The 57,671-nt window shown below is 54.4% G+C and carries 54 protein-coding genes, 1 rRNA gene and 1 pseudogene (1 of these 56 cut by a window edge); 13 read left to right on the plus strand and 43 right to left on the minus strand.

Going from position 1 to position 57,671, the window contains the following annotated elements:
• Nucleotides 1-12: 12 nt before the first annotated feature.
• From INT84_RS22880 to pepQ, 5 genes are all read right to left on the minus strand, one after another.
• Nucleotides 13-1,554: ribosomal RNA gene (locus INT84_RS22880) — 16S ribosomal RNA — on the minus strand.
• A gap of 374 nt (nt 1,555-1,928) precedes the next feature.
• Nucleotides 1,929-2,474, minus strand: a complete 546-nt coding sequence (gene hemG, locus INT84_RS22885; RefSeq protein ID WP_194208607.1) for a menaquinone-dependent protoporphyrinogen IX dehydrogenase — start codon at nt 2,472-2,474, stop codon at nt 1,929-1,931.
• Nucleotides 2,475-2,486: 12 nt separating this feature from the next.
• The gene (gene trkH, locus INT84_RS22890; protein WP_176917628.1) at nt 2,487-3,938 is read right to left on the minus strand and encodes a Trk system potassium transporter TrkH; all 1,452 of its coding nucleotides are present in this window, start codon (nt 3,936-3,938) and stop codon (nt 2,487-2,489) included.
• A 38-nt stretch (nt 3,939-3,976) separates the two neighbouring features.
• On the minus strand, nt 3,977-4,591 hold the full coding sequence (locus tag INT84_RS22895; RefSeq protein WP_194208608.1) for an IMPACT family protein: 615 nt from the start codon (nt 4,589-4,591) through the stop codon (nt 3,977-3,979).
• Nucleotides 4,591-5,922, minus strand: coding sequence for a Xaa-Pro dipeptidase (pepQ, locus tag INT84_RS22900; protein WP_194208609.1), 1,332 nt, complete (start codon nt 5,920-5,922; stop codon nt 4,591-4,593). The genes INT84_RS22895 and pepQ overlap by 1 nt, the downstream gene beginning before the upstream one ends.
• Nucleotides 5,923-6,110: 188 nt before the next feature.
• Between pepQ and fadB the strand changes: the two genes are divergently transcribed.
• Both fadB and fadA read left to right on the plus strand, forming a co-directional pair.
• Nucleotides 6,111-8,300: a fatty acid oxidation complex subunit alpha FadB gene (gene fadB / locus INT84_RS22905; protein ID WP_194208610.1), complete on the plus strand. Its 2,190-nt coding sequence runs from the start codon at nt 6,111-6,113 to the stop codon at nt 8,298-8,300.
• Nucleotides 8,301-8,309: 9 nt separating this feature from the next.
• Nucleotides 8,310-9,473 carry an acetyl-CoA C-acyltransferase FadA gene (gene fadA / locus INT84_RS22910; protein WP_194208611.1) on the plus strand — a complete coding sequence of 388 codons (1,164 nt, stop codon included), beginning with the start codon at nt 8,310-8,312 and terminating at the stop codon, nt 9,471-9,473.
• A 132-nt stretch (nt 9,474-9,605) separates the two neighbouring features.
• Here the strand turns inward: fadA and INT84_RS22915 are convergent, their stop codons facing one another.
• From INT84_RS22915 to ubiD, 5 genes are all read right to left on the minus strand, one after another.
• On the minus strand, nt 9,606-10,226 hold the full coding sequence (locus INT84_RS22915; RefSeq protein WP_194208612.1) for a DUF1287 domain-containing protein: 621 nt from the start codon (nt 10,224-10,226) through the stop codon (nt 9,606-9,608).
• Between the two features lie 45 nt (nt 10,227-10,271).
• A complete protein-coding gene (locus INT84_RS22920; protein ID WP_194208613.1) occupies nt 10,272-11,261 on the minus strand; it encodes a LacI family DNA-binding transcriptional regulator in 990 nt (329 codons plus the stop codon).
• Complete coding sequence (locus INT84_RS22925) at nt 11,258-12,187, minus strand: ROK family protein (RefSeq protein WP_194208614.1); 930 nt, start codon at nt 12,185-12,187, stop codon at nt 11,258-11,260. The genes INT84_RS22920 and INT84_RS22925 overlap by 4 nt, the downstream gene beginning before the upstream one ends.
• 212 nt (nt 12,188-12,399) lie before the next feature.
• Nucleotides 12,400-13,101 (minus strand): NAD(P)H-flavin reductase, encoded by a 702-nt coding sequence (gene fre, locus INT84_RS22930; protein ID WP_194208615.1) that lies wholly within the window; start codon nt 13,099-13,101, stop codon nt 12,400-12,402.
• Between the two features lie 83 nt (nt 13,102-13,184).
• The gene (ubiD, locus tag INT84_RS22935; RefSeq protein WP_194208616.1) at nt 13,185-14,666 is read right to left on the minus strand and encodes a 4-hydroxy-3-polyprenylbenzoate decarboxylase; all 1,482 of its coding nucleotides are present in this window, start codon (nt 14,664-14,666) and stop codon (nt 13,185-13,187) included.
• 176 nt (nt 14,667-14,842) lie between these two features.
• Here ubiD and rfaH point away from each other — a divergent pair, with 176 nt between their 5' ends.
• The gene (gene rfaH / locus INT84_RS22940) at nt 14,843-15,331 is read left to right on the plus strand and encodes a transcription/translation regulatory transformer protein RfaH (protein WP_176917618.1); all 489 of its coding nucleotides are present in this window, start codon (nt 14,843-14,845) and stop codon (nt 15,329-15,331) included.
• 3 nt (nt 15,332-15,334) lie between these two features.
• Here the strand turns inward: rfaH and tatD are convergent, their stop codons facing one another.
• The 9 genes from tatD to udp all read right to left on the minus strand — a co-directional run bounded on the left by tatD (nt 15,335) and on the right by udp (nt 23,487).
• Nucleotides 15,335-16,117, minus strand: a complete 783-nt coding sequence (tatD, locus tag INT84_RS22945) for a 3'-5' ssDNA/RNA exonuclease TatD (RefSeq protein WP_194208617.1) — start codon at nt 16,115-16,117, stop codon at nt 15,335-15,337.
• 158 nt (nt 16,118-16,275) lie between these two features.
• Nucleotides 16,276-17,043, minus strand: coding sequence for a Sec-independent protein translocase subunit TatC (gene tatC / locus INT84_RS22950; protein WP_176917616.1), 768 nt, complete (start codon nt 17,041-17,043; stop codon nt 16,276-16,278).
• Between the two features lie 2 nt (nt 17,044-17,045).
• A complete protein-coding gene (tatB, locus tag INT84_RS22955) occupies nt 17,046-17,576 on the minus strand; it encodes a Sec-independent protein translocase protein TatB (protein ID WP_194208618.1) in 531 nt (176 codons plus the stop codon).
• Between the two features lie 3 nt (nt 17,577-17,579).
• Complete coding sequence (gene tatA, locus INT84_RS22960; RefSeq protein ID WP_194208619.1) at nt 17,580-17,834, minus strand: Sec-independent protein translocase subunit TatA; 255 nt, start codon at nt 17,832-17,834, stop codon at nt 17,580-17,582.
• A 96-nt stretch (nt 17,835-17,930) separates the two neighbouring features.
• Nucleotides 17,931-19,571 (minus strand): ubiquinone biosynthesis regulatory protein kinase UbiB, encoded by a 1,641-nt coding sequence (ubiB, locus tag INT84_RS22965; protein WP_176917613.1) that lies wholly within the window; start codon nt 19,569-19,571, stop codon nt 17,931-17,933.
• Nucleotides 19,568-20,173 (minus strand): SCP2 domain-containing protein, encoded by a 606-nt coding sequence (locus INT84_RS22970; RefSeq protein WP_194208620.1) that lies wholly within the window; start codon nt 20,171-20,173, stop codon nt 19,568-19,570. Before INT84_RS22970 ends, ubiB begins: the two co-directional genes overlap by 4 nt.
• Before the next feature lie 12 nt (nt 20,174-20,185).
• Nucleotides 20,186-20,941 (minus strand): bifunctional demethylmenaquinone methyltransferase/2-methoxy-6-polyprenyl-1,4-benzoquinol methylase UbiE, encoded by a 756-nt coding sequence (gene ubiE, locus INT84_RS22975; protein ID WP_194208621.1) that lies wholly within the window; start codon nt 20,939-20,941, stop codon nt 20,186-20,188.
• A 66-nt stretch (nt 20,942-21,007) separates the two neighbouring features.
• A complete protein-coding gene (rmuC, locus tag INT84_RS22980) occupies nt 21,008-22,441 on the minus strand; it encodes a DNA recombination protein RmuC (RefSeq protein WP_194208622.1) in 1,434 nt (477 codons plus the stop codon).
• A gap of 284 nt (nt 22,442-22,725) precedes the next feature.
• Nucleotides 22,726-23,487 carry a uridine phosphorylase gene (gene udp, locus INT84_RS22985; protein ID WP_176917609.1) on the minus strand — a complete coding sequence of 254 codons (762 nt, stop codon included), beginning with the start codon at nt 23,485-23,487 and terminating at the stop codon, nt 22,726-22,728.
• A gap of 254 nt (nt 23,488-23,741) precedes the next feature.
• Here udp and INT84_RS22990 point away from each other — a divergent pair, with 254 nt between their 5' ends.
• The gene (locus INT84_RS22990) at nt 23,742-24,557 is read left to right on the plus strand and encodes a dienelactone hydrolase family protein (protein WP_194208623.1); all 816 of its coding nucleotides are present in this window, start codon (nt 23,742-23,744) and stop codon (nt 24,555-24,557) included.
• Nucleotides 24,558-24,666: 109 nt separating this feature from the next.
• Here the strand turns inward: INT84_RS22990 and INT84_RS22995 are convergent, their stop codons facing one another.
• The gene (locus tag INT84_RS22995; protein ID WP_194208624.1) at nt 24,667-25,965 is read right to left on the minus strand and encodes an anaerobic sulfatase maturase; all 1,299 of its coding nucleotides are present in this window, start codon (nt 25,963-25,965) and stop codon (nt 24,667-24,669) included.
• 137 nt (nt 25,966-26,102) lie between these two features.
• Nucleotides 26,103-28,364: a 5-methyltetrahydropteroyltriglutamate--homocysteine S-methyltransferase gene (metE, locus tag INT84_RS23000; RefSeq protein ID WP_194208625.1), complete on the minus strand. Its 2,262-nt coding sequence runs from the start codon at nt 28,362-28,364 to the stop codon at nt 26,103-26,105.
• 115 nt (nt 28,365-28,479) lie between these two features.
• Between metE and metR the strand changes: the two genes are divergently transcribed.
• Entirely contained in the window at nt 28,480-29,433 is a 954-nt protein-coding gene (metR, locus tag INT84_RS23005; protein ID WP_194208626.1) for an HTH-type transcriptional regulator MetR, read from the plus strand.
• Here the strand turns inward: metR and INT84_RS23010 are convergent.
• The 3 genes from INT84_RS23010 to pldB all read right to left on the minus strand — a co-directional run bounded on the left by INT84_RS23010 (nt 29,321) and on the right by pldB (nt 32,119).
• The gene (locus tag INT84_RS23010) at nt 29,321-30,220 is read right to left on the minus strand and encodes a carboxylate/amino acid/amine transporter (RefSeq protein ID WP_194208627.1); all 900 of its coding nucleotides are present in this window, start codon (nt 30,218-30,220) and stop codon (nt 29,321-29,323) included. The genes metR and INT84_RS23010 overlap by 113 nt on opposite strands.
• A gap of 71 nt (nt 30,221-30,291) precedes the next feature.
• Nucleotides 30,292-31,092: a sugar/pyridoxal phosphate phosphatase YigL gene (gene yigL / locus INT84_RS23015; RefSeq protein WP_194208628.1), complete on the minus strand. Its 801-nt coding sequence runs from the start codon at nt 31,090-31,092 to the stop codon at nt 30,292-30,294.
• A 34-nt stretch (nt 31,093-31,126) separates the two neighbouring features.
• Nucleotides 31,127-32,119 carry a lysophospholipase L2 gene (gene pldB / locus INT84_RS23020; protein ID WP_194208629.1) on the minus strand — a complete coding sequence of 331 codons (993 nt, stop codon included), beginning with the start codon at nt 32,117-32,119 and terminating at the stop codon, nt 31,127-31,129.
• Nucleotides 32,120-32,228: 109 nt separating this feature from the next.
• On the opposite strand from pldB, the gene rhtB reads away from it, so the two are divergent.
• Nucleotides 32,229-32,849 (plus strand): homoserine/homoserine lactone efflux protein, encoded by a 621-nt coding sequence (rhtB, locus tag INT84_RS23025; protein WP_194208630.1) that lies wholly within the window; start codon nt 32,229-32,231, stop codon nt 32,847-32,849.
• 93 nt (nt 32,850-32,942) lie between these two features.
• A pseudogene (locus INT84_RS23030) lies at nt 32,943-33,539 on the plus strand (Rpn family recombination-promoting nuclease/putative transposase); the annotation flags it as partial.
• A 37-nt stretch (nt 33,540-33,576) separates the two neighbouring features.
• Here the strand turns inward: INT84_RS23030 and rhtC are convergent.
• The 11 genes from rhtC to pldA form a co-directional block, all read right to left on the minus strand.
• On the minus strand, nt 33,577-34,197 hold the full coding sequence (gene rhtC, locus INT84_RS23035; RefSeq protein WP_194208631.1) for a threonine export protein RhtC: 621 nt from the start codon (nt 34,195-34,197) through the stop codon (nt 33,577-33,579).
• A gap of 61 nt (nt 34,198-34,258) precedes the next feature.
• Entirely contained in the window at nt 34,259-36,085 is a 1,827-nt protein-coding gene (gene recQ / locus INT84_RS23040) for an ATP-dependent DNA helicase RecQ (protein WP_194208632.1), read from the minus strand.
• Nucleotides 36,086-36,207: 122 nt separating this feature from the next.
• Nucleotides 36,208-36,693 carry a TlpA disulfide reductase family protein gene (locus tag INT84_RS23045; protein ID WP_194208633.1) on the minus strand — a complete coding sequence of 162 codons (486 nt, stop codon included), beginning with the start codon at nt 36,691-36,693 and terminating at the stop codon, nt 36,208-36,210.
• A complete protein-coding gene (locus INT84_RS23050) occupies nt 36,680-37,375 on the minus strand; it encodes an ABC transporter ATP-binding protein (protein WP_194208634.1) in 696 nt (231 codons plus the stop codon). The genes INT84_RS23045 and INT84_RS23050 overlap by 14 nt, the downstream gene beginning before the upstream one ends.
• 4 nt (nt 37,376-37,379) lie before the next feature.
• On the minus strand, nt 37,380-38,510 hold the full coding sequence (locus INT84_RS23055; protein ID WP_194208635.1) for an FtsX-like permease family protein: 1,131 nt from the start codon (nt 38,508-38,510) through the stop codon (nt 37,380-37,382).
• Nucleotides 38,500-39,783: an ABC transporter permease gene (locus INT84_RS23060; protein ID WP_194208636.1), complete on the minus strand. Its 1,284-nt coding sequence runs from the start codon at nt 39,781-39,783 to the stop codon at nt 38,500-38,502. The genes INT84_RS23055 and INT84_RS23060 overlap by 11 nt, the downstream gene beginning before the upstream one ends.
• Before the next feature lie 2 nt (nt 39,784-39,785).
• Nucleotides 39,786-41,165 (minus strand): Fe-S-containing protein, encoded by a 1,380-nt coding sequence (locus INT84_RS23065; protein WP_194208637.1) that lies wholly within the window; start codon nt 41,163-41,165, stop codon nt 39,786-39,788.
• A gap of 76 nt (nt 41,166-41,241) precedes the next feature.
• Nucleotides 41,242-41,769 carry an iron transporter gene (locus tag INT84_RS23070; RefSeq protein WP_194208638.1) on the minus strand — a complete coding sequence of 176 codons (528 nt, stop codon included), beginning with the start codon at nt 41,767-41,769 and terminating at the stop codon, nt 41,242-41,244.
• Between the two features lie 27 nt (nt 41,770-41,796).
• Nucleotides 41,797-43,734, minus strand: a complete 1,938-nt coding sequence (locus INT84_RS23075) for an FTR1 family protein (protein WP_228066431.1) — start codon at nt 43,732-43,734, stop codon at nt 41,797-41,799.
• A 286-nt stretch (nt 43,735-44,020) separates the two neighbouring features.
• Entirely contained in the window at nt 44,021-44,752 is a 732-nt protein-coding gene (gene nqrC, locus INT84_RS23080) for an NADH:ubiquinone reductase (Na(+)-transporting) subunit C (protein ID WP_194208640.1), read from the minus strand.
• A gap of 151 nt (nt 44,753-44,903) precedes the next feature.
• Nucleotides 44,904-45,764, minus strand: a complete 861-nt coding sequence (gene pldA, locus INT84_RS23085) for a phospholipase A (RefSeq protein WP_176917633.1) — start codon at nt 45,762-45,764, stop codon at nt 44,904-44,906.
• Between the two features lie 179 nt (nt 45,765-45,943).
• Between pldA and yigI the strand changes: the two genes are divergently transcribed.
• From yigI to INT84_RS23105, 4 genes are all read left to right on the plus strand, one after another.
• Nucleotides 45,944-46,411, plus strand: a complete 468-nt coding sequence (gene yigI / locus INT84_RS23090) for an acyl-CoA thioesterase YigI (RefSeq protein WP_194208641.1) — start codon at nt 45,944-45,946, stop codon at nt 46,409-46,411.
• A 51-nt stretch (nt 46,412-46,462) separates the two neighbouring features.
• The gene (rarD, locus tag INT84_RS23095; protein WP_194208642.1) at nt 46,463-47,356 is read left to right on the plus strand and encodes an EamA family transporter RarD; all 894 of its coding nucleotides are present in this window, start codon (nt 46,463-46,465) and stop codon (nt 47,354-47,356) included.
• A 152-nt stretch (nt 47,357-47,508) separates the two neighbouring features.
• Nucleotides 47,509-48,801 carry a hypothetical protein gene (locus INT84_RS23100; protein ID WP_194208643.1) on the plus strand — a complete coding sequence of 431 codons (1,293 nt, stop codon included), beginning with the start codon at nt 47,509-47,511 and terminating at the stop codon, nt 48,799-48,801.
• Between the two features lie 189 nt (nt 48,802-48,990).
• Nucleotides 48,991-49,389, plus strand: a complete 399-nt coding sequence (locus INT84_RS23105) for a DUF6396 domain-containing protein (RefSeq protein ID WP_194208644.1) — start codon at nt 48,991-48,993, stop codon at nt 49,387-49,389.
• A 37-nt stretch (nt 49,390-49,426) separates the two neighbouring features.
• On the opposite strand, the gene corA is transcribed toward INT84_RS23105, so the two are convergent.
• From corA to INT84_RS23140, 8 genes are all read right to left on the minus strand, one after another.
• A complete protein-coding gene (gene corA, locus INT84_RS23110; protein ID WP_103677567.1) occupies nt 49,427-50,377 on the minus strand; it encodes a magnesium/cobalt transporter CorA in 951 nt (316 codons plus the stop codon).
• Between the two features lie 151 nt (nt 50,378-50,528).
• Complete coding sequence (gene ysgD / locus INT84_RS24300) at nt 50,529-50,585, minus strand: YsgD/CorL family protein (protein WP_212723238.1); 57 nt, start codon at nt 50,583-50,585, stop codon at nt 50,529-50,531.
• Nucleotides 50,586-50,733: 148 nt separating this feature from the next.
• The gene (gene uvrD, locus INT84_RS23115) at nt 50,734-52,896 is read right to left on the minus strand and encodes a DNA helicase II (RefSeq protein ID WP_194208645.1); all 2,163 of its coding nucleotides are present in this window, start codon (nt 52,894-52,896) and stop codon (nt 50,734-50,736) included.
• Between the two features lie 101 nt (nt 52,897-52,997).
• Nucleotides 52,998-53,714, minus strand: coding sequence for a 5-amino-6-(5-phospho-D-ribitylamino)uracil phosphatase YigB (gene yigB / locus INT84_RS23120; protein ID WP_194208646.1), 717 nt, complete (start codon nt 53,712-53,714; stop codon nt 52,998-53,000).
• The gene (xerC, locus tag INT84_RS23125) at nt 53,714-54,616 is read right to left on the minus strand and encodes a tyrosine recombinase XerC (RefSeq protein WP_194208647.1); all 903 of its coding nucleotides are present in this window, start codon (nt 54,614-54,616) and stop codon (nt 53,714-53,716) included. Before xerC ends, yigB begins: the two co-directional genes overlap by 1 nt.
• Nucleotides 54,613-55,320, minus strand: a complete 708-nt coding sequence (locus INT84_RS23130) for a DUF484 domain-containing protein (protein WP_194208648.1) — start codon at nt 55,318-55,320, stop codon at nt 54,613-54,615. The genes xerC and INT84_RS23130 overlap by 4 nt, the downstream gene beginning before the upstream one ends.
• Entirely contained in the window at nt 55,317-56,141 is an 825-nt protein-coding gene (dapF, locus tag INT84_RS23135) for a diaminopimelate epimerase (protein ID WP_194208649.1), read from the minus strand. Before dapF ends, INT84_RS23130 begins: the two co-directional genes overlap by 4 nt.
• A 36-nt stretch (nt 56,142-56,177) precedes the next feature.
• On the minus strand, nt 56,178-56,381 hold the full coding sequence (locus tag INT84_RS23140) for a lipoprotein (RefSeq protein WP_194208650.1): 204 nt from the start codon (nt 56,379-56,381) through the stop codon (nt 56,178-56,180).
• A 369-nt stretch (nt 56,382-56,750) separates the two neighbouring features.
• On the opposite strand from INT84_RS23140, the gene INT84_RS23145 reads away from it, so the two are divergent.
• Together INT84_RS23145 and cyaY are read left to right on the plus strand one after the other, a co-directional pair.
• On the plus strand, nt 56,751-57,341 hold the full coding sequence (locus INT84_RS23145) for a phosphatase PAP2 family protein (protein ID WP_194208651.1): 591 nt from the start codon (nt 56,751-56,753) through the stop codon (nt 57,339-57,341).
• Between the two features lie 78 nt (nt 57,342-57,419).
• A protein-coding gene (cyaY, locus tag INT84_RS23150; RefSeq protein WP_194208652.1) for an iron donor protein CyaY crosses the window boundary here: on the plus strand, nt 57,420-57,671 show its 5' portion. 69 nt of this gene lie beyond the right edge of the window; the window shows 252 of its 321 coding nt (coding positions 1-252); its start codon is at nt 57,420-57,422; the stop codon falls past the right edge of the window.

Genomic DNA, 57,671 nt, shown 5'->3' on the forward strand with positions numbered 1-57,671 from the left:
GGTTCTTTAAGGTAAGGAGGTGATCCAACCGCAGGTTCCCCTACGGTTACCTTGTTACGACTTCACCCCAGTCATGAATCACAAAGTGGTAAGCGCCCTCCCGAAGGTTAAGCTACCTACTTCTTTTGCAACCCACTCCCATGGTGTGACGGGCGGTGTGTACAAGGCCCGGGAACGTATTCACCGTGGCATTCTGATCCACGATTACTAGCGATTCCGACTTCACGGAGTCGAGTTGCAGACTCCGATCCGGACTACGACATACTTTATGAGGTCCGCTTGCTCTCGCGAGGTCGCTTCTCTTTGTATATGCCATTGTAGCACGTGTGTAGCCCTGGTCGTAAGGGCCATGATGACTTGACGTCATCCCCACCTTCCTCCAGTTTATCACTGGCAGTCTCCTTTGAGTTCCCGGCCGGACCGCTGGCAACAAAGGATAAGGGTTGCGCTCGTTGCGGGACTTAACCCAACATTTCACAACACGAGCTGACGACAGCCATGCAGCACCTGTCTCACGGTTCCCGAAGGCACAGTCTCATCTCTGAGACCTTCCGTGGATGTCAAGACCAGGTAAGGTTCTTCGCGTTGCATCGAATTAAACCACATGCTCCACCGCTTGTGCGGGCCCCCGTCAATTCATTTGAGTTTTAACCTTGCGGCCGTACTCCCCAGGCGGTCGACTTAACGCGTTAGCTCCGGAAGCCACGCCTCAAGGGCACAACCTCCAAGTCGACATCGTTTACGGCGTGGACTACCAGGGTATCTAATCCTGTTTGCTCCCCACGCTTTCGCACCTGAGCGTCAGTCTTTGTCCAGGGGGCCGCCTTCGCCACCGGTATTCCTCCAGATCTCTACGCATTTCACCGCTACACCTGGAATTCTACCCCCCTCTACAAGACTCTAGCATGCCAGTTTCGAATGCAGTTCCCGGGTTGAGCCCGGGGATTTCACATCCGACTTGACACGCCGCCTGCGTGCGCTTTACGCCCAGTAATTCCGATTAACGCTTGCACCCTCCGTATTACCGCGGCTGCTGGCACGGAGTTAGCCGGTGCTTCTTCTGCGGGTAACGTCAATGGCTGCGGTTATTAACCACAACCCCTTCCTCCCCGCTGAAAGTACTTTACAACCCGAAGGCCTTCTTCATACACGCGGCATGGCTGCATCAGGCTTGCGCCCATTGTGCAATATTCCCCACTGCTGCCTCCCGTAGGAGTCTGGACCGTGTCTCAGTTCCAGTGTGGCTGGTCATCCTCTCAGACCAGCTAGGGATCGTCGCCTTGGTGAGCCGTTACCCCACCAACAAGCTAATCCCATCTGGGCACATCCGATGGCAAGAGGCCCGAAGGTCCCCCTCTTTGGTCCGAAGACGTTATGCGGTATTAGCTACCGTTTCCAGTAGTTATCCCCCTCCATCAGGCAGTTTCCCAGACATTACTCACCCGTCCGCCACTCGTCAGCGAAGCAGCAAGCTGCTTCCTGTTACCGTTCGACTTGCATGTGTTAGGCCTGCCGCCAGCGTTCAATCTGAGCCATGATCAAACTCTTCAATTTAAGTTTGATGCTCAGAGAATTAAACTTCGTAATGAATTACGTGTTCACTCTTGAGACTTGGTATTCATTTTTGCCTTTCGGCATTTAAGAATCCGTATCTTCGAGTGCCCACACAGATTGTCTGATAAATTGTTAAAGAGCAGTGCCGCTTCGTTTTTCGCTGCGGCGCGGGGTGTGCATATTACGCTTTCCCGCTTCAGAGTCAAGCGTTAATTTCGCTTTTCTCTGCTGAAGTTCCCGGAGGAGCCTCGCTAACCGGTCGGCTTGTTTGCCGTTGTTCCGTGTCAGTGGAGGCGCATTATAGGGAGTTATTCCGGGCTGACAAGCATAAATTTAAAAAAACTTATCGACTGCCTGTTTTTCATTCTTATCGCTTATTTCAGCGACGCATTGTCGGATAATTGGGCGATTTCCCGCGCAAAAACCGCCGCCTGGTTCCAGTCGGTATAGACCACTTCTTTACGGGTATCCGTTTCACCCCCGGTCATCTTCATAATCAGGCGGATCATCATACGGTCATACCAACGGTAATGAGGGTAACGTAGCGCGCCCGCAAAGACCGCGCACAATGTCGGTTGCCACGGCGAGCTGAGGAGAAACTTGCGGGTATAACTGTTGGTTTGCGGCGTACGCTTCTCGGCTTTACGCGCCACCAGATTCACCGAGAAGAAAGCGCCCGGCAGTTTCTCAAGCGCCTGCAGATGCTTTTTAATAAAACTTTCCAGCGCCGGATGATAGTGTCCATAACGAATGGAAGCGCCAATCACTACCCGATCATAGAGCGCCCAGTCAATGTCATCCGTGCGGTTAAGATTGACCAAATCAGACCAGATGCCCTGCTCTTTAAGTTCAGACGCAATAAAAGCGGCAATCTCGCGCGTTTGCCCATCTCTCGTCGAGAACAGAATCAATGTTTTCAATGCATACTCCAGTTAATCACGCCAGAACGTCGGGGTAAAAAGCACCAGTAACGTAAAGACTTCAAGTCGACCGAACAGCATGTTGGCGATCAATATCCATTTCGCGACCGGGTTCATGCTGGCAAAGTTATCCGCCACCACGCCAAGTCCGGGTCCGAGGTTATTCAGTGTGGCAACCACCGAGGCGAAGGCTGAGAAGTCATCCACGCCGGTCGCAATGATCGCCAGCATACTGACAATAAAGACCAGCGCATAAGCGGAGAAAAAACCCCACACCGCTTCAAGGATCCGCTCCGGCAGCGCCCGGTTGCCTAACTTAATGCTATAGACGGCATTCGGATGCACCAGACGCTTCAGTTCCCGGTTTCCCTGTTTAAACAGTAGCAGGATACGAATCACTTTCAGGCCGCCGCCGGTAGACCCCGCGCAACCACCAATAAAAGCAGAGCACAGCAACAGCACTGGCAGGAATAGCGGCCAGCGAGCAATACTGTCTGTGGTGAACCCCGCCGTCGTCGCCATTGACACGACCTGGAAAAAAGCCTGGTTCAGCGTCGTCACCGCTGCGTTATACACATCGTGAAACCACAGCACCAGGGTACAAATCACCACCAGCGTCAGCTGGACGCCAATAAACATGCGAAATTCCGGATCGCGCCAGTAAACCTTCAAATTTCGCCCGCTTAGCAGGGAAAAGTGCAGACCATAGTTACAGCCGGAGATCAGCAGGAAGATAGCAATAATGGTATTAATGGTGGGGCTGTCAAAATACCCCACGCTGGCGTCATGGGTGGAGAAGCCCCCGATGGCGATAGTGGCGAAGCTATGCCCAATGGCGTCGAAGGCGGGCATCCCGGCGAACCACAGCGCCAGCGCACAGGCCACCGTCAGTAAAACGTAAATCAGCCATAGCGTTTTCGCCGTTTCAGCAATACGCGGGCGCATTTTATTGTCTTTTAGCGGCCCCGGCATTTCGGCGCGATAAAGCTGCATTCCCCCGACCCCCAGGATCGGCAGGATAGCCACCGCCAGCACAATGATCCCCATCCCGCCGAACCATTGCAGCATTTGCCGGTAGAAAAGAATACCGTGAGGTAAGGAATCCAGCCCAACCAGCGTGGTCGCGCCCGTCGTTGTGAGGCCGGAGAAAGATTCAAAGAACGCATCGGTGACGGTCAGATTAGGCCGTTCAGAGAAGATAAAAGGTAAGGCACCGACGCTTCCCAGCACCGTCCAGAAAAGCACGACGATCAGAAACCCTTCACGCGACTTCAACTCGCCTTTTTGCCGACGGTTGGGCCACCACAGCAAGGAGCCAATGGCCAGCGCGACAAAAAAGGTCTGGGTAAATGCCCGACCGGCCCCATCGCGGTAAATCAGTGCTACCAGTCCGGGGAGGATCATTGTCCCCGAAAACAAGATAACCAGTAGTCCAACGATTCGGGTAATGGCGCGAAAATGCATCTCTGCCGCTTCCTGTGATAGTAAAAATAAGGTGGGGATTATTCTTCAATCGCTAACAATTGCAATGAACCACGGCTAAAATCCGCCAGCCTTGCTGAAAATTCATTCACGTTCGCATAAGGAAGCGCTACTCGCAGCATCACAACAGCCTGATACTCGCTGCTGACGATGTTACCGGCAAACTGCCCTAACAAGGTTTCTATTCCGGCCAACTGACTATATTCACACTGCAAAGTATATTCGGTTAATGGCGTCTTGCGCTGCGTCGTTAACTGCCGCAATGCCTGACTCACGCCACCGCCATAGGCCTTTACCAGCCCACCCGTTCCGAGAAGAATGCCGCCGTAGTAACGCACCACCACGGCAGTAATCTCTCCGACACCGCAGCCCATCAGTTGCGCGAGCATCGGTTTCCCCGCCGTTCCCGCTGGTTCACCGTCGTCTGAAAAGCCCAGCTGCTGTGAATCATCCGGCGCACCGGCGACCCATGCTACGCAATAATGGCGCGCATCCGGATGTGCAGCGCGCACGGACTCCACAAAGGCTTTCGCCGCCTCAACGCCGTCCGTATGGGCGAGCAACGTAATGAAGCGGCTTTTTTTGATCTCTTCAGCGATGCTCAACGGTGCCGCCGGGATTAACCAACTGTCCATTACGCCAGTTTCAGATCCCGCGTCATATTTTCAACATGGTTTTCATGGATCACCACGTTGTCTTCGATACGAATGCCGCCGAACGGTTTGAGCGCTTCGATTTTCTGCCAGTTGAAATGCTTACTGAACTGCCCTTCACGCCACGGCGCTAACAGCGATTCGATGAAGTAAATCCCCGGCTCAATCGTCAGCACCATGCCCGGTTGCAGCACGCGAGTGCAGCGCAGATACGGGTATTTCGACGGCGCGGCGAGATGAGTCCCGGAGTCATCCTGCATAAAGCCAGCGACATCATGCACCTGCAATCCCAGCGGATGCCCAATCCCGTGCGGCATAAACGGTCCGGTCAGATCGTTTTCCACCAGCGCCTCTTCACTCATATCCATAAGGATTTGGTGCTTACGCAGAATTTTGGCGATGCGTTGATGGAACTGAAGATGATAATCCACGTAGCTAACGCCCGCTTTCATGGTGGCAATCAGCGCCAGTTGCTCATCATTCACATCTTTAATCAGCTGCGCATAGTCGTTATCACTATTCGCCGCCCAGGTACGCGTAAGGTCAGCCGCGTAGCCGTTATATTCCGCGCCAGCATCCAGCAGGAAACTGCGCATTTCAGACGGCGCATGGTGATCGAGTTTAGTGTAATGCAGCACAGACGCATGCTCATTTAGCGCCACGATGTTGCTGTAAGGCACGTCAATATCGCGATGACCCGTCGCCGTCAGATAGGCGATATTGATATCAAACTCGCTCATGCCGGAGCGGAAAGCCTCTTCTGCCGCACGATGCCCGTTAACCGCCGTTTTTTGCGCTTCGCGCATGCAGGCAAGTTCATAGTCGGTCTTATACGCACGATGGTAATGCAGATAATCAACTACCCCTTTCGGGTTGATATTGCTGGCAGCAATATCCAGCCCCAGCGCGCGCTCTGGAACCGGGCCGATATAACCCAGATTACCGCGCGCAGCAGGCAGCTGGCTGCCAATGCCGTCCGCCTTCGGGAGGGCAATGACCTCTATCTCTTCTGTCCAGAAGGAGGTCGGCAGCGGTTCCACGTTGTGCCAGTAATCGACCGGCAGGTAAAACCACAGCTTCGGTTTATTAACGCCATCCACCAGTAGCCAGCAGTTTGGTAACTGAGTGACCGGCACCCACGCCTTGAATTGCGGGTTAACCTTGAACGGGTACGGGTGATCGTCAAGGAAGACATTAAACAGTTCACCGGAATGAATAAGCAGCGCATCGAGCTTAAAGCGTGCCATTACGTCGCGGGTACGCTCCTGCAACGTAACGATATGATTTTTATAAAGTGTAGCCAGTGAGTCCATCTCGTTATCCTTCAAAATTTAGCCCCTGATCTTCGCATCTTAACACACCTCATAAAGGCTGGGCGATTTCGCATGAGCGTGATCACGCCAGCAATTTCTTAATGATTAATTTGCATTTTATTAACATAAAATCCACACTCCGCTTCATCTGGTATGACCAGATCCCTTCGCGGATTCAGGAGACTGACATGCTTTACAAAGGCGACACCCTGTACCTTGACTGGCTGGAAGACGGCATCGCTGAACTGGTGTTCGATGCGCCCGGCTCGGTAAACAAACTCGACACTGCGACCGTCGCCAGCCTCGGCAAGGCGCTGGACGTGCTGGAGCAACAAAAAGATTTAAAAGGGCTGCTGCTCAGTTCAAATAAAGCGGCTTTTATCGTGGGTGCTGATATCACCGAATTTCTCTCGCTGTTCCTCGTCCCGCAGGAGCAGTTAAGCCAGTGGCTACGTTTTGCGAACAGCGTCTTTTGCCGTCTGGAAGATCTCCCGGTTCCCACCCTTTCCGCCGTCAACGGTTATGCATTAGGCGGTGGCTGCGAATGTGTGCTGGCAACCGATTATCGCCTCGCCACGCCTGACCTGCGCATCGGCCTGCCGGAAACCAAACTGGGCATCATGCCGGGCTTTGGTGGTTCCGTACGCCTGCCCCGTCTGCTGGGAGCCGATAGTGCGCTGGAAATTATCGCCGCCGGAAAAGATGTCAGCGCCGATCAGGCGCTTAAACTCGGGCTGGTCGACGGTGTAGTGAAAACCGAAAAACTGCGTGAGGGAGCCATTGCCATTCTGCGTCAGGCGATTAACGGCGATCTGGACTGGAAAGCCAAACGCCAGCCGAAACTGGAGCCGCTGCATTTAAGTAAAATTGAAGCCACCATGAGCTTTACCATTGCCAAAGGCATGGTGATGCAGACTGCGGGGAAACATTATCCGGCCCCCATCACCGCCGTAAAAACGATCGAAGCGGCTTCCCGGCACGGTCGGGATGAAGCGCTGGAGCTGGAGAACCAAAGCTTTGTCCCGCTGGCCCACTCCACCGAGGCGCGCGCGCTGGTCGGCATTTTCCTCAACGATCAATACGTGAAAGGAAAGGCGAAAAAGCTGACCAAAGATGTCGAGACGCCGAAGCAGGCAGCCGTACTGGGCGCGGGCATCATGGGCGGCGGCATTGCGTATCAGTCGGCCTGGAAAGGCGTGCCGGTCATCATGAAGGATATTAACGAGAAGTCGTTGACCCTCGGGATGAATGAAGCTGGCAAGCTGCTGAACAAGCAGCTTGAGCGCGGCAAAATCAACGGCCTGAAGCTGGCCGGGATCATTTCCACTATCCAGCCAACGTTAAATTACGCCGATTTTGAACGTGCCGATGTTGTCGTCGAAGCGGTGATTGAAAATCCAAAGGTGAAGAAAGCGGTGCTGGCAGAAACGGAAGAGAAGGTTCGTCCGGATACCGTTCTGGCCTCTAACACCTCGACCATTCCGATTAGCGAGCTGGCCAGCGTGCTGAAACGCCCGGAAAACTTCTGCGGTATGCACTTCTTTAACCCGGTGCACCGGATGCCGCTGGTCGAAGTGATTCGCGGCGAGAAAACCTCTGACCAGACCATTGCCAAAGTGGTGGCCTGGGCCAGCAAAATGGGTAAAACGCCGATTGTGGTCAACGACTGCCCCGGCTTCTTTGTTAACCGCGTCCTGTTCCCCTACTTCGCCGGATTCAGCCAGCTGCTGCGCGACGGCGCGGACTTCCGCAAAGTCGATAAAGTGATGGAGAAACAGTTCGGCTGGCCGATGGGCCCGGCCTACCTGCTGGACGTGGTCGGCATTGATACTGCGCATCACGCCCAGGCCGTCATGGCCGCGGGTTTCCCGCAGCGGATGCAAAAAGATTATCGCGATGCAATCGACGCGCTGTTCGAAGCCAACCGTTACGGGCAGAAAAACGGCCTCGGTTTCTGGCGCTATAAAGAAGACAGCAAAGGTAAGCCGAAGAAAGAAGAAGATGATGCCGTCGATGGTCTGCTGACCGACGTCAGCAAAGCGAAGCGCGATTTTAGCGACGACGAGATTATTGCCCGCATGATGATCCCGATGGTCAACGAAGTGGTGCGCTGTCTGGAAGAGGGCATCATTGCCAGCCCGGCGGAAGCGGATATGGCACTGGTCTACGGTCTCGGCTTCCCGCCGTTCCACGGCGGCGCATTCCGCTGGCTGGATACGCTTGGCAGCGCAAAATACCTTGATATGGCCCAGCAATATCAGCACCTCGGTTCGCTGTATGCCGTGCCGGAAGGTCTGCAACAGAAAGCGCGCCAGAACGAACCGTACTATCCCCCGGTTGAGCCTGCCCGTCCGGTTGGCGAGCTGAAAACGGCTTAAGGAGTCACAATGGAACAGGTTGTTATTGTAGATGCAATTCGTACCCCGATGGGGCGTTCCAAAGGGGGCGCGTTCCGCCATGTGCGTGCGGAAGATCTCTCGGCACATTTAATGCGTAGCCTGCTGGCGCGCAATCCGGCTTTAGAGGCCAGCGCCCTGGACGATATTTACTGGGGCTGCGTGCAGCAAACGCTGGAGCAGGGTTTTAACATCGCCCGCAACGCCGCGCTGTTAGCTGAAATCCCCCACTCCGTTCCGGCGGTGACCGTTAACCGCCTGTGTGGTTCGTCGATGCAGGCGCTGCACGACGCGGCGCGAATGATTATGACCGGCGATGCGCAGGCGTGCCTGGTGGGTGGCGTGGAACATATGGGCCATGTACCGATGAGCCACGGGGTCGATTTCCATCCGGGCTTAAGCCGCAACGTCGCCAAAGCGGCGGGCATGATGGGCCTGACGGCAGAGATGCTCTCCCGTATGCACGGCATCAGTCGTGAAATGCAGGACCAGTTCGCCGCGCGTTCCCATGCCCGCGCCTGGGCCGCCACGCAGTCCGGCGCATTTAAAAAGGAAATCATCCCCACCGGCGGTCACGATGCCGATGGTGTGCTGAAGCAGTTTAATTACGATGAAGTGATCCGCCCGGAAACCACGGTTGATGCTCTGTCAGCATTAAAACCGGCATTCGACCCGGTCAGCGGCACAGTTACCGCAGGCACCTCTTCTGCCCTTTCTGACGGCGCAGCAGCCATGCTGGTGATGAGCGAAAGCCGCGCCCGCGAACTGGGCCTTACGCCTCGCGCCCGCATCCGCTCCATGGCGGTTGTCGGCTGCGATCCCTCTATCATGGGCTACGGCCCGGTTCCGGCTTCAAGGCTGGCGCTGAAAAAAGCGGGGCTTTCGACCAGCGATATCGGTCTGTTTGAGATGAACGAAGCCTTCGCCGCGCAGATCCTGCCATGCATTAAAGATCTGGGATTGATGGAGCAGATCGACGAGAAGATCAACCTCAACGGCGGCGCAATCGCCCTGGGCCACCCGCTCGGTTGCTCCGGAGCACGTATCAGTACCACGCTGTTGAATCTGATGGAACGTCAGGACGTGCAGTTTGGTCTGGCAACGATGTGCATCGGGCTGGGTCAGGGGATCGCGACGGTGTTTGAGCGGGTTTAACCTCTGTTTCTGGCCGGACGACCATGCCGGATGATGACGCTAAAAGGTCTTATCCGGTATGAAACACAGCATTGTTCCGGCAAAAAGGTTTAGTTGCTGTTTTCCCGCCTGTCAGGGGCGGGCTTTTTCACTTTAAAAGTAGCGATAGTGTCCCACAATGCGCCAGCTAAACAGCACATTCTCCAGCTGTGCACCCGACCCAATATTGTGAACCACCAGCGGCGTCCCGTCCCGCGCCCGTTCATCAGCAACAATCCCAATATGGGCGAGGCCGTTATCGAGCCGCCATGAAACGATATCACCGGGAAGGTAATCCGCCTGACTATCGCTTACCGGCTGAGATTTATGATGGCGGGCAAACCAGGTTTCCAGATTAAATACTCGCCGATGGTCAATATTGGTATCGGGACGAGTCAACTTCCACTTTTGCGGATAGGCGGAAAAGTGCGCCTTCATATCGTCATGCACTAACTGCTGTAAATCGACCTGCTGACTCCGCAAGGCGCGGATCACCACATCGGCACAAACGCCACGCTCCAGCGGCACATCACCGCCGGGATAGCTGATTCGGCTGTAAGCAGGATCGTAAAACAGCGTCTTTCCCACCTGCTGTTTAGCGCTGCTGGCAACCGCCAGATTAGTAGCCGACACTGGCGGCAACGCCACCGGTACTCCCTCTACTGTTGGCGAGAATAATGTCTGACTTGCCAGACCGCCAACCAAAATTATCGCGACGATAAACGCTTTATGCATTGCACTCCTCCCTGAACAATCTGCGTAATATGGACCCTTTGTACGTCAGAGTCCCGCTTTTTCAGTGCTGCCGCGCATCACCAGACTGACGGGAAGCAGTTGATTATCTTCCTTAGTTCCTTCAAGCAAAAGCCGCACCGCTTCGCGTCCCAGCTGTTGTTTATCAACGGCGATAGTGGTTAACGGCGGCGACGCCCATGCGGCGGAATCAATGTCATCAAAACCGACCAGCGCAATATCTTCAGGAATACGTAATCCGCGTTCGGCACAGAGACGCATTACCACCAGCGCCGCGGCATCGTTATAGGCGAAAATCGCATCCGGCGGTTCAGGGAGATCGAGAAGCTCATTGACTGCCTGAATAAGTGACTGCTCGGTATCCAGCAGCGGCGGCGCAATGGCTTCATAGTCAGGTGGCATCAGCATTTGCGCATCGTACAACGCTTTCCGATAGCCTTTTTCGCGCTGGCGAATACTGTAGTGCGACAACGTGCTCGCCAGAAACGCAATACGCCGTCTTCCCTGCGCAATAAGATGGCGGGTGGCTAATTCACCTCCCAGCATATTATCCGGGTTAACACACGGTAGTCCCGGTGCCCAGGAATCCGCCAGCACCAGCGGCAGCTTCATTTGCTGTAATAAGGCCAGAAGCTCCGGTTCGAAGAAGCCCGCGCAAATCAGCGCATCGGGCTGGTGCAGCATCACCTGTTCACTCACCGCGTCGCCAGGGCCAATTGCCAGAAAGCTCAGTGCAATGCCTTTGTCGCGACAGCGATCTTCAATACCCAGCAATAGCTGCGAATAGAACGGTAGCGCGCGGCTGATGTTGTGCTGGCGGTGAAGTAAAAACAGGATGCGTTTTATTTTTTCGCTGCGCAGGCGGGAAAAATCATAGCCCTGCTGCTCCGCCACCGAAATAATACGCTGGCGCGTCTCTTCGCGTAAACCGGACTGGCCTTTCAGGGCGCGAGAAACCGCGCCCACTGACACGCCGCAGGCTTCCGCGATATCTCTGATCCGTACCGGCTTAGTCATTCATTACTCGTTGTTGAGATTCTCGACGATGCCGCCCCAAGCCAGGCCGCGCCACGCACGCCGCTGCTGTCGCCGTGGCTGGCACGTAAAATTGGCGTATTACACTGACGGCCAAAAACGTAATTCGCCACTCGCTGTTGCAAACCCGTATAGAGCATATCAATGTTCGACACGCCGCCACCCAGCACAATCACGTCAGGGTCGATCATATTAATGATGCTGGCTAAAGCGCGGGCAAGCTGATCGCCATGCCGCTGCCATAATCCGATTGCCTGTTCGTCACCTGCGCCTACCTGCCTGATGATCTCAGGTACAGCAGCGTGTTTATTAAACATGCTGTGGTACTGACGCTCCAGCCCGCTGCCGGAAATAAAGCTCTCAATACAGTTGTAATAGCCGCAATAGCAGAGCGCTGATTCGCCATCCGCGTTAGCATCATAGCGAGGAAGCGCGTTATGCCCCCACTCTCCCGCGCAGGCGTTCGGCCCCGTAATTAAACGCTGATCCACACAAAGCCCGCCGCCGCAGCCAGTACCAAGAATAACGCCGAACACCACGCCATACCCTTGTCCGCTTCCGTCCATCGCTTCTGACAACGTAAAGCAGTTAGCGTCGTTGGTAATGGTCACCGGGATCGCTAAAGTTTGTTCAAGATCGCTGGCGAAAGGTTGTTGGTTCAGCACCAGAATATTGGAGTTTTTAATCAGCCCGCTGGTGGGATCAACCGCGCCAGGGACACCGATGCCAACCGTTAAAGGGGGAGGAAATGCAGCCTGCGCCAGACGAATAATCCCGACGACCGACTGAAAAAAACTCGCATAGCTCTGTTTTTGCGTCGCGTAACGTTCCCGATAGCAAATCGCTCCATGATCGTCCAGAACGACGGCTTCGATTTTTGTACCACCAATATCCAGTCCTAATTTCATCGCTAATCCTCAGCTTATGGCAAAACAGCAGAATGAGGATTTTGTTTACTATACGCAATTGTGAAAGGGTAAACGGAGGGAGTAAAAATTGTTATTTGCGCAGAGCCTCACACTTTTCGGCGAGACAAAAGCGAGCGATACACAAGATGAGCACTGGAGGTGTTTACTATATAGTTAAAAACCGGGAAAACGCCGTCTTCCCGGTATCGCGATCAGATAAACGCAAAGGCATCGCCAAACAGGCGATCTTCGCGCGCGCCGCGTTCATTACAAAACAGATCGCGGGCAATTTTCGCCATTTCGAAACGACCGGCGATGTAGATATCGTGCGCGGCCAGCGAGCCATGATCCTGAAGCACGGCGGTCAACACCGTACCGGTACGCCCGCGCCAGTTTTCTTCCGGTTGTTCCACCACCGCTTCAATCCGCAGATTGGGATGACTGACGGAAAGCGCTTCCAGCTCGGACAGATCGTAAAGATGCTTCTCTTCACGCCCGCCCCAGTAAATAGTGATGTGGCGATCCGGATTCTGTGCCAGCGCGGTAAGCAGGATAGAGCGTGCATAGGAAAAGCCCGTTCCACCGGCGATCAGGATCAACGGACGATCTTCATCCTCGCGCAGCCAGGCTTCGCCATGAGGAATATCGATAACGATATTTCGCTCTTTCAAAATGCGATCCATAACGGCCATCGCGTAGAGATTCAGCTCCGAGGCACCGATATGCAACTCGATAAACTCTTTTTCAGACGGGGTAGAAGCCATGGAGAACGGACGTTTGTCACGTTCATCCATAACGACCATCAGGTACTGGCCTGCGCGAAAGGAAAACGCGGTTTCCGGCACCAGACGGACGCGATACACAGTGTCGGTGATCGCTTCCACCGAGGTCACTTTACAGCTTAAGGTTGTCATGGTTTCCCTCTGTCGGGTCTATACTCGTCACATTTCAGGTTGCAGGTGAATGGCGATATGCCACTCTGATTTACCGTCCGGGGTTAGCTTTTGCTTTCAGTAAAAATAGCCAGTTCATCCCAGATGGCATCAATACGTGCCGTTACGTCTGGATCTTTTTTAATGGGTCTTCCCCATTCGCGCTGCGTCTCACCCGGCCATTTATTCGTCGCATCCAGGCCCATTTTTGAGCCGAGACCAGAAACCGGAGAGGCAAAATCCAGATAATCAATTGGCGTGTTTTCTACCAGTACCGTATCACGGGCTGGGTCCATACGGGTAGTGATCGCCCAAATCACATCGTTCCAGTCGCGGGCGTTAACGTCATCATCGCAGACAATAACGAACTTGGTGTACATAAACTGGCGCAGGAAGGACCACACGCCCATCATCACGCGCTTCGCGTGACCGGCATACTGCTTCTTCATCGTCACCACCGCCAGCCGATAGGAGCACCCTTCCGGCGGCAGGTAGAAATCGACAATCTCCGGAAACTGCTTTTGCAAAATTGGCACAAAGACTTCATTGAGCGCGACGCCCAGTACCGCCGGTTCGTCTGGCGGACGTCCGGTATAAGTGGAGTGGTAAATCGCATCTTCACGCTGGGTAATATGCGTGACGGTAAAGACCGGGAAGTTATCGACCTCGTTATAGTAGCCTGTATGGTCGCCATAGGGACCTTCCGGTGCCATTTCACCTGGCTCGATATAGCCCTCAAGCACGATTTCCGCGCTGGCGGGCACTTCGAGATCGTTTGAGATACACTTCACCACTTCGGTTTTCGTGCCGCGCAGCAGGCCGGCAAAGGCGTATTCAGAGAGCGTATCGGGAACCGGCGTAACTGCGCCGAGGATAGTCGCCGGATCGGCACCCAGCGCCACTGAAATCGGGAAGCGCTCGCCCGGATGGGCGGCACACCACTCCTGATAATCCAGCGCGCCGCCGCGATGCGACAGCCAGCGCATAATCAGCTTATTTTTACCAATCAGCTGCTGGCGATAAATGCCTAAATTCTGCCGCTCTTTATGCGGGCCGCGAGTGACCGTCAGCCCCCAGGTGATTAGCGGCGCGGCATCTTCTGGCCAGCAAGTCATAATCGGAATACGTGACAAATCGACCTCTTCGCCCTGAAACACCTTTTGCTGACAGGGCGCGCCACGCAGACGTTTCGTCGGCATATTCAGCACTTGCTTAAACTGCGGCAGCTTATCGAACAGATCGCGAAACCCTTTCGGTGGTTCCGGCTCTTTCAAAAAGGCCAGTAACTTACCGACCTCGCGCAGCGCCTTAACGTCCTGCTGGCCCATGCCCATCGCCACGCGCTTAGGCGTGCCGAAGAGATTGCACAGCACCGGCATGGTGTAACCTTTTGGATTCTCAAACAGCAGCGCAGGCCCGCCCGCCCGCAGCGTGCGGTCGGCAATTTCGGTGATTTCAAGATGAGGATCGACCGCAAGCGTGATGCGTTTAAGTTCACCCTGCTGTTCCAGCAGCGTCAGAAAATCGCGTAAGTCGTGGTATTTCATGGCGTCAGTATGGCCTCTTTGTCAGCGGTTTATTATACGGCCTAAGGCAGGGGGATGCTGTATTTTTGTTAAATTAGGGTGAATTCTGATCTTGCTAACAATCAGCGGGGATTATAATTAACTTAAGGGCGTCCTTTTGTTATGCTTGCGCCCCGGATTAGCGGAATAGAGCCATTATGCAAGCCTGGTATTTACTGTACTGCAAACGCGGACAACTTCAGCGCGCTCAGGAGCATCTCGAACGCCAGGCGGTAAACTGCCTGACGCCCATGATCACCCTGGAGAAAATAGTGCGTGGCAAGCGTACCCCGGTGAGTGAGCCTTTATTCCCCAACTATATGTTCGTTGAGTTCGATCCGGAAGTTATTCATACCACTACCATTAACGCCACGCGCGGCGTCAGCCATTTTGTCCGTTTCGGCGCAAAAGCGGCGACCGTTCCCTCGGCGGTAATTCACCAGCTTTCCATCGCTAAGCCTGAAGGGATCACCGATCCAGGTACGCCTTACCCTGGCGACAGCGTGCTCATCACCGAAGGCGCATTTGAAGGGCTGGAAGCGATTTTCACCGAGCCTGACGGCGAAGCCCGCTCTATGCTGCTGCTGAACCTGTTAAATAAACAGGTCATGCACAGCGTGAAAAATACCGAATTCCGCAAGGTCTGACGCTTAAAACTGTATTCCAAATAAAGCCCGGACATTGGCGTCAGTGATACTTTCCAGCGTGTCTGAGGTTTCGCCGCGCCAGTACGCCACGCGTTCGAGAATGTGCTTCAGCAGCGCGGGTTCGTTACGCCGGGAAGCAGGTTTCGGCCGGATATCGCGCGGCAGTAGCCAGGGCGCATCGGTCTCAATCATCAGCCGTTCTGCGGGAATAAAAGGCAGTAGCTCCCTGAGTTCCAGCCCGCGTCGTTCATCGCACACCCAGCCGGTGATGCCGATATACAGCCCCCGATCGATACACTGCTGCATTTCCTCGCGCGTCCCGGTAAAACAGTGAACGACTGCGCCCGGCAGCTTATCCAACCAGGGTTCCAGCAAGGTCATAAAACGTGAATGCGCATCGCGGCAGTGGAGAAATACCGGCATTGCAAGTTCAGCGGCCATCGCCAGTTGCGCGCTGAATGCGGCTTCCTGCGCCTGCGGCGTGGAGTAATTGCGGTTAAAATCCAGCCCGCATTCGCCCATCGCCACTACTTCCGGCTGCGATGCCAGCGCGTAGATAGCGTCAGCAACTTCAGTATTCCAGCTACTGCTGTCATGAGGATGTACGCCCGCAGTTGACCAGCAATTGACCAGTTCCCGCGCCATCCGCTGCGCCTGCTCGCTTTCATGCTGGTTGGTGCCGGTCAGCAGCATCCCGCTGACGCCTGCGTCCCGCGCGCGGGCCACAACCTCTGCGTAGTCTTTCGCAAACTGCGAACTGGTAAGATTCACCCCGATATCAAACATCGTTTTCCCCAAAAACAAACCGCCCTGAACGGGCGGTCAAATCGTTGATAAAGAGCTTCTCAGGGGAAACGCCGGGATTGGGTTCCCGGAGGGAGGCCCAACCCGGCGGTCGCCCCGATATCCACGGACGATTTGTCATCAACCTTAGCGCCCTAAAATTACTCTTCGCTTTCAGCTTCCTGCGCGGCATCTTCATCGCGGGTACGCCGTTTGCCGACGTAAAAACGCGAGAAGAACAGGCCCACTTCAAACAGGCAGTACATCGGAATTGCCAGCAGCGTTTGCGAGAACACATCCGGCGGCGTCAGCAGCATTCCCACTACAAACGCGCCGACCAGTACGTAGGGACGCTTGGCGCGCAGATCGTCCGGCGTTGTCACCCCTAACCAGCAGATCAGGATAATGGCAACCGGCACCTCGAAGGCGACGCCGAAGGCCATAAACAGCGCCATGACAAAGCTCAGGTAGCTACTGATATCCGTCGAGACCTGCACACCTTCCGGCGCGGTATGCGTCAGGAAACCAAACGCCAGCGGAAATACAACGAAATAGGCAAACGCCATCCCGATGTAAAACAGCAGCGTACTGGAAACCAGCAACGGCATCACCAGACGGCGCTCATGCTTATACAACGCAGGCGCAACAAAGGCCCAGACCTGATAAAGGATCACCGGTGCGGACAAAATCACCGACACCATAAAGGTCAGCTTAATCGGCGTGAAAAACGGCGACGCCACATCAGTAGCAATCATCGTGGCACCCAGCGGCATTTGCTTAATCAGCGGTGCGGACACCAGGTAGTAAATTTCATTGGCAAAAGAAACCAGTGCCAGAAAAATGACAATAACAGCAATAATGCTGTTAAGCAGGCGCTTGCGCAGCTCAATCAGATGCGCAATAAGGGGTTGAGTGTCTTCTACGGCCATGTTTACGCTTTATCACTTGAAGAAGAAGATGAGTCAGAAACGGGTGCCGCAACCGGTTTTTTGGTGAGCGTTACAGCAACGTCAACATTTTCCACGGCAGGTTCCTGCGGGGATTGCTCCTGGGCGCTGGCCTGATTTTCTGCCGTCGCAGGCGTGACGCCTTCGTGCTGCGCTTCGTTACCTTTTACCAGCGGGTTATGGATGGTATGGGCTTCGTCACTCTCTTTCTCGGGATCGTGAGCGCTGTAAGAGCGTTTCATGGATTCCGCGGCTTCACGCAACTCATCCATTGAAGCTTTTAATTCAGGCGATAAGTTGTTGAGGCTGGCCTTTTCCACTTTCTTCAGGCTGTCCTGAAGCTCCTGGAGCTTTAACTCCTGAGCCAGTTCGTTCTGCACCGTAGAAGCCAGCGAGCGCAGCGCACGGATCCAGCCGACCACCGTTTTGACGGCCACCGGCAAACGCTTTGGCCCAAGAACAATCAGGCCAATAACGAATACCAGCAGCAGTTCACTAAAACCAATATCGAACACGAATTACACCTGCTTGTCGTCGTGGCGTTTGATCTCTTCCTTCCTGGCCTCTTCCTGTTTTTCCGCGAGGGTTTTGGTCGAGAAGTCTGCATCCTGAGCCGGTGGCGTCTTCTTCTCATCTTCATCGCTCATGGCTTTCTTAAAGCCTTTGATCGAGGAACCCAAATCAGAACCCAGCGAACTCAGTTTTTTGGTACCAAACAGCAGCACCACAATAACGACGATAATCAGTAACTGCCAGATGCTAATACCACCCATACAAAACCCTCAATGACAAACTCGCAAGGTGACGAGTGTGAATAAATAAGCAGATCGCATTATACGCCAGGCGCTTTTGCGATCGCGATGCGAAATTTAGCGCGTTTTGCGCCAGCCGATAAGCCATATCACAAGGCCACCAGCGATAAGCCAGGCGGGCATCATTTCCCAGTCAGGCCGATTAATCAACAGCAGCGTACCACTGAGAATCAACGTGGCTCCCATTCCAAACAAATAGCGGGATTGTCCTTGCCGCACGTGATTGACCTGAAGCTCCACAGCGATTTTATCAACACTATGTTGCAATTGTTTGTGCTGACGCAGGCTGTTGTAAATCAGTTCAGGTATTTCCGGCATTTTTTCGATCCAGAACGGCGTTTTCTCTTTGCACGCCCGGATCAGCGAAGGAATGCCCACCTGATCTTTGATCCACGTTTCAAGGAAAGGTTTCGCGGTTTTCCATAAATCGAGCTGCGGATAGAGCTGTCTGCCCACCCCTTCGATATACAGCAACGTTTTCTGTAGGAGGACAAGCTGCGGCTGAACTTCCATATTAAAACGGCGCGCCGTGTTAAACAGGTTCAACAGCACGTGGCCAAACGAGATTTCGGCCAGCGGCTTCTCGAAGATAGGCTCGCAAACGGTACGGATCGCAAACTCAAACTCTTCCACGTTGGTGTCTGGCGGTACCCAGCCGGAATCCACGTGAAGCTCAGCTACCTTACGGTAATCGCGGTTAAAGAAGGCGATGAAATTCTCAGCCAGATAACGCTTATCTTCTTTGTTAAGCGACCCGACGATGCCGCAGTCAATGCCGATATACTGCGGATCTTCAGGATGGTCGTAACTCACAAAAATGTTACCGGGATGCATATCCGCATGGAAAAAACTGTCGCGAAAGACCTGGGTAAAGAAAACCTGCACGCCGCGCTCGGCCAGCAATTTCATGTTGGTGCCGTGCTGCTCAAGCTGGGCAATGTCAGAAATAGGGATGCCGTAAATACGCTCCATCACCAGCATATTCTGGCTACAGTAGTCAGAATACACTTCCGGCACGTACAGCATGCGGCTATCTTCAAAATTGCGGCGCAGCTGGATAGCATTCGCCGCTTCACGCAGCAGGTCCAGCTCGTCGATCAGCGTCTTCTCATACTCACGCACCACTTCCATCGGGCGCAGGCGACGACCATCGGGTAACAACCGTGGCACCCAACGTGCCAGCCGTCGGATAAGCTTCATGTCGGCTTTGATGACCGGCAGAATATCCGGGCGGATCACCTTGATGACCACCTCTTTGCCGTTCTCTTTAAGCCGCGCCGTATGCACCTGAGCAATCGATGCCGAGGCCAGCGGGTTGATATCGAAATCGTCAAACCACGTTTCTACCGGCAGATCGCCCATCGCTTTTTCAATCTGTTGTTTAGCCAGCACGCCGTCAAAAGGCGCGACCTTGTCCTGCAACATCGCCAGTTGATCGGCGATTTGCGGCGGGAAGAGGTCACGGCGGGTTGAGAGCATCTGCCCGAATTTAATCCATACCGGCCCCAGCTCCTGTAACGCCAGGCGCAGGCGTTCACCTAACAGCCGGTCTTTGTGACGGTTGGGCATCCAGAACAGCGTGCGCCGCCAGAGTCTCAGCGGCAGCGTAAGGCGCATTCTTGGGATCAGCTCATCGAGCCCGTAGCTCAAAAATGTCTGGATGATAAAATACAGGCGGCGAACTTCACCTGGGGTCATTTGTCCTCCAGTTTTTCCAGCCGTGTCATCAGATTCGTCGCCGAACGTTCGACGGCAGCGACTTCTTCAGCAAACCACGCCACTTCCAGCGCACCCGGTGCCAGACGCCACTCTTCCGTCAGCGCATCAGCCACATAGCGCTGCTGGCGCTGCACGCTACGATTCAGAAAGGTTGCCCCGCGGCGTAAAAAGCGACTGACGCCTTCGGCAGCAATATCGCCTGTCCACGGAGCCAGCAGCTCCGCCAGGTCGAACTCGGCCAGATCGCTCAAGGCGACAAAATTTTGCACCACCTGAATATCGCCGTTCACTTCCAGTTCACCGCTGCGGATAAGCGCGGTAAGCTGCTGGCGGTCGCGCAGTTTTGGCAGCACGTTCAGACGGGTAATCACCGTACAGTCCGCCTCACCTTCCCACTCACCCAGCACATCAATCTGACGTTCGCTGAAACTGAGCACCAACGGCGAGGAGAACTCTTGCAGCACAACGCGTAATACTTTTCCCTGTAGACGCTGGCGGGCAGGTTTCAGACCGCGTTCACGCCACAGGAACGCGTTGAGGACATTTTCGATACCCGCAGTGATTAAGGGTTTAAACGGCATTACGCTCTCCTGTTAAAACTTATAGCCACGATGCAGCGCGACGATACCTGCCGTCAGGTTGTAATAGCTCACGTTCTCAAGCCCCGCCTCTTCCATCATCGCCTTCAGCGTCTCCTGGTCGGGATGCATACGGATGGATTCAGCCAGATAACGGTAGCTTTCTGCATCGTTCGCCACCATCTGACCGATCCGCGGCAGGACATGGAACGAGTAAGCGTCATAAGCTTTACTTAGCGGCTCGATAATCGGTTTTGAGAATTCCAGCACCAGCAGACGTCCGCCCGGTTTCAGCACGCGATACATGGAGCGCAGCGCTTTTTCTTTGTCGGTCACATTACGCAGGCCGAAAGAGATGGTGATGCAGTCAAAGGTGTTATCCGGGAAAGGCAGCGCTTCGGCATTGGCCTGAACGTATTCAACGTTGCCCACGACGCCGAGATTACGCAGCTTTTCGCGTCCCATCTTCAGCATAGAGTCGTTGATATCCGCCAGCACAACGCGGCCGGTTTCGCCGACAAAACGGGAGAATTTTGCCGTAAAATCGCCGGTTCCTCCCGCCAGGTCCAGCACGGTTTGCCCGCGACGCACACCGCTACAATCGATGGTATAACGCTTCCATAAGCGATGAATGCCGAACGACATCAGATCGTTCATGACATCGTATTTTGCGGCAACGGAATGGAATACATGTGCCACCATGTCAGCTTTCTGTGCGCTGGCGACAGTCTGAAAACCAAAATGCGTCGTATCCTGAGAATTCTCGTCCATCTTAAGGCCTGCTTATCAAGAAATTGTTCGTAAAGTGTAACAGATCAAGAACGTTTACCCTATGACTCAACCGCCGCGAGAGAAGGAGTTTAGCTCATGAATCCCGGTATTTTCCGCAGAGAATCCGCGCTCGTCATCGGCGTCCGCTCCTGAGCGTAGTCGAAATTCTTCATCCTGAGCGGTCGCCTGCTCGGCTAATTCCGGATTAATCTCGCGCTTGATCTCCACGCCAAGCCCGCGAAAAGCTTCCGCCTGCGCCAGCACATTACCGCGCCCGGAGGTCAGTTTTTTCATCGCCTGTCGATAGTTGTCCTGCGCTTTATCGAGGCTTTGTCCCACCGACGACATATCGTCAACGAACAGCCGCATTTTGTCGTACAGGCGACTGGCACGCTCGGCGATATGCTGCGCGTTGCGGCTTTGATGTTCGTAGCGCCACAGGTTGGAAATGGTGCGCAGCGCCACCAGTAACGTGGTCGGGCTGACCAGCATGATGTTGTTTTTCAGCGCTTCAGTAATCAGCTCCGGCTGGCGATCAAGGGCCAGCAAAAATGCCGGTTCAACGGGAATAAACATCAGCACATAGTCGAGACTGCGCAGCCCCGGCAACTGCTGATAATCTTTACGCCCCAGCAGGCGAATATGATTGCGCACCGAAGCAATATGCTCCTGGAGAGCCGCCTCGCGGGTATAATCCTCTTCCGCGTTGAAGTAACGTTCATAGGCCACCAGCGTCATTTTGGCATCGACGACCACGTCTTTGCCCTGCGGCAGGCGCACGATGACGTCCGGCTGCATCCGCGAGCGGGTGTCGGTTTCGATGCTTACCTGCGTTTCATATTCATGGCCTTCGCGCAACCCGGAGGCTTCCAGGACGCGAGTCAGCACTACTTCTCCCCAGTTGCCCTGCGCTTTGTTATCGCCTTTCAGGGCGCGCGTGAGATTCAGGGCTTCCTGCGCCATTTGCGCATTAAGCTGCTGGAGATTACGGATTTCATGCGCCAGAGTGTGCCTTTCTCGTGCCTCCTGACCAAAACTGTCCTGCACCTGGCGGCGAAAACCGTCAAGCTGCTCGCGCAATGGCGTCAGCAAGCCGTGCAGGCTCTGGCGATTTTGCTCATCCACCCGACGGTTGCTGTGCTCGAAAATGCGGTTGGCGAGGTTTTCAAATTGCTCGTTAAGCCGCTGCTCGCTGTTGACCATCTGGCGGGTTTTGTCCTGAGACGCTTCAAGGCGGGTCGTTACTTCGCGCAGGTCGGCTTCCAGCGAGGTATTGATTTCCCGCAGGCTACGCAGCTCGTTATTCAGCAGTTCGCACTCGTCGCGCCAGTGGCTGTGCTGGGCAAGCTGCTGCTTTGCGGCGCTCAGTTCGCCAAAAACCTCCCGCTGCTCGGCAAGAATATCGGCTTGCTGCTGCGCGGCACGGTAGCTTGCCGCCAGCCAACCGACGACGATCCCCGCCAGCATCAGTAGTACGCTGATAATGATTGCGCTGTCCATTCACCCTCCCGCATAACTCATTCACCCTGCAAAATACGGCTTTGCTGTATAAACGTCCAGTTTTAAAGGTTTTTCTGCGAGGCGTTACGCAAAAAGAAAGGGCCGAACATGTCGGCCCTTGAGGTTGATGACAAACCAGGTTTTGCTATTGTGCGAGCCGTTTTGCCGGGTGGCGGCTTCGCCTTACCCGGCCTACAACAACACCAATATCAAGAAGTTATTCGTAACTCGTAGGCCTGTGCAAGCGCAGCGCCGCCAGGCATAATTCCACGGTATAACGTTTGTCAGAGGAGGCGGCGAGCGGCTTCAACCACAATTTTCACCGCATGGCTCTCGGTTTGTTTCATGGTCTCCGCATTCGGAATTTCCTGCTGGGTGCGGTTAACAATCACGCCGGCAACCATCCCGGCACGCAGGCCCTGGCTGGAGCACATGGTCAGCAGCGTGGCTGACTCCATTTCGTAGTTCATCACGCCCATGGACTGCCACTCTTCCATTGAGCCTTTGAAACGGCTTACCACACGCCCTGAATGCGTATCGTAACGCTCCTGGCCTGGGTAGAAGGTGTCGGAAGAGGCGGTTACACCAATGTGGGTCGTCGCGCCAACCGCTTTCGCCGCTTCCACCAGCGCGGTAGTACAGGCGAAATCAGCCACTGCCGGATATTCCATCGGCGCGAAGTGCAGGCTGGCACCGTCCAGACGCACGGAAGCCGTGGTCACCAGAACGTCGCCAACGTTAATATGGGACTGGATCGCGCCGGTGGTACCCACGCGCAGGAAAGTACGAATGCCGAGCTGCGCCAGTTCTTCAACGGCAATAGACGTAGAAGGACCGCCGATACCAGTTGAACACACAATAACCGCTTTACCGTCGAGTTCAGCGCGCCAGGAGGTAAATTCACGATGAGATGCCAGCTTGACCGGCTTATCCATCAGCGCGGCGATCTTTTCCACACGCTCTGGATCGCCAGGGACGATAGCCAGCGTAGCCCCTTGTAGATCGTTTTTGGTGAGGCCGAGATGAAAAACATCAGACTTAGACATAAAAAACTCCTCTGTGGGTCAGTTTGTCAGAAGAAGCAAAAAGGTACTTTACAGAAGTGACCGGGATTATTTCGTGACCACAGTCACTCATGTAGAAACTTATTGCAGTTCATTTCCATAAAATAGTGATATTGATCACATAAATAAACCTAACGCGTCGGTCTGGTGACATTACGAATCGGCATCTGACACGGTGAATTGTTAACGTGGGGTCTATAGTTAACTCTGCGCTAATACTGGGTACGGAGAATGCCATGACTACTGATAATCAGCCGGGTTTCGCACCCGCGGCCTCACCCCACGCTTCCACCATCGTTCGCACGCCTGAAAACGCTATCGCGACCGGTGAAACCACCATCCCGACACAGGGCGAGCATATGCCCGCTTATCACGCCAGGCCAAAAGACGCGGAAGGTGCGCTGCCTGTCATTATCGTAGTGCAGGAAATTTTCGGCGTACATGAGCATATTCGCGATTTATGTCGTCGGCTGGCGCTGGAAGGCTATCTGGCTGTCGCCCCGGAACTCTATTTCCGTCAGGGCGATCCCAATGCTTATGATGACGTTGGCACGCTGTTAAAAGAGCTGGTGGCTAACGTGCCGGATGCGCAGGTGCTGGCCGATCTGGACCATGTCGCGAACTGGGCTGCGCGTAATGGCGGCGACGCCCATCGCCTTGCCATCACCGGTTTTTGCTGGGGCGGACGCATTGCCTGGCTGTATGCCGCGCATAATCCTCAGCTTAAAGCTGCCGTGGCGTGGTATGGCAAAGTGGTCGGCGATCAGACGTTAAAATCGCCGAAACATCCTGTGGATGTGGCCACCGAGCTGAGTGCGCCCGTGCTGGGGCTGTATGGTGCTCAGGACAACAGTATTCCTCAGGAAAGCCTGGAGAGAATGCGTCAGGCGCTGCAAGACGCCAATGCGACGGCGGACATTATTGTCTACCCGGAAGCCGGCCACGCCTTTAATGCGGATTATCGTCCGAGCTACCATGAGGCCTCGGCGAAAGATGGCTGGCAGAAAATGCTGGCATGGTTTGCCCGCTATGTGGGTAAAAAAGCGGAATAATGAGGTTGGTAACAAATCTGTTTTGCTATTTGTACGCCGTTTTGCCGGGGGGCGGCTTCGCCTTACCCGGCCTACAAAGCCATCAATATCAAAGTGTTATTCGTAACCTTCAGGCAGACATCCCACAGCATTTTTTATATTTTTTGCCGCTACCGCAGGGGCAGGGATCGTTACGATTCACACTCCCCGCATTGACCGTTTTTTCCTGTGCCAGCACACGCATAATCGCCTGTGGCGGATAGCCGTTGGTGACCAGATCCTTCATGATGTTCATGTTGCGCGTGATGTGGCGAAAGAAATGTTCATACCCTGCGCACAGATAGTTATGGCCAGGATGCCCGGAGGGCGAGACGGCAAAACGATGTTTAGGACAACCGCCGTGGCAAACAAAACGATAGTCGCACTTACGACAGTCGGCGGTCAGCGTCTCCCGCTTAGCCCGACCAAACGTAATGGCCTGTTCGCTGTTATTCATCTCTTTAATGCTTTTCTGATGAATATTGCCCAGCATATGCTCAGGGTAGACATAGTGGTCGCAGTTATAGAGATCGCCGTTAGACTCCAGAGCGAAAGCATGGCCGCAGTTTTCAGAAAACACGCACAGCACCGGCGGCTGGCCGCACCAGGCCGACAGCGCCACATCGAACATCTGCACATAGACGTTTCCGACATCGCGCCGCACCCAGATATCAAAGATCTGATTAAGGAACTCGCCGTACTGCCATGAGGGCACGGTCCAGGGAGCCAGCTTTGCCGCGCTCTCACCGGGCATCACCAGATTAAGTACCGGCGATGCTTCGGTACTCATCCGCTCCACCAGCGGGATAAACTGGATATAGCGGGAACCGGCCGCCAGCAAAAACTCGTACACGTCGCGGGCGTGACCGACGTTATGCGCGCCCACCACGGTCAGGGTATTAAACTCAACGTTGTACTCTTTGAGCAGCGCCATGCCTGCCATCACCTGCGCGTGGGTACCTTTACCTGAACGCGTTACGCGATATTTATCATGCAGATGCGCGGGGCCATCGACGGACAGACCAATCAGAAAATGATGCCCGGCAAAAAACTGCGCCCATTCCGGATTGAGCAAAATGCCGTTGGTTTGCAGGGCATGACTGATTTTTTTGCCGTTAGCATGCTTCTCGCACAGTTCTACCACCCGGCGGAAAAAGGGCAGTCCAATCATCGTCGGCTCACCGCCCTGCCAGGCAAAGCTCACCTCGTTACCGCTTTGCGCCTCGATATGCTGACGTATGTAGGACTCCAGCGTTTCATCCGACATCCGCCAGTTTTTGTTGCGCTCCGGATAAAGCGCCTCTTTTTCAAGGTAGAAACAGTACTGGCAATCAATGTTGCATACTGAACCCGTTGGCTTTGCCATAACGTGGCAGCCGTTGATAGCCATGCTCGCTTATATCCTTATCGTTTAATTAAACGCTTCCGTGAACTGTATAACCTCTCGCCAGCAGCTTCCAGCATTACCTGTAGCACGCTCATAAGATCCAAAAAGGGAGACCGTTGTCTCCCGTTGAATCGTGTTACTTACTCCTGACGCAAATTCTGCGCCGCTTTGACCATGTTCGCCAGCGCAGCGCGGGTTTCCGGCCAGCCGCGGGTTTTCAGGCCGCAGTCCGGGTTTACCCACAGGCGTTCTGCCGGAATACGCTGCGCCGCTTTCTTCAGCAGGGCTTCGATCCACTCCACGCTCGGGACGTTCGGCGAGTGGATGTCATACACGCCCGGTCCGATTTCGTTCGGGTAGTCGAACTCTTCGAACGACTCCAGCAGTTCCATATCGGAACGCGAGGTTTCAATAGTGATCACATCGGCATCCAACGCGGCGATGGAGTCCATGATGTCGTTGAACTCGCAGTAGCACATGTGAGTGTGGATCTGGGTATCGTCCTTCGCTACCGCCGCGTTGATGCGGAAGGCTTCCACGCCCCATTGCAGGTAAGCGTCCCAGTCGCTGCGCTTCAGCGGCAGACCTTCGCGCAATGCCGGTTCATCAATCTGAATGATGCCGATACCAGCCGCTTCCAGGTCCGCCACTTCGTCACGCAGCGCCAGCGCAATCTGCTTAGCGATGGTTTCACGGCTCACGTCTTCACGCGGGAAAGACCAGCAGAGAATGGTTACCGGGCCGGTCAGCATGCCTTTTACCGGCTTGTCGGTCAGCGACTGCGCGTATTTCGCCCACTCCACGGTGATCGGTTCCGGGCGGCTGATATCGCCAATCACCACCGGCGGCTTCACACAGCGGGAACCGTAGCTCTGTACCCAGCCGTTCTGGGTAAAGATGAAGCCGTCCAGGTGCTCGCCAAAGTATTCCACCATATCGTTACGCTCGGCTTCGCCATGCACCAGCACGTCGAGACCCAGGCGCTCCTGCTCCACAATCGCCTGCCTGATATGTCCGGCAATGCCGGTGCGGTAGTTATTCGCATCAAGATTGCCCTTTTTAAAGTCCAGACGCAGGCCGCGGATTTCAGTCGTCTGCGGGAAAGAACCGATGGTAGTGGTCGGCCAGGCAGGTAGATTAAAGCGTGCACGCTGGGCTTCGGCGCGAACCGGATAAGTATTTGTGCGCTGGCTGTCCTGGGCGGTAATGGCCGCCAGACGTTCTGCCACCGCCGCATTATGCACACGCGTTGAGTGGCGACGGGCCTGAATCGGCGCGCTCCACTCGGAGATTGCAGCGGTATCGCCGCTGTTCAGGGCATCGCGCAGCAGGGCCAGCTCCTCGCATTTTTGCAGGGCGAAGGCAAACCAGCTTTTCACTTCAGCATCCAGACGGGTTTCCACGCTCAGGTCGATGGGGCTGTGCAACAGCGAGCAGGACGATGCCACCCACAGTGCACGTTTGCCAACAATATCTTTAACTTGCGCGTATTTCTCCGTCAGATCGGCGCGCCAGACGTTACGCCCGTTTACCAGCCCGGCGGACAGCAGCCAGTCAGCAGGCAGACGATTGTGCAGTTCTGCCACGTCATCCTTACCATGCACCAGATCCACATGCAGACCCTGGACCGGCAGCGTGATGAGGGTGTCAAGGTTGTCGGTGACGCCTTCAAAGTAGGTGGTCAGCAACAGCTTCACCTGGCCCGCGAGCGCGTCATAGGCCGGTTTGAACGCGTTCAGCCATTCCTGCGGCAGTTCCAGCACCAGCGCCGGTTCGTCAATTTGTACCCACTCAACACCGCGTTTTGCCAGTTCAGCCAGCACCTGCTGGTAGACCGGAAGAATGTCGTTAAGCAGGCTCAGACGGTCGAACGGCTCGCCTTTGACTTTACCCAGCCACAGGTAAGTGACCGGTCCCAGTAGCACCGGCTTCACCTTATGGCCCAGTGCCAGCGCGTCGTCCACTTCCTCCAGCAACTGCGTCCAGGTCAGTTTAAACTGCTGGCCTTTGACGAACTCCGGTACCATGTAGTGATAGTTGGTATTAAACCATTTAGTCATTTCCGCTGCCGCCGCAGGTTCGCCGGTCGGCGCACGACCACGGCCAATGCGGAACAGGGTATCGATATCGACCGAGCCGTCGTTGTTCTGATGACGAGCCGGCACGTTGCCCAGCAGCAGGCTGGTGGTCAGAACATGGTCGTACCAGGCGAAATCACCTACCGGCAGCAGGTCAACGCCCGCCTGCTTCTGCTGATCCCAGTGACGGGCGCGCAGTTCACGGCCTACCGCCAGCAGATCTTCACGGGAGCTATTGCCAGCCCAGTAGCTTTCCTGCGCTTTTTTCAGTTCGCGTCGCAGGCCAATACGGGGAAAACCGAGGGTGTGATTCAAAATTGTCATTGTATGCCCCTTGAGAAATTTGTTATTTAGCCATCCAGATGTTTACACATCCATAATGTGAAGGTACTGTATAATCCTCAAGCGCAATTTGTTCATGCCGAAGTGAAGGACTTTCATGATCGAGATTAAACACCTGAAAACGCTCCAGGCGTTGCGGAACAGTGGTTCGCTGGCGGCGGCCGCAGCAACGCTGCACCAGACCCAATCCGCCCTTTCTCACCAGTTCAGCGATCTGGAACAGCGCCTTGGCTTTCGGCTATTTGTTCGCAAAAGTCAGCCGCTGCGCTTTACGCCGCAGGGAGAAGTGCTGCTCCAGCTGGCAAACCAGGTGCTGCCGCAGATCAGCCGGGCGCTACAGGCCTGTAATGAACCGCAGCAGACCACGCTGCGCATTGCGATTGAGTGCCACAGCTGCATTCAGTGGCTGACCCCGGCGCTTGAGAATTTCCGCGTGAAATGGCCGCAGGTTGAGATGGATTTTAAATCTGGCGTGACCTTCGATCCGCAGCCCGCGCTTCAACAAAGCGAGCTGGATCTGGTGATGACGTCGGATATTCTGCCGCGTAGCGGTCTGCACTACTCGCCAATGTTTGATTTTGAGGTGCGGCTGGTGCTGGCTCCGGATCATCCGCTGGCGGCGAAGGCTCGTATCACGCCAGACGATCTGGCCAGCGAAACGCTGCTGATCTACCCGGTACAGCGCAGCCGACTGGACGTCTGGCGTCACTTTCTGCAACCGGCAGGCATTAATCCACAGTTCAAAAGCGTGGATAACACCCTGCTGCTGATCCAGATGGTAGCGGCCCGGATGGGGATTGCCGCGCTGCCGCACTGGGTGGTGGAGAGTTTTGAACGTCAGGGCCTGGTGATAACCAAAACCCTGGGTGAGGGATTATGGAGCCGACTGTACGCCGCCGTGCGCGACGGCGAACAGCGTCAGCCAGTGGTTGAGGCGTTTATTCGCTCGACGCGGAATCACGCCTGCGATCACCTGCCGTTTGTACGGAGCGCGGAGCGACCCACTGGCGATGGACCCACAGCGACGCCAGGATCACCGCCGCACCCGTGATAAACGTTGGCCAGTGAGGTTGTTGGTGCCAGATCGCCAGATTCACCAGCAGCCCCGCGGGCACGTGCATATTATTCATAATACCGAGCGTGCCGGCATCGACCTGCGTCGCGCCAACGTTCCACATAAAGTAGCCAATCCCTGAAGCTGCCACCCCCAGAAACACAAGGATGCTCCACTGAAGCGTGGTTTCCGGCATCTTCTGCGCATTCCCCAGTACGGACCAGCCCACTACCGCCACTAAAAACGCCCCGATATAGAACCAGGCAAACGCATTATGCTGCGGCATCGGACGCGTTTCCATCAGGCGCTTATAGCCCACCATGCCAATCGCAAAGCTGATATTGGAAAGCTGCACCAGCACCAGCCCGGTCCAGAAATGATCGGTGACCTGATTATAACGAATAATACCCGCGCCAATGACCGCCAGCAGCGCGCTGAATGCGTATCCCCATCGCAACGGGCGTTTACTCATCAGATCGTAAATTAACGTGATATACAGCGGTGTCAGGACGGTAAACAGCAGCAGTTCAGAGACGGTGAGATAAAGATAAGCGCGGAAACTCAGCATATACATAATGCCAAGCTGCATGGCCCCGACCAGCATATATAACCCGAGGGTTTTCAGGCTGTGCCCGCGCGTGCGTAAAAACGGCAGGAAAACCAGCGCCGCCAGTCCGACACGCACCAGCACCGCAAAATAGCTGTCTACGTGCCCGGCAAGGTACTCGCCAAACAGGCTGAAGGCGAAAGCCCACAGGATAGTGGTGATGATAAGAAGCGCCACAATGAATGTCTCTTAAGTTGAAGAGCACTCATTGTAGCGGAGAGCACGGTTGACATCTGGTCAATAAAACATCAATCAAGATACAACTTACGCAGGTAATTCGGTACAGCGTTATCGGCATTGGTGCCAATCACCTCCAGCGCCGGATACATATCTTTCAGACGCTGATGGGCATTCGCCATAATGCAGCCTTTGCCTGCCATCGACAGCATTTCCGCATCGTTCATGCCGTCACCGAAAGCGATACAATCCTGTAAACCGTAGCCCATCGCCGCAGACACCGCTTCAAGCGCATGCCCTTTCGACACGCCGCCCGCCATCACTTCCAGACAGGTCAGCGTGGAGAAGCTCACGTTAACGCGATCGCCCCAGCGGGCGTTGATCGCTTGTTCAAGCGGCAGCAATTTTTCATGATTTGGGCTGGTGAAAAACACCTTGCTGATCCCCTGCGGATCCAGCAGTCCCGGCTCATACAGCGAATAGTTAAAGATCGCCTCTTTGAAGAAACGCATCTCTTCGGGACGATGGCGGTTCATAAACCATTCATCGTCGCGATAGACGTTGGTGATAATATCCGGGCTGGTATGCACCACGCCAAACAGGTCGGCGGCAATATCGCTGTCCAGATTATGCGTAAACACCAGATTGCCATCGGTATCGTGCACCCGGGCACCGTTCGAGGTGATCATGTAGGCTTTGATTTCAAGGGCATCGCGGATTTGACCAACGTCAATATGATGACGACCGGTAGCAAAGACGAAGTTAATTCCGCGCGCGGTCAGCAGCTTAAGCGTCTCTTTGGCAAACGGGGATAAACGGTGGTCAGGAGAGAGTAGTGTACCATCCAGATCGGATGCAACAACCTGATACATAAGAAAATTCAACCTCTGGTCAGTAAAGCAATAATCAATGGTGTCGATCGAAAAAGTCGACGATGGCATTTAGCGCGACTGAGCGCATGGCGTCCTTTTCAAAAAGGATCTCATGATAAGCGCCTTCTATGACAAGCGGCTGACCCCCTTCGCAAGGATGGCCCGCTGCGGCGCGAATTTCACAGTAGCGGTCGTGAACGCGGTTATCGACAACGCGCTCCTCTTCCGCCTGAAGCAACAGCATGGGCGTGGCGTCGTCGCCTGCGCCCGCCAGCACCTGTTCACCAGCCAGGATGCCCTCCCGCACCCAGTGATGCGTCGGTCCGCCCACGCGCAGTTTTGGTTCATCGGCATAAAAGCGCAGATTACGACGGTAGCGTGCGCGGCTGTGGGTCAGAACGTTGACGCTAAACGGCAACGCGTGCCAGCGCCCCGTTCCCAGCGCGTAGCTCTCCCGAAAACGCTGATGGCCCTCAGCCCAGTCGAGGATCTGCCGCACCATCCAGTCCGGAAGATGAATAATAATGCCGAACATCGGCGCACAGAGCGCGATGGCGTCGCAGGCACCGGGGGTGCGCTGTAAAAACAACGTGGCGATAGTCCCGCCCATGGAGTGCGCCAGAATATAACGCTTACGCCACGGTCCCGGCTGCACTTCCTGTTCCCAGAACGCCGCGAAATCATCCACGTAATCGCTAAAGTTAACCACGTGGCCGCGATGCGTATCGGACAAAAGACGTCCCGAACGCCCCTGCCCACGATGGTCGATGATTAATACATCAAACCCCATATGGAACAGGTCATACGCCAGTTCGGCATATTTTACGTAGCTTTCAATGCGACCCGGACAGACTACGATGACGCGATCGTTTTCCGGCGCATGAAAACGCACAAAACGGACCGGAACGTTATCTACGCCCGTAAATTCCGCCTCTTCCCGCTGACGCCAGAAATCGGTTAGCGGCCCCATAGAAAAAGCCGCAAACGCGTTTTCTCTTGTTTCCCAGTTCCTTTTTTGCCGAAACATCGGGTTTCCACCCCCGCTCACCGTGTAAAATCATTTTTTTGTGACTTATCGCACAAGGCTACAACACCAGGGTATTGTGGCATAAAAATAAACAATCAGGGAATTTCTCATGACCTTCGAGTGGTGGTTCGCTTATCTGCTGACATCTATTATCCTCAGCCTCTCGCCCGGCTCAGGTGCAATCAATACGATGACCACGGCCATCAGCTACGGCTATCGTGGCGCAGCAGCCTCCATTGCCGGTCTGCAAACCGGGCTGGGGATCCATATTGTGCTGGTCGGCGTAGGGCTGGGCACGTTGTTTTCACGCTCGCTGCTGGCGTTTGAAATCCTGAAATGGGCGGGTGCGGCGTACCTTATCTGGCTTGGCATTCAACAGTGGCGCGCTGCCGGGGCGCTGGATCTCAATACTCTGGCGCAAACGCAATCACGCGGGCGGCTGTTTAAACGCGCGGTGTTCGTTAATCTGACCAACCCCAAGAGCATTGTCTTTCTCGCCGCGCTGTTTCCGCAGTTTATCCTGCCCACGCAGCCGCAAATTGCACAGTACGTCATTCTCGGCGTGACGACTATCGTGGTCGACATCGTCGTGATGATCGGCTACGCCACGCTGGCGCAGCGAATTGCCGCCTGGATTAAAGGGCCAAAGCAGATGAAAGCGTTAAACCGGGTATTTGGCTCGCTGTTTATGCTGGTGGGGGCGCTACTGGCGTCGGCAAGGCATGCCTGAAGGTAGCTCGCATGTTTACGTCACCGGTTGCAGGGAATCATTTTGCTTTCCGGGGCGCTACGCAAAGGATGAAATTGGTTTTTTAACAGCGTGGCCATCGCGGTAATGCAACGTCATCTTGAGGCCGGTTACACCCTATTGCCGCTGGTTATTCCCATTTTATTTTATCAGGGAGAACGCACCCCTTACCCATACTCAATGAACTGGCTGGATGATTTTCACGATCCGCACCGTGCCCGCCAGTTGTACGGCAATGCGTTTCCCCTGGTCGATATAACGGTTATACCTGATGAACAAATCATGCATCATCGCAGCATGGCAGCATTGACGCTGGTGCAAAAGCATATTCGTCAGCGTGATATGGCCCGACTGCTGGACCAGCTTGCAGCCCTGTTAATGATGGAGCAGATGAGCAGACAACAAATAGTGGGGCTGGTAAACTATATGATACGCGCAGGAGACGCGCAGAGTATTGAGCCATTATTATATGAACTGGCACAGCGGGTGCCAAAACATGGAGAGACACTGATGACGATGGCAGAGGAGTTGCTTCAGAGAGGCATTCAGAAAGGTAAATTCAACGCCTTACTGGAAATCGCGCAAAAAATGTTGCAGCGTGGTTTCGATAGTCAGGCAATTATGGAAATCACCGGCCTGTCAAAAGACGAGTTACAACAGCTCGAACAGTAAAAATACCCCACCCGATGCACACCGGGTGGGCCGGTGCTTAGCGTGAAATAATCAGGTGAATGCCGAAGCCTGCAAACAGCACGCCCGCAAAACCATCAATCCATTTCGCCAGACGCTGATAGCCGCGACGCATTGCCGGCAGCGCAAACAGACTGGCAACCACCGTAAACCACGCCAGGGTTTCAATGGCGATCAGCACAAAAATGCCCCAACGCTCCGGCGTACCCACGCTGTCACTGACAAACAGTGAGAAAACGGAGCCGAAGTAAATAATGGCTTTTGGATTAGCGAGGTTGGTCATTAACCCCTTCAGGAAACTGCGCCCACCAGCCGCCAGTTCCACTTTCGGCGCAGGCGCATCGGCAGCCTCTTTTTTCAGCGCGCCGCGCAGCATCTGGTAGCCCATCCAGCACAGATAAAGCCCGCCACCAATCATAATAATATTGTGCAGCCAGGCCATTTTTTCGAGGATCAGATGCAGGCCCAGCAGCGCAACGCCTGCCCAGACCATGACGCCGCAGGTAATGCCAAGCACGCCCATCATGGCTTCTTTACGGGAACGGCTGACAGCAGTCTGGGAAACAAAGAAGAAATCCGGACCGGGGCTCATCAGGGCAATAAAATGCACAAAAGCCACGGTGAGAAATAGCATCAACATGATTAACTCGCGGGAAAATAGTTCAATGAGTCATCATCCTGGCACTTTTTGCGTCGGCTGACTACTCATCATCGTCGCCATCCACGTGCGAGCGAATTAACGCCATAAATTCTTTACCAAAACGTTCCAGCTTACGCACGCCGACGCCGTTGACGCTCAGCATCTCGCTGGCGGAAACCGGCATCTGTTCGGCCATCTCGATAAGCGTGGCATCGTTAAAGACAACGTACGGCGGAATATTGCTTTCGTCAGCAATGGCTTTACGCAGCTTGCGCAGTTTGGCAAACAACTTGCGATCGTAATTCCCGACCGCGGCTTTTTGCATTACGCGTGGCTTCAGCGCGACAACGCGCGGTACGGCCAGCATTAACGGTTCGCCGCGCAATATCGGGCGCGCAGCGTCTGTGAGCTGTAACGCGGAGTGCTGAGCGATATTTTGCGTCACCATGCCGAGGTGAATAAGCTGGCGGATCACGCTTACCCAATGCTCATGGCTCTTATCCCGCCCCATGCCATAGACTTTAAGTTTATCGTGACCAAATTCGCGGATACGCTGGTTGTTTGCGCCACGGATGACTTCCACCACGTAGCCCATCCCGAAGCGCTGGTTGACGCGGCCAATAGTCGACAGGGCAATTTGCGCATCATTAGAACCGTCATACTGTTTTGGCGGGTCAAGACAAATATCGCAGTTGCCGCATGAGGCCTGCCGCCCTTCGCCAAAATAGTTGAGCAGCACCAGACGGCGGCAGGTTTGCGCTTCGGCAAAAGCGCCCATCGCATTAAGCTTGTGGCGCTCAATATCCTGGAGCTGTCCGGCCGGTTTTTCTTCCAGGCAGCGGCGCAGCCAGGCCATATCCGCCGGATCGTAAAACAGCATCGCTTCCGCAGGAAGTCCGTCACGCCCGGCACGCCCCGTTTCCTGATAGTAGGATTCGATATTGCGAGGAATGTCGAAATGCACCACAAAACGCACGTTAGGTTTGTTGATACCCATACCAAACGCCACCGTCGCCACCACGATTTGCAAATCGTCGCGCTGGAACTTTTCCTGCACCGCGGCGCGCACGCTATTTTCCAGCCCCGCATGATAGGCGGCGGCGCTGAAGCCCCGGCTTTGTAGCCGCGCGGCGGTGTCTTCCACCTTCGCACGACTGTTACAGTAAATAATGCCGCATTTACCGCGCTGCTCCTGCACGTAACGCAGCAGTTGATCCAGAGGCTTAAACTTCTCCATCAGCATATAACGGATATTCGGCCGGTCGAAGCTGCTGATCTGAATCAGCGGATCGTTAAGCCCCAGCAGCCTGACGATATCCAGCCGGGTGGTGTCGTCCGCCGTGGCGGTGAGCGCCATAAACGGCAGCGCGGGGAAGCGCTGGCGTAAATGGCCCAGCAGGGCGTATTCCGGGCGGAAGTCATGGCCCCACTGGGATATACAGTGCGCTTCATCCACCGCCAGCAGCACCGGATTCCAGTGCGCAAGATGGTCAAGGAAGTTGTCCAGCATCAGTCGTTCTGGCGCGATATAGAGCAGACGAATTTCGCCGTTGCGACAGCCAGCCATGACCTGTTGCTGCTGTTCCCGCGTCTGCGTTGAGTTCAGACAGGCAGCCGCCACGCCGTTTGCCAGCAGCTGATCGACCTGATCTTTCATCAGCGAGATCAGCGGTGAAACCACCACGGTCAGACCATCAAGCAAAAGCGCAGGGATTTGATAACACAACGATTTACCGCCGCCGGTAGGCATCACGACCAGACAGTCGCGTCCCTCCAGCACCGTATGAATAATGTCTTCCTGGCCGGGGCGAAACTGCTGATAGCCGAAGGTTTCCCGCAAAACCTGTTTAGCCAGCGACTCCTGATTCAATACTTCCGCCTGCGCCACATTGACTCCAACCGCCCAAAATAAAAACAGGCGCTATTTTCAGCGCCTGAGAAGGAAACTGCAATGCCTGACATGAAATCATTCGAGGCTGCTTCCAGTTTTATGCAAATTCATCAGTAAAATCAATGTTTCGCCAGACGCACAAAAGCGTCCTGTAATGCCGCCGGCGTGCGCACGCCCTGATGCAGGTCCACCACCTTTCCCTGGGCATCAATCAATACTGACGTCGGCGTGCCGATCACCTCATAGCGTTCCTGGGTGATTTTCAGCTGATCGCGCAGTACCGGGTAGCTGATATGGTGTTTGGCCAGCAGCGACTCAACGCTCAACGAGTCCGGATCGGTATTGACGGCCACCACAACGACATTGTCTTTCCATTGCTGGCTCAGCGCCTGGAGCGTGTCCATTTCCGCCAGGCAACCGCCGCAGCCGGAGGACCAGAAATTCAGGTAAATGCCTTTGCCCTGCCAGCGTTCAAGGCTGGCTTCATTACCTTGCAGATCAAAGGCCGCCAGCGCAGGAGCGGTTTCACCCAACGCCAGTTTTTCCTCTTTACAGCCGCTAAGGCTTACCAGCGTCATTAGCAAGAAAATCTTAAGCCAGCGCATGTTGATTCTTCTCCTCGCCCAGATACTTACCGTGTTGCAGACGCAGGATGCGATCGGCAAATTGTCCCAGCGCCGGGTTGTGCGTCACCATCACAATGGTGCGCCCCTGTCGGTGCAAATCCTTCAGTAAGTCCAGCACCCGCTGCTCGTTCTCTTCATCCAGGTTGCCGGTCGGTTCATCAGCAAAAATCACCGGCGGTTCATTCACCAGCGCTCTGGCGATACATACTCGCTGCTGTTCGCCGCCGGAAAGCTGACTGGGGAGATGCGTCATTCGATGTTCCAGCCCCACCTGCGCCAGCACAGAACGCGCGGCGGCTTCGTCCACCACGCTGTGATAGTGCTGCGCCAGCATGATGTTTTCCAGCGCCGTCAGGAACGGAATAAGATGAAACTGCTGAAACACCAGGCCGATTTTTTCGGCGCGAAAACGTCGACGCCCTTCTTCGTCCAGCGCCGCCGCGTCGGTTCCATCAAGGATCACCTGGCCTTCGCTGGCGGTATCAAGACAGGTCAGAATATTCATCAGCGTGGTTTTACCGGAGCCTGACGCGCCCATAATCGCCACAAACTCACCACGCGCGATACGCAGATTAATATCATCCAGCGCAACCACATCGCCGAACCGCTTATACAAATGGCGCGTTTCAATCGCCACCTGAGGCATATGCATGACGGTCATGGGACTACTCTCCTTTAAGCACTTTCGCCGGTTCGACGCTGACTGCACGCCGCACCGGCACAATGGCCGCGAGCGCCGCGACCAGTAAAGACAGGATCAGGGTGATGGGCAGCACCGGCAGGCGCAGCGAGATGGCGGCGTTGAATACCGTCAGCCCCAGCAGTTGCGCCAGCAGATAACCCAGGATCCAGCCCGCCACTACCGCCGCCAGGGCGATAATGCCAGTCTCCAGCAGCATCTGACGGATGATATCGCCGTTACCCGAACCCAACGCTTTTTGCAGCGCAAACTCACGCGAACGCTCCCCGACGATAGCCATCAGAGTGGTGTTCACGCACAGCGATGAGAGCGCAAGAATGACCAGCGAAACGAGTCCCATCAGCCCTTTGATTTTGTCCAGCACCTGCCCTTCCGACGCGGAGACTTTGCGCACCGGGCGGATCTCCAGGTCGGGGAATTGCTGCTGCAAACGCCGGGCGTAGCTCTCCACCTGACCCACGTCATTACTGACGCTCAGCAGCCCGTGGCTGATTTTACCCGGCTGACGTAGCCACGCCTGAGCCACATCAAGGCTGACGATAAGCATATTATCGGTTGCATCGCCGGACTCCACGATCCCTTTGACCATCAGCTTTTTCCGCGCGTTATGATCGACCAGGGTGATGCTATCACCCGGTTTAACATTCAGCCGCTCCGCCAGCTTCACGCCAACCATCGCGTTGCGATCGTCAAAGCTGACGTTGATCCAGTCGCCGGTCACCTGCCAGTAAGGAGCCAGTTTTTGCAATGATTCAAACCACACGCCGACGATCACCACCTTTTCCAGCTCGGTACGCGCCATGCCGTACAGCCAGGGGCTGGCACCATAAATCAGACCTTTGGGTGCCTGGTCAAGAATGGTCTGGAGTTCCGCCTGCGGCATACTGGAACCGTGGCCGGGACCAATATAGAAATTGGCCCCGAAAGTGCGCAGCTCTTCACTCATTTTGGTATTGATATCAAACCAGACGGCGGAAAGCGCGGTGACGATGGTGGCTCCGACCATCAGCGCGGCAAAGACCACGCTAACGCGCTGAAGCCGCAGGCGTAGCGCCCGCCAGACCAGTAACCAGAGCATGTCGCGCTTAGCGGCCATACAGTACCTCCACCGGGTAAAGACGGGCAATGCGGCGCGCCGGGAACCACGTGCCCAATAGCGCGATCAGTACCGCAATCACCAGTACGCAGGGGACAACGATCCATGCAAAATTGAGCGGCGCATCAAACAGCATCAGGCCAATCGCTTTTGCCAGCCCCCATCCGGCGATACATCCCAGCGCACCGCCTGCCAGCCCGCTTGAGGCGGCTTCCAGATAGAACAGCAGCAGGATTTGCCACTGTCGCGCGCCGAGCGCCTTCATCAGGCCGATTTCCCGCGCGCGCTCCATGATGGTGCTGGTCATTAACGAGGCAATGCCCATCGCGGCGGCCGCCAGCGCAGCCAGCGTCACCACCGCCATCAGCAGCTGGATTTTGTCGATAACCACCCCTTCAGAGGCGGCAACCTGCCAGACCGGACGTACTTCCGCCCCGGAGATCGCCTCTTCCAGTTGATGAGCAATTGAGGAAACATAGGCCGTGCAGTACCAGAGGTCGTACTCTTCGGCGTTAAGCGCTTCGAGGTTTTCCCGCGCCCGGCGGGACAACTCATTCTCTGGGACCGTCAGGGCCGAAACGCGTATGGTCTGCACCTTACCCGGCAGCCCCAGCAGGGTTTGCACGACATGCAACGGCATTACCAGCTGGTTATCTTCCTCGCCGCCGCTGGACAAAATTCCGCTAACAACGACCTGCTGAGAACGCGCTTCTGCCTGCACCGTCAGCGTATCACCCACCTTCCAGCCGTATCGCTTCGCCAGCGCGTGTCCGACTAAGGTTTGCGGCACCTCACCCGCGGGCTCCTGCGGCCATTCGCCGACGACCTGCCAGAAAGGGCTGACGGTACGCTGTCCGGTTTGATATCCCTCTTCATCCGGGATATCGACCGGCTGACTGAAAAAGGTGCCCAGAATGCGCACATCCTGATGATTCACCGTCACATCGCCGCCCAGCGCAGGCGCAAAGCCGACAATGTTATTACGCCAGAAAATATCTTTAATATTTGGTAGTTCCGCTTCGTCGAGAAAATCCTGTCCGGAAAGCGGGCTGCTTTTTTCGCTGAACAGGGCGGGCAACGCGGCCTGTCCGGCAGGTTCAATCAGGATGTTTGCGCCGTAAGATTTCAGCTCGCGCGACATCTTATCGCCGATATCAATCGACACCGCCAGCAGTGCGGAAATCAGGCTGGACGCCAGGAACACGGTCAGGATCGCCAGCCCCTTGCGCCGTACATTGCGGCCCCACGACTGTCGTAGCATTCGCCATAGCATGACTATTCCTCCTTCATCCCGGCGGGAACAAACTGCTCAGGCGCGTCGCGGAAGCGGTTGTAGTTCGCCTCTGAGGCAAAGAACCAGGTTTTACCGCCGTAGCTGTATTTAAATTCGGCTGCGGTATTGGTGAGGGATGAACCATCCACCGGATCGGTAACCTTAATGGTCAGCACCGTTGAGAAGTAATTTACTCCCGCCGCCAGCGACGCGCCGGGGATGGTCAGCGTTTTGTCGTCATTGCGCCAGTTTTCAATCGGCACCGGGTTACAGCCGCCGGGTTTACCGATGGACGGAATAAAAATATGCACCCCGCAGGCGACGCAGATCACCTGATTACCTTCCATTACGTAGCCCTGATCGCCGCACAGCAGGCAGGCGTCAAAGACCACGCCAAAACGCAGTTTGTCGGGATAACGGTTGATGACGAAAAAGCGCACCGCCTTGCCATCATCCGCTACCCAGACGAAACGGTGCAGTTTACCGTCACGCAGTTGCTCAACCGGCAGATGGATCTGACCATCGCTTGCCAGCGTGACCGGCTGCGCTTCCGACAGCCGTGGCGGCTGGGAAGCCACTAATACCCACCAGAGCTGGCCTGCAACGACCACTGCCGCGCAACCAAGGGTAGTCAGCAACAAACGCATGGCGTTGCGTCGCCGGGCCAGCGCCAGACGATGCGCCACCGCCTCCTGCGTTTGCGCCGTCTCGCGGAAATAACGCAGCAAAGAAGGAAGCCAGCACAGACACAGCACCAGCAGTAATCCGGCCCCCGCCCAGTTATAGAGCGCCGCGTTATTGGTGGCCCGCGCAACAAAACTCAATAGCGGTTTCGCCAGCGGCACGATTTGCAGCTTCATCATCAACAGCAGCACATTACCGCTCAGCGGCAGCCATAGCATGACGACAATCACCATCGTCAGCGGCCAGTAAAGCCAGCACATCCGCCGAATCAACATGCCGCACACCGTCGCCGCCAGGCTGAGGACGCCGAACGCCACCACCAGCGCGCTCAGGTTCAACAACAGGTCGGTATTCAGGACGTGGGTGCTGGTAAGTCCGCCAAGATTAGGATCCTGCGCCCAGTGGCGAGCGGCCGCAAAAACGAGGATGCCCTGCCACAGGTAGCGCAGACGGGTAGATGCCCACCAGAAGCTCAGCAGGAACAGGAAAGAAATCAGAATTTCAGCGCAGACCAGCAGCAGTTCAACTTGTCGTGAACCGTGGAGGTAAAGCCCGGCCAGAAGCCCGGCTGCCAGCGCAATCAACAACGTCCACACCAGCGGACGCAGCGCTGGCGCATCGCCACGGCTCCACAGCACACCGGATAACAGTGCAATGCAGAAAAAAACCTGTAACGTCGTAACGAAAAAATAGCTCATAACATCCGTTCTGTACGGCAGAGGGAGACCAGAAATACGCATCGGGACAACCCTACGGTTATCCCGACATCCCGGCTTAATTCAGGCCGACATATTTAAATTCATAGCTAACATCAAACGGTTTCCACCAGCGGCCAACGCCGGTTTCGCTGTCGGTATGGCGGTGCATCCCGGCTTTTGACGGCGGGTCGATGTGGTAGGTGACTTTGTAGTTACCCACGCCCATCATTTTGATATTAGCGCCGTAGTGCGGGCCGTCACTGGCGACCATCGGCATGAAGGTGCCTTCCTGTTTTTCGCCCGTATCGTTATTCACCAGGGTGTAGTTAATGGTGAGGAATGGGATCCATTCCCCGGCACCAAAGCCGTTTTTATTGCCTTCCACCGCATGAATATCGGCTTCCAGGTGGATATCAGATTTCGCCGCAGGCAGGCCCATGCCGCGCGGCTCCATATCAATCGGCTGCAAATAAACGGCGGCCAGTTCCATTTCGTTCATCGTCACCGGTTCGCCAGCCGGATACTCTTTAAACGCCAGCGCGGCAGGCGCGGTAAAAATCCCGGCAATCACGGCGCTGGCAATCAGGGTTTTCTTCATAGTCATCTGACATATCCTCTTGTCTTAAAAGGGTTACGGGTTGTTTTTTATGGGTTCCCCCGGAACGTGACTACGCCGCCGCATTACCCAGAGTGCGACCAGCGCGGCGATCAGCAGCGCCACCTGCGGCAACAACGTTTCCAGCCAGGGATAGATTCCCAGCCAGCTGATTTCGGGCACGCCGGGGATCAGAGTAGGCTGGAACAATTTGCCTTCCACCAGTTCCAGCACCCCTTTCCCGGCGAAGACGAACGCCATCAGGTACATCAAACTGCCGGTAAACATAAAGAAGGGTTTCAGCGGCAGACGAACCACTGAATAACGCATGATGAGCCAGGCGATCAGCAGGACGACGCAGCCAATGACAAATCCTGCGCCAATCGCCATATGGCCGGCGAGATTCTGCGCATCGCCGATCAGGGCGTAATAAAACAGCACGGTTTCGGCCCCCTCGCGATAGACGGCAAGGAAGCAGGTCAGCCACAGACCGACCAGCGATCCGCGGGATAATGAATGGGAAAGTTTGCCCTCCAGCCAGGCTTTCCAGTGCCGGGCCTCGACTTTAGAGAGCAACCAGTAACTCATAAAGAACAGCATCACCACTGCAATCAGCATGGTAAAGCCTTCCAGCAGCTCGCGGCTGGCACCCGAGTTGGTAAACAGCAACTGGAAGATGACGGCGGTGATCACACTGGCAATCAGCGCGACCACCACCGACTGGCGGATCAGCGGCAGTTTGTCCTTGTGATTATTTTTCACCATATAAGCCACGATGGCGGCCACGATCAGCAGCGCTTCCAGCCCTTCACGGACGATGATCATCAGGCTGTACAGCAGCAGGCTCCACTGCGTCTCTTCCCCTTCGCCCAGCAGGGTGACCGCTTTCGTCAGATCCTGTTGCAGCGTCGCCGCTTCGGCGTTGATTTTCTCTACCGGCTGACCCGCCTTCATCAGACCGACCATCCGAGTGAAATAGCCTTCAAGGGTGGTTTTAAACGCGGCATCGCGCGAACCGATTTTGTTCTCCATGCCGCTGGCTTCGAAACGGTCGAAATAGGTGTCCTGCACGCTCAGGATCGCATCCGCCGCACCGTCGTTCTGATATTGAGCAATAGCGCTGGCAATACTTTGGTTAATGCCATTCGCCACGCTGGCCCAGTCGGTGCGGGACGCGGCATCGTCAGCGGCAGGCGCTGTCCCCTGTTCCTGCGGCGCGTTCACTGGCTGCTCGTCACGAGTCGTCGGCAGTCCAGGCAGAACGTCTTCGATATCCTGTAGCAGTGTCGTGACCTGGTAAGAGACATCGTTCAAATGGTCAGGCTGCGCGGTCAGCGCGATTAGCGCCGTAAACTGTTGGTTAATAGACGCGGCGTCTTTGGCAGAGCGATTCTGGCGCACCGACATCTCCATTTCGGAGTTTTTAAATCCCTGATAGTGCGCCTGCTGCACATGCTGACTGGCGGCGCTGAAGTTGCCCGCCTGATAGGCGTTGACCGCCTGTGCCAGCAAATCGTCAATGGTGCGGAAGCTGTCCTGCCAGTAAACCGCGATGTCTTCTCTGGAAAGCGCGTTATGCTGCTCTTCCGCCACCAGTCGGTGCCCGCCGTCCAGCACCGGCTCCACCTCGCGCAGCGCCTTTTTCAGGCCGTCGATTTTCGCCTGCACTTCCGCAGTCGGCTTACCTTCGCCGATCATCCGGCGAATCTCGCCGAAGGTGCTTTCCATTTCATAGCTCTTACGGGCGGAAAAATTAATTCGAATCGGACCTTCAAGGTTTTCAAAAACTTCGAAGTAGGCTGACTGCACTTCACGTCGCGCCTCATTGCTTTTCTGCTGCTGATAAAGCTCGGCGGTTTTGTCCAGCCGCTGTTCAATATCGTTAATGTACGGCGCATAGTTTGGCGCGGCCCACGCGGTTGCGCAGAACAACACGCCGAACAGCGCGGCAAGAAAACGGCGAGGAGATGTCAGCACGACGCATACCATAGAGAACGCAAATGATAACGATTATCATTATCTGTTATTGGCACTTTGTATATGACCTGGATCATAAAAAAGAGGCGTAATTAAGAGTTATGCAAATTATTTCTAATAATTACTATTTAATAACCATAACATAAGCACTTTCTCACCCAACAAAGGCGACAGAAGAAAAGGAAATAATGGTCAGAAAAATGTGGATATTCGACAGAAGGAAATAAAAAAGCCAGCACTAATAATCACGCTGGCCATATACTTAGTATTTATTATTAGCAGGTTACGGGTTTAAAATATCCTTGTCCGCCCGCAGATGTTGCAGAAAAGGGCCAAAACCACGCTCGCCCATCCAAAAACGCATACTTTTTTCAACGCCGGAAGAGGTCATGGTTGCGCCAGAAATACCGTCCACCGTATAGTCGTCATGAGGACCCGCACTGTTCTGCACGACCTTCAGCGCGGGCTGACCGTGCTCATCTACCAGACGTTTTCCCGGCCACTGGCTACGCCATTCAGGATCTGCCACTCTTGCGCCCAGCAAAGGGGTCTCATTTTGTTGGTAGTAATTAATGCCTTTTACCGTGGTGCCGTCGGTATCCAGCGCCACGAAAGCGTACATCATCGACTTCGCGCCCTTGCCGTTAACAGGCAGAATAACCTGCTGAATATCCCCGTTTTTTCCTTTCAGCAGATAGATTTCAACGCGGTCACAGCGCTGCCCACCGTCGCCAGGTGCCGTACAGGATGCCAGCGGCTCGCCTGTAGCGCCAGGCGGCAGCAGTTGCCCACGTTTCAAATCCACCAGCCGGGGAATGATGCGTTCGTGGTAAAGCGCACTAATATCCCGATCGCTACGCTCCGCCAGTCCAGCTACCTGCAAGATGGCGACTTGCTGCGCTTTATTTTCAGGCACGCCAGGCTCCCGAATCACCAATAAATAAAACGCAACAACTGCAAAACACAAAACAATAATGAAGATCACAAATGCAATAATAATTTTACTTTTGCGCATTCCACTCTTTTCCCCATGAAGCATCCCACCGCAGAATAGTGCGGCGTGATTTTTACGGATAAGACGATACAGAATGACGCCAGAAAAATACTTTTGCAACTACCGAAAGGAATAACGCCATCCCGATGAATCACTGGATGGCGTTAATTAATCAGAATAGATCGTTCAGCATCACACCCACACCAACGCGGGTTTGATTAAAGTTATAATCAATAAGCGACTCACCATAACCGCTATACACCTGGGTATAGAGACGCACATGCTTCGACACCGGATAGCTGACACCCAGCTCCGCGCCGCCGTAGCCCGTATTCCAGTTATATTGCCCTTTCGCGCTCAGAACCGCCTCGCCAAGCTGATAACCGAGCTTAAGCTGGTAATAACCCATGTATTTGGTGATATCCGGGTTGTCATCCGTGCTGCCCAGCACGTACCACGGTTTCACTTCAACCAGCCAGTTGCCGTTTTGCGCCATTAAACGCGTATAGGCGCGGTTCCAGCTACGCGATGTCGGATCGGAGCGGCCGTTGGAGTCGTGGTTGTAACCGACCTCGATATCGCGTAGTGACCAGTCACCCAGGCGGTAATCGGTCGCAAAACCGAGAAAAAGCTGAGGCTCATAGTTCGTCTCGCGGAACGGTGACGATTCACCGCTATTCGACAGCTGCCACCATGACTTTTGCGTATAGGACGCGCCCAGCACCGAATTCGGGCCAAGAATGCCACGCCAGAACGGAAATGCCAGGCTAAGCTGGAATTTCACTTCATCTTTGCGCGCGTTATCCGCCCAGTTGTAGGTGTTGATCGCCTCTTTATTGAGGTCGCTGGTCCAGGTATAAAGCACATAGTTTGAATCATATGGATACAACGTGAACGGATTGTCATGCTCCTGCAAAAGGTTAGCAATGATACTGCCGCGGACCGCAGGCGCATCGTGCACCTCTTTAACCGTGGCCTCCTGCGCGCAGGCCAAAAAGGGCAATAGCGCCACTAACGCGGTCAACCTGGCCAAAGACTTACGCTTCAATTGAGTGCTCCTGAAAAAAATGAGTATGTTTGTATATAACTGGCTAACAAGCATTCTACATATTTCTCATTTTGATGCCTATCAAAGGTGATTCGGATCTGGCATTCAACAAATCACAAGCATAAAATCAACATATAATTAACAATCAGCAAAATGAGCCTTTTATGTCAGCCGTACTTACCGCCGAAGACACCCTCCGCATGGTAGGCGAGATTTTTGTCTACCATATGCCTTTTAATCGCGCGCTCGGCCTGGAGCTGGACCGCTACGAGAAAGAGTTTGCTCAGTTGAGTTTTAATAACCAGCCGATGATGGTGGGCAACTGGGCGCAAAGCATTCTGCACGGCGGCGTGATCGCCTCGGCGCTGGACGTGGCCGCGGGACTGGTCTGCGTAGGCAGTACGCTGACCCGCCACGATGCCATCAGCGAAGAGGAGCTGCGTCAGCGTCTTTCAAGGATGGGCACCATCGATTTGCGCGTCGATTATCTGCGTCCGGGACGCGGCAACCGCTTCACGGCCACCAGCAGTTTGCTGCGTGCCGGGAACAAAGTCGCCGTAGCGCGCGTGGAATTACATAACGAAGAACAGGTTTACATCGCCAGCGCAACCGCCACTTATATGGTGGGTTGAGCCAGTAAATTCGGGTAGACTGGAGTTACTTTTTTGTAACGAGTTTTTCCGATGGATGCTAAACAAACGCGGCAAGGAGTGTTGCTCGCCCTTGCTGCCTATTTTATCTGGGGCATCGCTCCCGCCTACTTCAAGCTGATTTACTACGTTCCGGCCAATGAAATCCTGACCCACCGCGTGATCTGGTCCTTCTTTTTTATGCTGGCGCTGATCAGCATTAGCCGTCAGTGGACGCAGGTCAAAAAACTGCTGGCGACGCCGAAAAAAATCTTTCTGCTGGCGCTTTCCGCCGTGCTGATCGGCGGCAACTGGCTGCTGTTTATCTGGGCGGTGAATAATCATCACATGCTCGAAGCGAGCCTCGGTTACTTTATTAACCCCCTGGTGAATATCGTGCTGGGAATGATTTTTCTCGGCGAGCGTTTTCGCCGGATGCAGTGGCTGGCGGTGATCCTCGCGACCTGCGGCGTGCTGGTGCAGCTCTGGACCTTCGGTTCTCTGCCATTGATTGCCCTGGGCCTGGCCTTCAGCTTTGCCTTCTACGGTCTGGTACGTAAGAAAATCGCCGTGGATGCACAAACCGGCATGCTGGTTGAAACGCTGTGGCTGTTGCCGGTAGCGGCCATCTGGCTGTTTGGCATCGCCGACAGCGCGACCAGCCATATGGGGCAAAATTCGTGGTCATTGAACCTGCTGCTAATCGCCGCGGGCATCGTCACCACTATTCCGCTGCTGTGCTTTACCGGTGCTGCCACGCGTCTGCGGCTCTCCACGCTGGGCTTTTTCCAGTATATTGGCCCGACGCTGATGTTTCTGCTGGCGGTGGTGTTTTATGACGAGCATCCGGGCGCGGACAAAATGGTGACGTTCGCCTTTATCTGGGTCGCGCTGGCGATTTTTATCATTGATGCGTTGTATACCCAACGTCGCTTGCGTAAAAGATAGTTCTTATAATTGATGGTCGGTCAGGTGATCGGCCGTTTTTCTAAGGAAAAGCGCCTGCACTACAGCAAGCAGGAATAAATGCACGATATTGCTACCCGTAGTCATTTATGATAATGTGCAGAATATCGATAGATAATACATAAGGATTGTGTATGTCTTTTTCAACTGGTGACATCTTTCTTTTTTTTATATGCCTCTTTTTCTGGTACGCTACACCAGTTATTTATATCCTGTTAACTGTTTACGGCATCCTAAAGAAAAAAGAACACACAATACTCATCAAAACATTAGCAATCGCTAATTTACTCATTGTCTGTAATATTATTTATTACATAGTAACGCTGAATGATTTATCTTACAGTGATAGCCATCTCTGTTTTATATCGATCAGCTTAGCTGTTTTTTCCCCCGCCTCTTTTTCACTATTTATCAATAATCAAAAGAAGACCACATTTTATACTTACCTCATTCTTTTTTGTATATCGTTTTTCGGGTACAATGCCTATTACTTTTCAGGAAAAATCGCTCAAGATCATGAAGTGATGATTAAGTCTTCGTTAGAAAAAGGCAATTTAGAAAAATTACAACATATATTCAACAATGGATGCCCTGACCAAAACATCACACTTCATTACTTAAGAATAATGGCTAAGGATGAAATCTATCCCCAGCAATCTTTTAACTTTCTGTTGAACTGCATGGATAAAAACCTGGAATCTGGATATTCTAGTAATAATTTTTCCACCTATTACCAGGACGCAATAACCGGTGACAATATAAATAACCATCTGCTGAATTTATTAGTTTTCAATTACTATAATTATTTAAATGAAAATGACAAGAAAAATCTTGTGGTACATCTTATTAGTACCATAAACTATCAGAGTGACAATAAAGAAAGACAACAAATTGCAGATCGCCTCAATATTCTTATAGATAACCATCCGGAATTAACAAAATTTATAAAGGTAGATGATAAATATATTCTATTGATGATAGAACAGGGTAACAAATTTATGATCAACTATCTTAAACCATATTATTCCATCAATAATAACAATTGGCTTCTGGCAATAAGTGTATTATCTAAAGATAATACAAAAATCATCATGGAAATTGAAAAAGACAAAACCATTTTAAACATAAAGATTCTTAGTTCAGTTGGCGGCATATGGGGTACGAGGGATGTTGAATTACTAAGTTATATCTTTAGATATGGTTCAGCAGATTTAATCAACTGGCTGTTAAATCACTCACTGGATAACACTGCCAAATTTGATTATCAGGATCAAATTTTTAGCTATGATAGCCAACAGGATAAATTCTATTGTAGAAATTACCTTTTGGAATATATCAGTTTTAATCCTGATTTAACTGACAAAAGCACACAGTCGATTAGCCTGGAGTTAAAGAAAAGAAGCCGTTGCCCGGCAACATCAGATTAAGGACAATATAATCTCGCTGAGCACCTTGATGATAGTGAAATTATCAGCAAGATCGCCATTCCTCACCCGCCCCAAAATGCCTGGCAACGCGCAAAAGAGCTCTATATATGCGCTGCTGTACAAGGATATCAAAGCGCGTGGGGCGATGCTGCCGCTCTTGAGCTACGCTTTGGCTCAGATGAAAGCGTAATGCCATTATTACAGCGTGGGATTACGGCTGGTTCTACACGTTCAGCGATATTATTAGAGGCAATTTTCAATGGCCAGCCACTCGACCAGATATTTGGCAGAGAAAAAATAACGCGCCAAAAACTAAATATTAAGCCAGACCCGGAGCGGGCAAGACGTTACGAAATCTACTTTCAGTTTTTGTTATCCAATCAAAAGAGTTTCGTCGTCTCGAATGTAATCATTCCTGATGTGAACAAGTATATGCCACTGCCTCCCGCCCCGCTTCCCGAGTGGGATGGCATACTGCCACAGCAAAAACCTGCGATGGTGGCAGTAGAAAAGCCTTCGGAAGCGCTGATTAAAAAATTATGCCATAAAGAAAATCTCGATCCCGCCAGCGGTAGGCCAATGAACTAAAGCAGAGGCGTCTTTCAGGACGAAAGCCGCCTTCGGTTTAAAGCCAGTTCTTGCGCTTAAAGTACAGATACGGTGCCAGCCCCGCGAGGATCATAAAGATAATCGCCCCCGGATAGCCAAAGCTCCATTTCAGCTCCGGCATAAACTCAAAGTTCATTCCGTAGCTGGAAGCCACCAGCGTCGGCGGCAGGAAGACCACGGAGACCACCGAGAAGATCTTAATGATGCGGTTCTGCTCGATGTTGATAAAACCCATCGCCGCCTGCATCAGGAAGTTCACTTTCTGGAACAGGGATTCGTTGTGCGGCAGCAGGGATTCGATATCGCGCAGGATCTCACGCGCCTGCTCCAGTTGCCCCCCCGGTAGACGCGCTTTGCGCACCAGGAAGTTCAGCGCGCGCTGGGTATCCATCAGACACAGGCGGACTTTCCAGCCGATATCTTCCAGCTCAGCCAGCGTGGAAAGCGCTTCATCGTATTCGTCGCCCTGATGGCCTTCCATAATCACCCGGCTCAGTTTTTCCAGGTCACTGTAGATGTTTTCGATTTCATCCGCCAGCTGTTCGATTTTGGTTTCAAACAGGTCAAGCAGCAGCTCGTAAGCGTTGCCATCCACCATCTCCTGGCTGCGGGCGCGCATACGGTATAAACGAAATGCGGGTAGCTCACGCTCACGCAGGGTAAACAGGCGGCCTTCACGAATGGTGAATGCCACGGTGGAGTTACCGGCGTGATCTTCTGCATCTTCGAAGAAGAAAAAGGAGTGAATATGCAGGCCGTCTTCGTCTTCAAAAAAACGTGCCGATGCCTCGATGTCTTCCAGTTCGGGGCGGGTGGCCAGATTCTGGCCCAAATCCGTTTGCACACGGTGTCGTTCTTCATCGTCCGGCTCGACTAAATCCACCCATACCGAGCTGGCAAGGTGATTGATTTCATCAGCTTCGAGACGAATCAGACGATTATTTTCCAGTTGAAATGCGCTCAGCATGACCGGGACTCCCAATGCAAAAATTATCGGACAGTTCGGTGGGCACACAGAAACAATTGGGTTTCAGACCATTAAACAGCCTGACTCAGCGCGACGGGAAAAAAGAGAAGTCGCTGACAACCGCTAAGGCTATCAGCAAAAAGGGATAGCCTTAGGAGTTGATCCTGGATGACAGGATAATGAGCCAGTATCTACTGGGTGTGTCCAAGGCGAATGTCCTCTTAGCGTAATCGTGCGCGCATGTTACGCCAGCAGAAATTTGCCGTCAACACGCAACGGGACGCCAATGAGCAATAATTGCCCCTCCGTCATTAAGGCTAGCAGAATATTGCAAAATAATGATATTTTTCTTAAGGTTACACTGTTTCCAGTTTCGCGTACGCCGCCACCAGCCATTTGATCCCCTGCCCCTGGAAGGCGACCTGCAAACGGCTGTGTTCGCCGCTACCTTCGAGGTTCACGATGGTGCCTTCGCCGAATTTTGCATGGCGAACGCGCTGGCCCAGCTTGTAGCCGGTATCATTTTCGGAAATAGGCGTGCCCATCCGCTGATGGTTGACCGGGCGGCTGATACTGGCGCGCAGGCGTACCTCTTCCACACATTCCTCAGGCAGCTCGCCGATAAAGCGCGATGGACGGTGGTAAACCTCTTTGCCATACAGACGGCGCGTTTCGGCGTAGGTCATGGTGAGCTTTTGCATGGCGCGCGTGACGCCAACGTAGGCAAGACGACGTTCCTCTTCCAGACGTCCGCCTTCATCCAGCGACATTTGGCTGGGGAACATGCCTTCTTCGACACCGACGATAAACACCTGCGGGAACTCCAGCCCTTTGGCGGAGTGCAGGGTCATCAACTGAACGGCATCCTGCCAGGTGTCCGCCTGCCCTTCGCCTGCCTCCAGCGCGGCGTGGGAAAGGAACGCCTGAAGCGGCATCAGATCTTCGTCTTCGTCGTTGTAGCTGAACTGGCGCGTCGCCGTCACCAGTTCCTCTAAGTTTTCGATACGCGTCTGGCCCTTTTCGCCTTTCTCCTGCTCGTACATCATCCGCAGGCCGGAGTCTTTGATTACCCGGTCGGTCTGGACATGGAGCGGCATATCGGCGGTTTCCTGCGCCAGCGCGTCGATCAGTTCAAGGAAGCGTTGCAAAGCACTGGCGGCGCGTCCTGCCAGCGCCTTCTCCTGAAGCAGTTCGCGACAGGCTTGCCATAGTGTAAGCTGGCGCTCGCGCGACGCCTGGCGGATCACGTCCAGCGTGCGATCGCCAATGCCGCGCGTCGGCGTGTTGACCACGCGCTCGAATGCCGCATCATCGTTACGGTTAGCGATCAGACGCAGGTAAGAAAGTGCGTCTTTGATTTCCTGACGTTCGAAGAATCGCATGCCGCCGTAAATCCGGTACGGCATACCGACCTGCAATAACGCCTCTTCCAGCACGCGCGACTGGGCGTTGCTGCGGTAGAGAATGGCGCAGTGCTCCAGCGCGCCGCCGTTCTCCTGCCAGGTTTTAATGCGGTTGACCACAAAGCGCGCTTCATCCAGCTCGTTAAAGGCGCAGTACAGCGAAATCGGCTCGCCTTCGCTGCCGTCGGTCCACAGCTTTTTGCCCAGCCGACCGTTGTTGTTTTCAATCAGGGCGTTAGCCGCGCTGAGAATGTTGCTGGTAGAACGGTAGTTTTGCTCCAGACGAATAGTCTGCGCGCCGGGAAAGTCGTTGAGGAAGCGCTGGATATTTTCTACCTGCGCCCCGCGCCAGCCGTAGATGGACTGATCGTCGTCGCCAACGATCATCACTTTACCGGTATCGCCCGCCAGCAGGCGGATCCACGCGTACTGAATGTTGTTGGTATCCTGGAATTCATCCACCAGGATATTGGTAAAACGCTCGCGGTAGTGCTGAAGAATGTGCGGTTTGTTGAGCCACAGCTCATGAGCGCGCAGCAGCAGCTCGGCAAAATCGACCAGCCCGGCGCGATCGCAGGCTTCCTGGTAGGCCTGATAGACCTTCTGCCAGGTCTGCTCGACCGGATTGCCGTAGCTCTGGATATGGTGCGGGCGCAGCCCTTCGTCTTTCTGGCCGTTGATGTACCACATGGCCTGACGCGGCGGCCACTGCTTCTCATCCAGGTTCATCGCTTTAATAAGACGTTTGAGCAGGCGTAGCTGATCTTCGCTGTCGAGGATCTGGAAATCCTGTGGCAGCCCGGCATCCAGATGGTGCGCGCGCAGCAGGCGGTGCGCCAGCCCGTGGAATGTACCGACCCACATCCCGCCCTGGCTGGTGCCCATCAGTTGACCAATACGGTGGCGCATCTCGGCCGCCGCTTTGTTGGTAAAGGTCACGGCCATGACAGAGTATGGCGAGCAATTTTCCACGCTCAACAGCCATGCGATACGGTGCACCAGCACCCGCGTCTTACCACTACCCGCGCCCGCCAGCACCAGCATGTTGCTGCGCGTCGCGGCTACGGCATCGCGCTGTTTGTCATTAAGGCTATCGAGCAGGTAAGAAACGTCCATTGGCACCGCCGCGTTGAAAACAGGAAAACCACGAAACGCGCCGGGGCGTTTCGCTTAGTCGACCAGGAAAACCCTGGTGATTTATACAATACTGCTGGTGATTATATCAGCGTCGAGAGGGATGCCAACCGGGAAATTTCGATATGCGGTAACAGGCGGCTGTCGGTGGCCTGCATCAGGTCGGCGTTTTCCGGTTTGATCCAGCAGGCCTGCATGCCGCAACGGATAGCCCCGGCGACGTCGGTGGTCAAATCGTCCCCGACGTGCAGAATCTCACCGAGAGGGAGATCCAACCGCTCCGCCGCCAGATGGTACATATCGTGGTAAGGCTTGGAACGCCCATCCGGCCCGGCGCGCAGTACAAATTTAAAATAATCGTTAAGGCCGAACAGTTCCGGCTGCGCATTACCGTTGGTGATCGCCACCAGCGGCCATTTTTCCGCCAGCGCGGCCAGCGTGTCGTGGGTGGCCTGTGGCACATCAATACGGCTGCGCCAGGTCGCAAAATTGACCATTGCCGCCTCCGCGCCCGCGGCGGCTTCCTCCCGGCTTAACCCGGCATCCAGCATCGCCTGCTCAACGGCGCGACGCCGCCATTCGGTGACGTCATGGTAAATTTCCGGTTCCGCCTTACGCAGCGCCTGGCGCAAACGCTGAAAATCACTGTTTTCCAGCGCCACCAGCGACGGATGATAGTTGCGTAAAAATTTCAGCGTCTCCTGCTCGGTGCGCAGGATCACCGGACGGTTATCATAAAGCGTGTCGTCGAGATCAAAGGTCAGCGCTGAGATGTGGCCCAGCGGTCGGTAAAAGCGCATTATTTCCCCCGTTTGGCGCGCGGATGCGCCGCGTCATACACTGAGGCAAGATGTTGAAAATCGAGATGAGTATAGATTTGGGTTGTAGAAAGGTTCGCGTGGCCGAGCAATTCCTGAACGCCACGCAGATCGCCGCTCGACTCCAGCATATGCGTGGCGAAGGAGTGGCGCAGCTTGTGCGGATGAACATGGCTGTTCAGGCCCTGTTTAATGCCCCATTCGGCGAAACGCTTCTGCACATTTCGCGCCGAGATACGCTTGCCAAGCTTCGATAAAAACAGCGCATTCTCATCACTGCCAAACAACCCACGTAAATCGAGCCAGTGCTCAATCCAGGCCTTTGCGTTGCGCCCGATGGGCAGGCGGCGCTCTTTGCTGCCTTTACCCATGACCCACACTTCACCGCTATCGAGATCCAGATGCTTAAGATCCAGACCCACCAGTTCGGAGAGACGCAGCCCTGCGCCGTACATTACTTCCAGCATCGCCCGATCGCGCACCGCCAGCGGATCGTTCAAATCGATATCCAGCAGGCGATTCACATCGTCGACGTCAATATTTTTCGGCAGATGGCGCGGCGCTTTTGGCGTTGAAATACCTTTTGCCGGATTCGCTTTCAGCTCGCCCTGGCTAATCTGCCAGTCGAAAAAGCTACGCAGCGCGGAAAGGCGCAGCGCGAGGCTCGTAGGGCCAAGACCTTTGCGTCGGCTGCGAATCGCCAGATTACGCACCATCGCGGCGTCGCACTGCGACCACTGTTTCAGTCCGGCGTCATCGGCAAGGGCGATAATAGCGTCAAGCTGACGTTGATAATTAAGCAGCGTGACGGGGCTTAACTGGCGCTCAACGCTGAGGTAGCGCAGGAAGCGCGCCACCGCCTCGTACAGCGGGGAGTCGCTCATACGCGCTCGATCCAGCGTTCCAGCAGGCCGGGAAGCATCAGCGCAATTTCCTGAAGCAGTTGCGTGCCCTGCCCCGGCTCATAATGATGCGGATCGCGGCTGCTAAAAATCAGCACGCCCAGATCGCCCTCGCGGCCCAGCAGCGACAGCGCCACCGACCCGATGGCTTTCGCCTCAGGCAATGTCACCAGCAGTTCTGGTCCATTCAGCGTCCCGAGATAGTGATTTCCCTGCCCCAGGCGCTGAATGCGCAGCGGCTCAAAAGCCTGGCGGCTGAGCGCTAAATGGGTAAAACGCGACGGTGCGCCGATGCGCCAGCGATCCGGGAACAGGCGGATAGTTGCCCCCGCCAGACCCAGCTCGCGCGCCCAGCGGTGGAGACGATTTAACATCTCTTCCAGACTGTCGGCCGCCGCCAGACGATTTTGTAAGTTCAGCAAACGATGGAACAGGCTTTCGTTGGCGCTGGCCTGCTCCATCAGCAGCGTCATATCATCTTCCATCTGATTGATATAATTACGCGCGCGCACCATATGCCACTCGACCAGCGATACGGCACCGCGCACCGGGTGCGGCACCTGCATCTGCTCTACAAGACGGGCATTGCGAATGAAAAATTCAGGATGTTGCAGCAGATAGTCCGCTACGATGCTGTCATCCAGCATGGCTGGCGTATCCAGTTGCTCTTCCCCAATCTGTTTCATAAATGGATAAATCCGTCGTAAACATGTGTCGCCGGGCCGGTCATAAACAGCGGATGACCCGAACCTTTCCAGCCGATATCAAGACGCCCGCCGGGTAATTCAACGCGGACCTCTTCTGCCAGTAACCCCTGTAAGATCCCCACCGCAACCGCGCCACAGGCACCGCTGCCGCAGGCTTGCGTCTCGCCCGCACCGCGTTCATAGACGCGCAGGCGGATGTGCTCGCGGCTCACTACCTGCATAAAACCGACGTTTGCCCGTTCCGGGAAGCGTTCATGATTTTCCATGATCGGCCCCAGCGTTTCCACCGCAGCGGTGGCAACATCATCGACCTGAATCACACAATGGGGATTTCCCATTGAGACCACGCCGCAGAGTATGGTTTGCTCCGACGCGCGCATAATATAGGTCTTTTCCGCTTTGTTGGCGCGGAACGGCACCTGCGTCGGCTCAAAATTCGGCTCGCCCATATTCACCCGCACCAGCTCATCTTCAGTCACGCTCAGGACCATTCTGCCGTTAGCCGTGCTGACGCGGATATCGCGCTTATTGGTCAGTCCTTTCAGGCGCACAAACCGGGCAAAGCAGCGCGCGCCGTTGCCGCACTGCGCCACTTCACTACCGTCGGCGTTGAAGATGCGATAGTGGAAATCGAGATCGGGATCGTAAGGCGGTTCTACTACCAGCAGTTGATCGAAACCTACCCCCAGATGCCTGTCCGCCAGACGGCGGATCAGTTCTGGTGAGAAAAAGAGATTCTGCGTCACCGCGTCGACGACCATAAAATCGTTGCCAAGGCCGTGCATTTTTGAGAACTGCATTATCTGCTCCATGTGCGCGGGTACAGAAAGAAACGATCAGTAATCAACCTGAGAAGGGCCTTCATTCGTCGCGCGATCGTTACGATCTGGCGTGGCGCTTTGCGTTTGTGGTTCGACCTTCTTCGTCGGCGGCGGCGCTTTTTCATCAGCGGGCGGAAAATAGAGCGGCCCTTTCAGACCACAGCCCGTCAGGCTAAAGAGTGTGATAAGAACGGCCAGCGAACAGAAAACGTTTTTCATTGAGGGTTGCCTGTAAGTTCATGCTTTCTGTTGTCTATCATCGCAGGAGAAGAGGTAAAAGCAAGCGTTTAGCGGGGATCTTTATAAAATCCGAAAAGCGGCTTTCCGGCACAGTTATAGCAAAAAGGCGTTCACAGATATGCTCTACTGATTCATTAACCTTTTGGTTGGGTTGTCAGGATGACACGGTGATGAACAGAAATCTTCTGTGTGGCACATGACACTATCGCCTTCGCTAAAAATCAGGAAACCGGGTTCAGGATAGCCGTTCTCACGGAGAATGACAGAACAGCCACGAACCAACGCTATTCGTTCAAATGCGGGATAGTCTGTCCCGGTATTACGCCATGCTCGTTAAAGGAATAACCCATGAGACCTCTTGATTATATTATCCACTTGATACTTAGCGGCATTATTATTGTTGGCGTGTATCAGTTTTACTTTTTTACCCAGCGGCACATGTTGAGAGAGGCGCGCGAGTTTAGCTCCTCAATCGATGAAAAAATCCCGTTCTGGCCTGCATGGTCATGGGTTTACAGTTTTCTTTACTACCCGGCGATCCTCTACATTAACTGGATCGTCACCGACGAACACCACTTCATCATTATCATTTTTTCCTACATCATCCTGCTGGTGATGCAGATGGCCTTCTTCAGTCTGTTCCCGGTTTCCACGCCTGAGCACTGGCGCACGATCAATATGGGTAAAAGCTGGTCCGAGAAATTTCTGCTGTTCGTACAAAAATTCGACGACTCATCAAACTGCTTTCCGAGTATGCATGTCTCCGTCGCCACGTTAACCGCACTGCTGGCGCTCGGCACGCTGGGACCGTGGGTATTTTTGTTCCCGCTTCTGATTGCCTGTTCCTGTACGTTCACCAAACAGCACTACCTGCTGGACCTTCCCGCTGGCGCAGCGCTGGGCTGGGCGGCGTATGAAGTTTATGGCTGGCTGATGTAGGCCACGCCGTATAGCGCGCCGTTAACCTCAGCGATTTTCCTGTATACTCTCGCCATCATTTACCAACGGGATGTCACCATGAACGACAGTGAATTTCATCGCCTTGCCGACACGCTATGGCAAACCATTGAAGAACGTCTGGATGACTGGGATGGCGACAGCGATATCGACTGTGAAATTAACGGCGGTGTGTTGACCATTACTTTTGAAAACGGCAGCAAAATCATCGTCAATCGTCAGGAACCGCTGCATCAGGTGTGGCTGGCGACGAAACAGGGCGGCTATCATTTCGATCTGAAAGGCGATGAGTGGATTTGCGATCGCAGCGGC

Source organism: Superficieibacter sp. 1612_C1, from assembly GCF_015234305.1.
In the GTDB taxonomy this organism is placed as follows: Bacteria; Pseudomonadota; Gammaproteobacteria; order Enterobacterales; family Enterobacteriaceae; genus Superficieibacter.

Coding starts and splice junctions, on each gene's coding strand:
- trkH (WP_176917628.1), bottom strand. CDS start 3,938: ATGCATTTTCGCGCCATTACCCGAATCGTTGGACTACTGGTTATCTTG.
- INT84_RS22895 (WP_194208608.1), bottom strand. CDS start 4,591: ATGGACAGTTGGTTAATCCCGGCGGCACCGTTGAGCATCGCTGAAGAG.
- pepQ (WP_194208609.1), bottom strand. CDS start 5,922: ATGGACTCACTGGCTACACTTTATAAAAATCATATCGTTACGTTGCAG.
- fadB (WP_194208610.1), top strand. CDS start 6,111: ATGCTTTACAAAGGCGACACCCTGTACCTTGACTGGCTGGAAGACGGC.
- fadA (WP_194208611.1), top strand. CDS start 8,310: ATGGAACAGGTTGTTATTGTAGATGCAATTCGTACCCCGATGGGGCGT.
- INT84_RS22915 (WP_194208612.1), bottom strand. CDS start 10,226: ATGCATAAAGCGTTTATCGTCGCGATAATTTTGGTTGGCGGTCTGGCA.
- INT84_RS22920 (WP_194208613.1), bottom strand. CDS start 11,261: ATGACTAAGCCGGTACGGATCAGAGATATCGCGGAAGCCTGCGGCGTG.
- INT84_RS22925 (WP_194208614.1), bottom strand. CDS start 12,187: ATGAAATTAGGACTGGATATTGGTGGTACAAAAATCGAAGCCGTCGTT.
- fre (WP_194208615.1), bottom strand. CDS start 13,101: ATGACAACCTTAAGCTGTAAAGTGACCTCGGTGGAAGCGATCACCGAC.
- ubiD (WP_194208616.1), bottom strand. CDS start 14,666: ATGAAATACCACGACTTACGCGATTTTCTGACGCTGCTGGAACAGCAG.
- rfaH (WP_176917618.1), top strand. CDS start 14,843: ATGCAAGCCTGGTATTTACTGTACTGCAAACGCGGACAACTTCAGCGC.
- tatD (WP_194208617.1), bottom strand. CDS start 16,117: ATGTTTGATATCGGGGTGAATCTTACCAGTTCGCAGTTTGCGAAAGAC.
- tatC (WP_176917616.1), bottom strand. CDS start 17,043: ATGGCCGTAGAAGACACTCAACCCCTTATTGCGCATCTGATTGAGCTG.
- tatA (WP_194208619.1), bottom strand. CDS start 17,834: ATGGGTGGTATTAGCATCTGGCAGTTACTGATTATCGTCGTTATTGTG.
- ubiB (WP_176917613.1), bottom strand. CDS start 19,571: ATGACCCCAGGTGAAGTTCGCCGCCTGTATTTTATCATCCAGACATTT.
- INT84_RS22970 (WP_194208620.1), bottom strand. CDS start 20,173: ATGCCGTTTAAACCCTTAATCACTGCGGGTATCGAAAATGTCCTCAAC.
- ubiE (WP_194208621.1), bottom strand. CDS start 20,941: ATGGACGAGAATTCTCAGGATACGACGCATTTTGGTTTTCAGACTGTC.
- rmuC (WP_194208622.1), bottom strand. CDS start 22,441: ATGGACAGCGCAATCATTATCAGCGTACTACTGATGCTGGCGGGGATC.
- udp (WP_176917609.1), bottom strand. CDS start 23,487: ATGTCTAAGTCTGATGTTTTTCATCTCGGCCTCACCAAAAACGATCTA.
- INT84_RS22990 (WP_194208623.1), top strand. CDS start 23,742: ATGACTACTGATAATCAGCCGGGTTTCGCACCCGCGGCCTCACCCCAC.
- INT84_RS22995 (WP_194208624.1), bottom strand. CDS start 25,965: ATGGCTATCAACGGCTGCCACGTTATGGCAAAGCCAACGGGTTCAGTA.
- metE (WP_194208625.1), bottom strand. CDS start 28,364: ATGACAATTTTGAATCACACCCTCGGTTTTCCCCGTATTGGCCTGCGA.
- metR (WP_194208626.1), top strand. CDS start 28,480: ATGATCGAGATTAAACACCTGAAAACGCTCCAGGCGTTGCGGAACAGT.
- yigL (WP_194208628.1), bottom strand. CDS start 31,092: ATGTATCAGGTTGTTGCATCCGATCTGGATGGTACACTACTCTCTCCT.
- pldB (WP_194208629.1), bottom strand. CDS start 32,119: ATGTTTCGGCAAAAAAGGAACTGGGAAACAAGAGAAAACGCGTTTGCG.
- rhtB (WP_194208630.1), top strand. CDS start 32,229: ATGACCTTCGAGTGGTGGTTCGCTTATCTGCTGACATCTATTATCCTC.
- rhtC (WP_194208631.1), bottom strand. CDS start 34,197: ATGTTGATGCTATTTCTCACCGTGGCTTTTGTGCATTTTATTGCCCTG.
- INT84_RS23045 (WP_194208633.1), bottom strand. CDS start 36,693: ATGCGCTGGCTTAAGATTTTCTTGCTAATGACGCTGGTAAGCCTTAGC.
- INT84_RS23050 (WP_194208634.1), bottom strand. CDS start 37,375: ATGACCGTCATGCATATGCCTCAGGTGGCGATTGAAACGCGCCATTTG.
- INT84_RS23055 (WP_194208635.1), bottom strand. CDS start 38,510: ATGGCCGCTAAGCGCGACATGCTCTGGTTACTGGTCTGGCGGGCGCTA.
- INT84_RS23060 (WP_194208636.1), bottom strand. CDS start 39,783: ATGCTATGGCGAATGCTACGACAGTCGTGGGGCCGCAATGTACGGCGC.
- INT84_RS23065 (WP_194208637.1), bottom strand. CDS start 41,165: ATGAGCTATTTTTTCGTTACGACGTTACAGGTTTTTTTCTGCATTGCA.
- INT84_RS23070 (WP_194208638.1), bottom strand. CDS start 41,769: ATGACTATGAAGAAAACCCTGATTGCCAGCGCCGTGATTGCCGGGATT.
- nqrC (WP_194208640.1), bottom strand. CDS start 44,752: ATGCGCAAAAGTAAAATTATTATTGCATTTGTGATCTTCATTATTGTT.
- yigI (WP_194208641.1), top strand. CDS start 45,944: ATGTCAGCCGTACTTACCGCCGAAGACACCCTCCGCATGGTAGGCGAG.
- rarD (WP_194208642.1), top strand. CDS start 46,463: ATGGATGCTAAACAAACGCGGCAAGGAGTGTTGCTCGCCCTTGCTGCC.
- INT84_RS23100 (WP_194208643.1), top strand. CDS start 47,509: ATGTCTTTTTCAACTGGTGACATCTTTCTTTTTTTTATATGCCTCTTT.
- INT84_RS23105 (WP_194208644.1), top strand. CDS start 48,991: ATGCCATTATTACAGCGTGGGATTACGGCTGGTTCTACACGTTCAGCG.
- corA (WP_103677567.1), bottom strand. CDS start 50,377: ATGCTGAGCGCATTTCAACTGGAAAATAATCGTCTGATTCGTCTCGAA.
- uvrD (WP_194208645.1), bottom strand. CDS start 52,896: ATGGACGTTTCTTACCTGCTCGATAGCCTTAATGACAAACAGCGCGAT.
- yigB (WP_194208646.1), bottom strand. CDS start 53,714: ATGCGCTTTTACCGACCGCTGGGCCACATCTCAGCGCTGACCTTTGAT.
- xerC (WP_194208647.1), bottom strand. CDS start 54,616: ATGAGCGACTCCCCGCTGTACGAGGCGGTGGCGCGCTTCCTGCGCTAC.
- INT84_RS23130 (WP_194208648.1), bottom strand. CDS start 55,320: ATGAAACAGATTGGGGAAGAGCAACTGGATACGCCAGCCATGCTGGAT.
- dapF (WP_194208649.1), bottom strand. CDS start 56,141: ATGCAGTTCTCAAAAATGCACGGCCTTGGCAACGATTTTATGGTCGTC.
- INT84_RS23140 (WP_194208650.1), bottom strand. CDS start 56,381: ATGAAAAACGTTTTCTGTTCGCTGGCCGTTCTTATCACACTCTTTAGC.
- INT84_RS23145 (WP_194208651.1), top strand. CDS start 56,751: ATGAGACCTCTTGATTATATTATCCACTTGATACTTAGCGGCATTATT.